This window comes from Janthinobacterium sp. SUN120, from assembly GCF_030397735.1.
Taxonomy (GTDB): Bacteria; Pseudomonadota; Gammaproteobacteria; order Burkholderiales; family Burkholderiaceae_D; genus Janthinobacterium; species Janthinobacterium kumbetense.
In genome coordinates, this window is the sequence record NZ_JAPUBW010000002.1 from 57,672 (window position 1) to 114,762 (window position 57,091).

At 62.5% G+C, this 57,091-nt stretch carries 55 protein-coding genes, 7 tRNA genes and 1 pseudogene (2 of these 63 only partly in view); 21 read left to right on the plus strand and 42 right to left on the minus strand.

Annotated features, from left to right (window positions below; all coding sequences use genetic code 11):
• A protein-coding gene (locus O0879_RS09870) for an alginate export family protein (protein WP_289916240.1) crosses the window boundary here: on the minus strand, positions 1-47 show its beginning. Its footprint begins 1,450 nt before the window's first position; the window shows 47 of its 1,497 coding nt (coding positions 1-47); it begins with the start codon at positions 45-47; the stop codon falls past the left edge of the window.
• Positions 48-257: 210 nt separating this feature from the next.
• Between O0879_RS09870 and O0879_RS09875 the strand changes: the two genes are divergently transcribed.
• Together O0879_RS09875 and O0879_RS09880 are read left to right on the plus strand one after the other, a co-directional pair.
• Positions 258-1,394, plus strand: a complete 1,137-nt coding sequence (locus O0879_RS09875; RefSeq protein WP_289916241.1) for a helix-turn-helix domain-containing protein — start codon at positions 258-260, stop codon at positions 1,392-1,394.
• Between the two features lie 142 nt (positions 1,395-1,536).
• Positions 1,537-3,345, plus strand: a complete 1,809-nt coding sequence (locus O0879_RS09880) for an NAD(P)/FAD-dependent oxidoreductase (protein WP_289916245.1) — start codon at positions 1,537-1,539, stop codon at positions 3,343-3,345.
• A 73-nt stretch (positions 3,346-3,418) separates the two neighbouring features.
• On the opposite strand, the gene O0879_RS09885 is transcribed toward O0879_RS09880, so the two are convergent.
• A complete protein-coding gene (locus O0879_RS09885) occupies positions 3,419-3,985 on the minus strand; it encodes a YceI family protein (protein WP_099667289.1) in 567 nt (188 codons plus the stop codon).
• 26 nt (positions 3,986-4,011) lie between these two features.
• Here O0879_RS09885 and O0879_RS09890 point away from each other — a divergent pair, with 26 nt between their 5' ends.
• The 10 genes and pseudogenes from O0879_RS09890 (at position 4,012) to O0879_RS09935 (ending at position 13,179) form a co-directional block, all read left to right on the plus strand.
• Entirely contained in the window at positions 4,012-4,248 is a 237-nt protein-coding gene (locus O0879_RS09890) for a hypothetical protein (protein ID WP_289904381.1), read from the plus strand.
• Between the two features lie 71 nt (positions 4,249-4,319).
• Positions 4,320-4,835 (plus strand): sigma-70 family RNA polymerase sigma factor, encoded by a 516-nt coding sequence (locus tag O0879_RS09895; protein WP_289916246.1) that lies wholly within the window; start codon positions 4,320-4,322, stop codon positions 4,833-4,835.
• 8 nt (positions 4,836-4,843) lie between these two features.
• Entirely contained in the window at positions 4,844-5,839 is a 996-nt protein-coding gene (locus tag O0879_RS09900) for a FecR domain-containing protein (RefSeq protein WP_289916247.1), read from the plus strand.
• A 101-nt stretch (positions 5,840-5,940) separates the two neighbouring features.
• Positions 5,941-8,862 (plus strand): TonB-dependent receptor, encoded by a 2,922-nt coding sequence (locus tag O0879_RS09905; protein ID WP_289916250.1) that lies wholly within the window; start codon positions 5,941-5,943, stop codon positions 8,860-8,862.
• Between the two features lie 35 nt (positions 8,863-8,897).
• The gene (locus tag O0879_RS09910; RefSeq protein WP_289916252.1) at positions 8,898-9,518 is read left to right on the plus strand and encodes a biliverdin-producing heme oxygenase; all 621 of its coding nucleotides are present in this window, start codon (positions 8,898-8,900) and stop codon (positions 9,516-9,518) included.
• Positions 9,518-9,949 (plus strand): annotated as a pseudogene (locus tag O0879_RS09915) (YbaN family protein); the annotation flags it as partial. The gene O0879_RS09910 and the pseudogene O0879_RS09915, both read left to right, overlap by 1 nt.
• Positions 9,950-10,231: 282 nt before the next feature.
• Positions 10,232-10,657: an energy transducer TonB gene (locus O0879_RS09920; RefSeq protein ID WP_257219080.1), complete on the plus strand. Its 426-nt coding sequence runs from the start codon at positions 10,232-10,234 to the stop codon at positions 10,655-10,657.
• Between the two features lie 185 nt (positions 10,658-10,842).
• The gene (locus O0879_RS09925; RefSeq protein ID WP_099667285.1) at positions 10,843-11,652 is read left to right on the plus strand and encodes a methionine ABC transporter ATP-binding protein; all 810 of its coding nucleotides are present in this window, start codon (positions 10,843-10,845) and stop codon (positions 11,650-11,652) included.
• The gene (locus tag O0879_RS09930; RefSeq protein WP_151096430.1) at positions 11,645-12,319 is read left to right on the plus strand and encodes a methionine ABC transporter permease; all 675 of its coding nucleotides are present in this window, start codon (positions 11,645-11,647) and stop codon (positions 12,317-12,319) included. The genes O0879_RS09925 and O0879_RS09930 overlap by 8 nt, the downstream gene beginning before the upstream one ends.
• A gap of 32 nt (positions 12,320-12,351) precedes the next feature.
• Positions 12,352-13,179, plus strand: a complete 828-nt coding sequence (locus O0879_RS09935; RefSeq protein WP_099667284.1) for a MetQ/NlpA family ABC transporter substrate-binding protein — start codon at positions 12,352-12,354, stop codon at positions 13,177-13,179.
• A gap of 92 nt (positions 13,180-13,271) precedes the next feature.
• Here O0879_RS09935 and O0879_RS09940 read toward each other — a convergent pair whose 3' ends face one another.
• Both O0879_RS09940 and O0879_RS09945 read right to left on the minus strand, forming a co-directional pair.
• Positions 13,272-13,886 (minus strand): OmpW family outer membrane protein, encoded by a 615-nt coding sequence (locus O0879_RS09940; RefSeq protein WP_289916259.1) that lies wholly within the window; start codon positions 13,884-13,886, stop codon positions 13,272-13,274.
• A 146-nt stretch (positions 13,887-14,032) separates the two neighbouring features.
• Positions 14,033-14,929: a LysR family transcriptional regulator gene (locus O0879_RS09945; protein ID WP_289916260.1), complete on the minus strand. Its 897-nt coding sequence runs from the start codon at positions 14,927-14,929 to the stop codon at positions 14,033-14,035.
• Between the two features lie 240 nt (positions 14,930-15,169).
• Here O0879_RS09945 and fur point away from each other — a divergent pair, with 240 nt between their 5' ends.
• The 7 genes from fur (at position 15,170) to O0879_RS09980 (ending at position 19,869) form a co-directional block, all read left to right on the plus strand.
• Positions 15,170-15,607 carry a ferric iron uptake transcriptional regulator gene (gene fur, locus O0879_RS09950; RefSeq protein WP_099667281.1) on the plus strand — a complete coding sequence of 146 codons (438 nt, stop codon included), beginning with the start codon at positions 15,170-15,172 and terminating at the stop codon, positions 15,605-15,607.
• A gap of 69 nt (positions 15,608-15,676) precedes the next feature.
• Positions 15,677-16,042: a MerR family transcriptional regulator gene (locus O0879_RS09955; RefSeq protein ID WP_099667280.1), complete on the plus strand. Its 366-nt coding sequence runs from the start codon at positions 15,677-15,679 to the stop codon at positions 16,040-16,042.
• A gap of 59 nt (positions 16,043-16,101) precedes the next feature.
• A complete protein-coding gene (locus tag O0879_RS09960) occupies positions 16,102-16,692 on the plus strand; it encodes an NAD(P)H-dependent oxidoreductase (protein ID WP_289916262.1) in 591 nt (196 codons plus the stop codon).
• A gap of 172 nt (positions 16,693-16,864) precedes the next feature.
• Positions 16,865-18,082: a SpoIIE family protein phosphatase gene (locus tag O0879_RS09965; RefSeq protein WP_289916264.1), complete on the plus strand. Its 1,218-nt coding sequence runs from the start codon at positions 16,865-16,867 to the stop codon at positions 18,080-18,082.
• Positions 18,083-18,146: 64 nt separating this feature from the next.
• Positions 18,147-18,704 (plus strand): SiaB family protein kinase, encoded by a 558-nt coding sequence (locus O0879_RS09970; protein WP_071076508.1) that lies wholly within the window; start codon positions 18,147-18,149, stop codon positions 18,702-18,704.
• Positions 18,705-18,726: 22 nt separating this feature from the next.
• Positions 18,727-19,125, plus strand: a complete 399-nt coding sequence (locus O0879_RS09975; protein ID WP_099667278.1) for a DUF1987 domain-containing protein — start codon at positions 18,727-18,729, stop codon at positions 19,123-19,125.
• A 3-nt stretch (positions 19,126-19,128) separates the two neighbouring features.
• Entirely contained in the window at positions 19,129-19,869 is a 741-nt protein-coding gene (locus O0879_RS09980) for a GGDEF domain-containing protein (protein WP_251348081.1), read from the plus strand.
• Positions 19,870-19,877: 8 nt separating this feature from the next.
• Here the strand turns inward: O0879_RS09980 and O0879_RS09985 are convergent, their stop codons facing one another.
• The 9 genes from O0879_RS09985 to O0879_RS10025 form a co-directional block, all read right to left on the minus strand.
• Entirely contained in the window at positions 19,878-20,591 is a 714-nt protein-coding gene (locus O0879_RS09985) for a transporter substrate-binding domain-containing protein (protein WP_253192659.1), read from the minus strand.
• A 153-nt stretch (positions 20,592-20,744) separates the two neighbouring features.
• Positions 20,745-20,840 (minus strand) — tRNA-Sec (locus O0879_RS09990).
• A 19-nt stretch (positions 20,841-20,859) separates the two neighbouring features.
• Positions 20,860-22,815 (minus strand): selenocysteine-specific translation elongation factor, encoded by a 1,956-nt coding sequence (selB, locus tag O0879_RS09995; RefSeq protein WP_289916267.1) that lies wholly within the window; start codon positions 22,813-22,815, stop codon positions 20,860-20,862.
• Positions 22,812-24,221 (minus strand): L-seryl-tRNA(Sec) selenium transferase, encoded by a 1,410-nt coding sequence (gene selA / locus O0879_RS10000; RefSeq protein WP_289916268.1) that lies wholly within the window; start codon positions 24,219-24,221, stop codon positions 22,812-22,814. The genes selB and selA overlap by 4 nt, the downstream gene beginning before the upstream one ends.
• On the minus strand, positions 24,218-25,273 hold the full coding sequence (gene fdhE, locus O0879_RS10005) for a formate dehydrogenase accessory protein FdhE (RefSeq protein ID WP_289916271.1): 1,056 nt from the start codon (positions 25,271-25,273) through the stop codon (positions 24,218-24,220). The genes selA and fdhE overlap by 4 nt, the downstream gene beginning before the upstream one ends.
• A gap of 150 nt (positions 25,274-25,423) precedes the next feature.
• On the minus strand, positions 25,424-26,095 hold the full coding sequence (locus O0879_RS10010; protein WP_289904359.1) for a formate dehydrogenase subunit gamma: 672 nt from the start codon (positions 26,093-26,095) through the stop codon (positions 25,424-25,426).
• A complete protein-coding gene (fdxH, locus tag O0879_RS10015; RefSeq protein WP_289916274.1) occupies positions 26,082-27,005 on the minus strand; it encodes a formate dehydrogenase subunit beta in 924 nt (307 codons plus the stop codon). The genes O0879_RS10010 and fdxH overlap by 14 nt, the downstream gene beginning before the upstream one ends.
• A gap of 13 nt (positions 27,006-27,018) precedes the next feature.
• Positions 27,019-30,090 (minus strand): formate dehydrogenase-N subunit alpha, encoded by a 3,072-nt coding sequence (gene fdnG / locus O0879_RS10020; protein WP_251348076.1) that lies wholly within the window; start codon positions 30,088-30,090, stop codon positions 27,019-27,021.
• 295 nt (positions 30,091-30,385) lie between these two features.
• Entirely contained in the window at positions 30,386-32,545 is a 2,160-nt protein-coding gene (locus tag O0879_RS10025; protein WP_289916276.1) for a TonB-dependent siderophore receptor, read from the minus strand.
• Positions 32,546-32,927: 382 nt separating this feature from the next.
• On the opposite strand from O0879_RS10025, the gene O0879_RS10030 reads away from it, so the two are divergent.
• Complete coding sequence (locus O0879_RS10030; protein ID WP_289916279.1) at positions 32,928-34,637, plus strand: methyl-accepting chemotaxis protein; 1,710 nt, start codon at positions 32,928-32,930, stop codon at positions 34,635-34,637.
• Positions 34,638-34,707: 70 nt separating this feature from the next.
• Here the strand turns inward: O0879_RS10030 and O0879_RS10035 are convergent, their stop codons facing one another.
• Genes O0879_RS10035 through O0879_RS10045 form a run of 3 tightly spaced genes read right to left on the minus strand, consistent with a single transcriptional unit; the run spans position 34,708 to position 37,001 of the window.
• The gene (locus tag O0879_RS10035) at positions 34,708-35,007 is read right to left on the minus strand and encodes a hypothetical protein (RefSeq protein ID WP_289916281.1); all 300 of its coding nucleotides are present in this window, start codon (positions 35,005-35,007) and stop codon (positions 34,708-34,710) included.
• A 20-nt stretch (positions 35,008-35,027) separates the two neighbouring features.
• Complete coding sequence (locus O0879_RS10040) at positions 35,028-35,480, minus strand: hypothetical protein (protein ID WP_289916282.1); 453 nt, start codon at positions 35,478-35,480, stop codon at positions 35,028-35,030.
• A gap of 33 nt (positions 35,481-35,513) precedes the next feature.
• A complete protein-coding gene (locus O0879_RS10045; RefSeq protein ID WP_289916284.1) occupies positions 35,514-37,001 on the minus strand; it encodes a SulP family inorganic anion transporter in 1,488 nt (495 codons plus the stop codon).
• On the opposite strand from O0879_RS10045, the gene O0879_RS10050 reads away from it, so the two are divergent.
• On the plus strand, positions 36,931-37,350 hold the full coding sequence (locus tag O0879_RS10050) for a hypothetical protein (protein ID WP_289917907.1): 420 nt from the start codon (positions 36,931-36,933) through the stop codon (positions 37,348-37,350). The genes O0879_RS10045 and O0879_RS10050 overlap by 71 nt on opposite strands.
• Positions 37,351-37,375: 25 nt before the next feature.
• On the opposite strand, the gene O0879_RS10055 is transcribed toward O0879_RS10050, so the two are convergent.
• The 26 genes from O0879_RS10055 to fabF all read right to left on the minus strand — a co-directional run.
• Positions 37,376-38,020 (minus strand): OmpA family protein, encoded by a 645-nt coding sequence (locus O0879_RS10055; RefSeq protein WP_289916286.1) that lies wholly within the window; start codon positions 38,018-38,020, stop codon positions 37,376-37,378.
• Between the two features lie 9 nt (positions 38,021-38,029).
• The gene (locus O0879_RS10060) at positions 38,030-39,829 is read right to left on the minus strand and encodes a hypothetical protein (protein ID WP_289916288.1); all 1,800 of its coding nucleotides are present in this window, start codon (positions 39,827-39,829) and stop codon (positions 38,030-38,032) included.
• Positions 39,822-41,060, minus strand: a complete 1,239-nt coding sequence (locus O0879_RS10065) for a hypothetical protein (RefSeq protein WP_289916290.1) — start codon at positions 41,058-41,060, stop codon at positions 39,822-39,824. Before O0879_RS10065 ends, O0879_RS10060 begins: the two co-directional genes overlap by 8 nt.
• A 12-nt stretch (positions 41,061-41,072) precedes the next feature.
• Positions 41,073-41,954, minus strand: coding sequence for an ATP-binding protein (locus O0879_RS10070; RefSeq protein ID WP_289916292.1), 882 nt, complete (start codon positions 41,952-41,954; stop codon positions 41,073-41,075).
• Between the two features lie 128 nt (positions 41,955-42,082).
• Complete coding sequence (locus tag O0879_RS10075; protein ID WP_289916294.1) at positions 42,083-42,361, minus strand: hypothetical protein; 279 nt, start codon at positions 42,359-42,361, stop codon at positions 42,083-42,085.
• Position 42,362: 1 nt separating this feature from the next.
• Positions 42,363-42,436 (minus strand) — tRNA-Cys (locus O0879_RS10080).
• Positions 42,437-42,478: 42 nt separating this feature from the next.
• Positions 42,479-42,554 (minus strand) — tRNA-Gly (locus tag O0879_RS10085).
• Positions 42,555-42,637: 83 nt separating this feature from the next.
• Positions 42,638-42,713: transfer RNA gene (locus O0879_RS10090), tRNA-Gly, on the minus strand.
• 56 nt (positions 42,714-42,769) lie between these two features.
• Positions 42,770-42,845, minus strand: a tRNA-Gly gene (locus O0879_RS10095).
• Positions 42,846-42,916: 71 nt separating this feature from the next.
• A tRNA-Gly gene (locus O0879_RS10100) sits at positions 42,917-42,992 on the minus strand.
• 92 nt (positions 42,993-43,084) lie between these two features.
• Positions 43,085-43,160 (minus strand) — tRNA-Gly (locus O0879_RS10105).
• Between the two features lie 105 nt (positions 43,161-43,265).
• A complete protein-coding gene (gene pgsA, locus O0879_RS10110; RefSeq protein ID WP_034749601.1) occupies positions 43,266-43,850 on the minus strand; it encodes a CDP-diacylglycerol--glycerol-3-phosphate 3-phosphatidyltransferase in 585 nt (194 codons plus the stop codon).
• 264 nt (positions 43,851-44,114) lie between these two features.
• Positions 44,115-45,995: an excinuclease ABC subunit UvrC gene (uvrC, locus tag O0879_RS10115; RefSeq protein ID WP_289916296.1), complete on the minus strand. Its 1,881-nt coding sequence runs from the start codon at positions 45,993-45,995 to the stop codon at positions 44,115-44,117.
• Positions 45,996-46,030: 35 nt separating this feature from the next.
• The gene (gene acpS / locus O0879_RS10120) at positions 46,031-46,426 is read right to left on the minus strand and encodes a holo-ACP synthase (protein ID WP_289916298.1); all 396 of its coding nucleotides are present in this window, start codon (positions 46,424-46,426) and stop codon (positions 46,031-46,033) included.
• Positions 46,427-46,446: 20 nt separating this feature from the next.
• A complete protein-coding gene (gene pdxJ / locus O0879_RS10125) occupies positions 46,447-47,208 on the minus strand; it encodes a pyridoxine 5'-phosphate synthase (protein ID WP_289916300.1) in 762 nt (253 codons plus the stop codon).
• Between the two features lie 42 nt (positions 47,209-47,250).
• Complete coding sequence (recO, locus tag O0879_RS10130; RefSeq protein WP_289916302.1) at positions 47,251-48,108, minus strand: DNA repair protein RecO; 858 nt, start codon at positions 48,106-48,108, stop codon at positions 47,251-47,253.
• Between the two features lie 28 nt (positions 48,109-48,136).
• Entirely contained in the window at positions 48,137-49,039 is a 903-nt protein-coding gene (gene era, locus O0879_RS10135) for a GTPase Era (protein WP_099667265.1), read from the minus strand.
• A gap of 1 nt (position 49,040) precedes the next feature.
• Positions 49,041-49,856 (minus strand): ribonuclease III, encoded by an 816-nt coding sequence (gene rnc, locus O0879_RS10140; RefSeq protein ID WP_077406693.1) that lies wholly within the window; start codon positions 49,854-49,856, stop codon positions 49,041-49,043.
• Between the two features lie 74 nt (positions 49,857-49,930).
• Entirely contained in the window at positions 49,931-50,848 is a 918-nt protein-coding gene (lepB, locus tag O0879_RS10145; protein WP_099667264.1) for a signal peptidase I, read from the minus strand.
• A 3-nt stretch (positions 50,849-50,851) separates the two neighbouring features.
• Positions 50,852-52,642 (minus strand): translation elongation factor 4, encoded by a 1,791-nt coding sequence (gene lepA / locus O0879_RS10150; RefSeq protein WP_034749621.1) that lies wholly within the window; start codon positions 52,640-52,642, stop codon positions 50,852-50,854.
• A gap of 317 nt (positions 52,643-52,959) precedes the next feature.
• The gene (locus O0879_RS10155) at positions 52,960-53,205 is read right to left on the minus strand and encodes a glutaredoxin family protein (protein WP_289916304.1); all 246 of its coding nucleotides are present in this window, start codon (positions 53,203-53,205) and stop codon (positions 52,960-52,962) included.
• Positions 53,206-53,260: 55 nt separating this feature from the next.
• Positions 53,261-54,763, minus strand: coding sequence for a DegQ family serine endoprotease (locus O0879_RS10160; protein WP_289916306.1), 1,503 nt, complete (start codon positions 54,761-54,763; stop codon positions 53,261-53,263).
• A 243-nt stretch (positions 54,764-55,006) separates the two neighbouring features.
• Complete coding sequence (locus O0879_RS10165; RefSeq protein WP_289916309.1) at positions 55,007-55,348, minus strand: sigma-E factor negative regulatory protein; 342 nt, start codon at positions 55,346-55,348, stop codon at positions 55,007-55,009.
• 72 nt (positions 55,349-55,420) lie between these two features.
• Positions 55,421-56,044, minus strand: coding sequence for an RNA polymerase sigma factor RpoE (gene rpoE / locus O0879_RS10170; protein ID WP_171985072.1), 624 nt, complete (start codon positions 56,042-56,044; stop codon positions 55,421-55,423).
• 66 nt (positions 56,045-56,110) lie between these two features.
• Complete coding sequence (locus tag O0879_RS10175) at positions 56,111-56,641, minus strand: hypothetical protein (RefSeq protein ID WP_289916312.1); 531 nt, start codon at positions 56,639-56,641, stop codon at positions 56,111-56,113.
• Between the two features lie 121 nt (positions 56,642-56,762).
• A protein-coding gene (gene fabF, locus O0879_RS10180; RefSeq protein WP_099667260.1) for a beta-ketoacyl-ACP synthase II crosses the window boundary here: on the minus strand, positions 56,763-57,091 show its final stretch. 922 nt of this gene lie beyond the right edge of the window; only the last 329 of its 1,251 coding nucleotides appear in the window; its start codon lies beyond the right edge, outside the window; it ends in the stop codon at positions 56,763-56,765.

The following is a 57,091-nucleotide window of genomic DNA, read 5'->3' on the forward strand; positions in this document are numbered from 1 at the left end:
GCCAGCACCATCGTTCTGCGTGCCAGGAACATCGTTTGCATTGCCATAGATATCCCTTGCGCTGGCTGACTGTCAATTTGAGCGAATGTTATCAGAGATGCTCTTTTTTATTGTTGTAAAGCATCCTATTGTGCGGCGCGGCTGTGGTGAGACGAACGTCTCACGGCAGTCCCATGCTGCAATGCGGCATGCATATGCCGGCGCTTCGTGCTAAAAACGGGCATACCATAAAAAATACCGAGACACCGGAGAGCGCCATGCCCTACGTCCGCCAGACCAGCCATATCGACCGCGTGCGCGACCTGATCGCCGGCCGCATCGTCAATCCAGGGGCCGATACGGCCAGGCTGGCGTCATCGTACCGGCGCTCACTGGACGACTACCGGCTCGACCCCGCCTCCACCACGGGGCCACGCATCCTGACGGGCGCCGAACTGCGCGCCATCCAGCAATCCGAGGAAAATTTTCTACGCTCCACGGGCCAGTGCCTGCCGCGCCTGCACGCCATGGTGCGCGAAGCGGGCTACTGCATCATCCTCGCCAATGCGCGCGGCGTGACCATCGACTACGTGGTCGACACGGACCAGCGCAAGGATTTCAAGAAGGCGGGCCTGTATCCCGGCTCGTGCTGGTCGGAAGAGGAGGAAGGCACGTGCGGCATCGCCTCCGTGCTGCTCGACCAGGAAGCCATCACCGTGCACAAGACCGACCATTTTCGCGCCGCGTTCACGGGCCTGACCTGCAGCGCCGCGCCGATCTTTTCGCCGCACGGCGACTTGATCGGCGTGCTCGATGCCTCGGCGCTGACCTCCCCCGATGCGCGCGACAGCCAGCGCCTGGTCAGACAACTGGTGCGGCAAGGCGCGACCCTGATCGAAGACGGCTTTTTCCTGAAGTCCTACGGCCATTGCTGCATCCTGCTGGCGCACCGCAACCGCCACTTCGTGGAAGTGCAGCCGGAGATGCTGCTCGCCATCGACGAGCATGGCGACATCGTCGCCGCCAACCGCTGCGCGCGCGACGTCATCGGGGGCCTGGACACCCTGCCGCGTCCCGTCGGCGACGTGCTGGAAGTGCGCGCCGAGCGGCTGTTCGATGCGCGCGCGGGACACAATCTGCTGTCCTTGCGCCTGACCGGCGGCAGCACCTGGCTGCACGCCCGCGTGCGCACACCGCTGCGCCAGGCCAGCGTGCGCGCCACGCGCGAGGCGCCTGTCGCGCCGGACGCGCTGGCATACACCGCGCCGGAACAGGCCGAACGCACGCGTATCGTCCACGCCATGAACGCCGCCAAATGGCGCCCGCTGCAAGCGGCGGCCATGCTGGGCATCTCGCGCGCCACCCTGTACCGGCGCCTCAAGCAGTTGCACATCGTGCCGCCGCACCGCCAGTAGCCATCCGAAAAGCTGAGATTTCCGTCTCAAAATCAGCCATGCTGCGCTGCGCAATGCAGCGCCGGAACGCCGGTGTTACAACATCGTCAGCGGCAACACAGCCGCATCCCATCATAAAGTCAGCAGACTTGGAGGAGACACGATGCAAACCGATAGCAACCCGCACGACCTGGCCGTGGCCGGCATCCTGGAGCAGCTCGAAGGCGCGCTGCGCGCCAGCGACAGCACGGGCGCCGCGCAATTGTTCGAACAGGACGGCTACTGGCGCGACCTGGTGCTGTTTACCTGGAATTTGAAAACCCTGGAAGGCCGCGAGCAGATCGCCGCCATGCTGGCCGCCCAGCTGGGCGCCGTGCAGCCGCTCTCCATCCGCATCGCCGACGGCGAACATGCCAGCGAGGCCGGCGGCGTGCTGCAAAGCTGGATCACGGTGGAAACGAAGGCGGCGCGCGGCGTGGGCTTCATCCGCATCCGCGACGGCAAGATCTGGACCCTGCTCACCACCATGAGCGAATTGAAGGGTTTTGAGGAAGCCAAGGGCGGCCGGCGGCCCATGGGCGCGGAACACGGCGCGCGCACCAACCGCAGCAGCTGGCTGGAGCACCGCGAGCAGGAAGCCAGGGAACTGGGCTACGCGCGCCAGCCCTACTGCGTCATCATCGGCGGCGGCCAGGGCGGCATCGCGCTCGGCGCGCGGCTGCGCCAGTTAAACGTCCCCACCATCATCATCGAGAAAAACGCGCGCCCGGGCGACAGCTGGCGCAAGCGCTACAAGTCCTTGTGCCTGCACGACCCCGTCTGGTACGACCACATGCCGTACATCCCCTTCCCCGACAACTGGCCCGTCTTCACGCCCAAGGACAAGGTGGGCGACTGGCTGGAAATGTACACCAAGGTGATGGAACTGAACTACTGGGGCTCGACTTCCTGCGAATCGGCCAGCTTCGACGAAGCGTCCGGCGAGTGGACGGTGCAAGTGCTGCGCGACGGCCAGCCCGTCACCCTGAAACCGAAGCAGCTGGTGCTGGCCACGGGCATGTCGGGCAAGGCGAACATGCCGAAGTTCAAGGGCATGGACGTGTTCCAGGGCGAGCAGCAGCACTCGTCGCAGCATCCGGGGCCGGACGCGTATGTCGGCAAGAAGGTGGTCGTCATCGGCGCGAACAATTCCGCGCACGATATCTGCGCCGCCCTGTGGGAAGCGGGCGTGGACGTGACCATGGTGCAGCGCTCGTCGACGCACATCGTCAAGTCCGATTCCTTGATGGACCTGGCCCTGGGCGACCTGTACTCGGAACGGGCGCTGGCCGCCGGCATGACGACGGCCAAGGCCGACCTCACGTTCGCCTCGCTTCCCTATAAAATCCTGGCCGACTTCCAGAAGCCCGTCTTCAAGGCCATCCGCGAGCGCGACGCGGACTTTTATGCGCGCCTGGAAGAACGGGGCTTCATGCTCGATTTCGGCGACGACGATTCGGGCCTGTTCATGAAGTACCTGCGCCGCGGCTCCGGCTACTACATCGACGTGGGCGCCTCCGAACTGGTCGCCGAGGGCAAGATCAAGCTGAAAAGCGGCGTCGGCGTGCAGGAATTGACAGCCCATTCCATCGTGCTGTCCGACGGCACGGAATTGCCGGCCGACCTGGTGGTGTACGCCACCGGCTACGGCTCCATGAATGGCTGGGCAGCCGACCTGATCTCGCCCGAGGTGGCCAACAAGGTGGGCAAGGTGTGGGGACTCGGGTCAAACACGACGAAAGACCCGGGCCCGTGGGAGGGCGAGCAGCGCAATATGTGGAAACCCACGCAGCAGCAGGCGCTGTGGTTCCACGGCGGCAACCTGCACCAGTCGCGCCACTACTCGCAATACCTGTCGCTGCAACTGAAGGCGCGCATGGAAGGCTTGACCACCCCCGTGTATGGGCAACAGGAAGTGCATCACCTGGCGTGATGGCAGGGGCAAGCAGATAAAAAAATGGCGGCGGACCGAAGTCCGCCGCCATTTTGCATCATGCAGCCAACAATTACTGCTTGATGGCTTCGATGGCAAACGTCAGCGTGACGTCATCGCTGACGGCTGGCGCATATTTGCCTGCGTTGAATTCCGAGCGCTTGATCTTGGCCGTGGCGTTGGCGCCGCAAGCGTCTTTTTTCAGCATCGGGTGCGGTGCGCAGGTGAACGAGGTGACGGTCAGGGTGACTGGCTTGGTCACGCCTTTCAGGGTCAGGTTGCCGTCGACGGAAGCGAGCTTGTCGCCGTCAAAATTGAACTTGGTCGATTTGTAGGTGGCGACCGGGAACTTGGCCGTGTCGAGGAAATCTTCGCCCTGGATGTGCGAGTTGAACAGGGTCGAACCCGTGTCGACGGATTTGGTGTCGATCAGCACTTCGACGGCGCCCGTCTTGGCGGCGCGGTCCAGGGTGACCTTGCCAGTGGTGTTATTGAAACGGCTTTGCTGCGTCGAGAAGCCCATGTGGGTGTACTCGAAGCGGGGGAAAGTGTGGCTGCCATCGATGACATAGACTTCAGGAGCGGCAACGGCGGACAGCGAGAAGCCGGCGGCGGCGATAAAAGCGAGCAGTTTTTTCATTGTAGGTTCCTAACAGAAAGTGGAGGATGTCAAAACCGCAACCGGCTGCAGGCGACTGGCGCATGCGACTGATTGTCTGGCTTCAGTTGCAACAGATTATGCATGGCATGAAGATCGATGTAAAACGGAAAATATACCTAGTTAGCATCGATAAAATCGATAATACATGGCGATATTCTCTGCGACAGCGCCTTCTGCTGCCGATTATTGTCTGCATTGCCAAAAATATCCAGCGTTATCCGGCACCTCAGATTACACCATAGATGAGAATGATTCTTGTTATTATTTGATGGGCTTGCTATCATGGCGCGCTTTGATCACGGGGACATGCGCGGTGCTTGAACGCTATTACCAGGAATTGCTGCGCCTGATTTCGCGCTCCACGGGATGCCGCGACAAGGCACAGGACGTGGTGCAGGAAGCCTACGCCCGCCTCCTGGCGCGCCAGCCGCTAGGCGGCGCCCGCGCCTTGCATGGCGATACGCCACCCGACAGCGGCCAGCGCGCCCTGCTGTACGTCACGGCGAAAAACATCGCCATCGACGAACAGCGCTTGCACCAGAGGCGGCCCCATGACGCGCTCGACGAGCCGCACATGCAGCTGCGCGCGCCGCGCGCCGATGAACCCGAGCAACGGCTGCACGACCGGCAAACCATGGAACGCCTGCTGCTCATCATCGAGGGCTTGCCGCCGCGCTGCCGCCAGGCTTTCGCACTGTACAAGTTCGATGGCCTGAGCCAGATCGAGATCGCCGCGCAGATGGGTATCTCCGTCAACATGGTGGAAAAACACATCATCAACGGCATGCTCGCCTGTAAAAAAGGCTTGCCCGAGCGGGATACGCTATGAAACAGCACATGACATCACAAGACACGACAGCCGACGACATCGACTTCCTGGCGGCGCAATGGCTGCTGCGCCGCGACGCGGGCCTGGCCGCGCACGACCTGGCGGCATTAAAGCAATGGCTGGAAGCGGACCCGCGCCACCAGCAGGCCTGGCAGGCGCTGGCCCGCACCGATGCGCTGCTGGCCAGCCTGCCCGCGCAGCGCGTGGCGGCCTTCAGCCAGCCCGTCGCGGCGGCGGGCGCGCCGTCATCGCTGCTGCGGCGGCTGCGCCAGGCGGCCTCTTTCCCGCCGCGCGGCGCGCTGGCCGGCGGCTGCCTGCTGCTGTGCGGCCTGCTGGCCTGGCCGCTGGCCGGCCATCTGCAGCGCCCCGGCTTCCAGCACGATTACAGCACGGCGCGCGGCCAGTTCGCCACGCAAGTCCTGCCCGACGGCAGCCGCATCGAACTCGATAGCGGCAGCGCCGTCGACGTGGCCCTGTACCGCGACCGGCGCAGCGTGCATCTGCTGCGCGGCCAGGCCATGTTCCATGTGCAGGCCGACCCTGCGCGTCCGTTCCAGGTCATCGCGGGAGCGGCGACGGCGACGGTACTGGGCACGCATTTTTCAGTGCGCCACGTGGGCGCCACGACCCAGGTGAGCGTGGCGCAAGGCACAGTGCGGGTGGAGAGCGAAGCCGGCGCGCATGCCGAAGTGCTGCGGGCGGGCGACACGGTCACCGTCACGCCGCAGGGCGTGCAAGCGCTGGCCAGGGTCAGCGCGCAAGCGGTGGGCAACTGGCGTGCCGGGCGCCTCGATTTCGAGGACGCCACCCTGGCCGAGGCGCTGGCCGAATTCGAGCGCTATGGCGATTCGGGCCTCGTGCTTGACGACCCGGCCCTGGCCGGCCTGCGCCTGAACGGCAGCTTCGACGCGAAGCTGCCGGCGCAGTTTGCCGCCGCCCTGCCCTTGGCCTTGCCCGTGCGCCTGCAGCGCCAGGACGGCAAGCTGCACATTCTCGCCCGCTGATGTATTCCACATGCAGCGAAATAAAATGCATCCGCACGTCAGGGTAAATGAGACTCATTCGTTTTAACTATGAAGGATCACCACATCACCATAGGAAAAACATGCATATGACTCCACCGCGCCATCCCTTGCACGCCCGCCTGTCTCCCCTCTTCCTGGCCATCGGCCTGGCCTTCGCCACGCCCGCCGTGCATGCCGCCGCCGCGCCGGTGGCGCAGGTCGAATGGCACATCCCCGCGCAGCCCTTGAACCGCGCGCTGAACGAACTGGCGCGCCAGGCCGGCATGGTGCTGCTGGCCGACGCGCGCCTGACGCAGGGACGGCAAAGCGCACCGCTGCAAGGCCGCCATTCGCTGCCCGAGGCGCTGCGCCAGCTGCTGGCTGGCAGCGGCCTGCAGGCGCAGCTGCAAGGCGGCACGACCATCATCATCAGCGCGCCCGCCCCCGTCACCGCAGGCGCCGTGCAGATCGGCACCCTGCGCGTGAATGGCCAGGGCGGCAGCGGCACGTTCGAGACGGACGACACGGACCCGGCCGACCTGCCCTACGTCACGTCCGCCTCCTCCGCCTACATCGGGCGCGAACAGATCGAACGCTTCCGCGGCACCTCGCCGGCCGACATCTTCAAGGGCGTAGCCGGCGTGCAGGTGGGAGACAGCCGCAACAGCGGCGCCGTCGACGTCAACGTGCGCGGCATGCAGGGCCAGGGCCGCGTGCCCGTGCTGATCGACGGCAGCCTGCAATCGTCCACCGTCTACCGCGGTTACGCGGGCATCGCCGACCGCAGCTACATCGACCCTGACCTGATCAGCGCCATCCGCATCGACAAGGGGCCGAACCTGTCGGCGCAAGGCGCGGGCGCCATCGGCGGCATGGTCAGCATGCAGACTTTGCGCCCGGAAGACATCCTGCTACCGGGCCAGCGCACGGGCGTGCGCCTGCGCGGCGGCATCCAGGACAACAGCGTCTCGGCGCCGGACGATTTCGGCAGCGCGCCGCGCACGCACCGCAACAAGCTGGACAACCCGCGCAGCGGTTTTGGCAGCATCGCCGTGGCCACGCGCCAGGACGACTACGACCTGGTGGCCGCCATCAGCCAGCGCAGCATCGGCAATTATTTTTCCGGCACGCGCGGTTTCGAACGCTATCAGCTGCCCAATGCATGGGGTGGCGACGATGGCGTGACGCAGTTCTTCAAGAAAGGCGATGAAGTGCTGAACACGGCCAACCGCACCACCTCGGCCCTGCTGAAGGCCAACCTGCGCCTGCCGCACGAACAGAAGCTGGAGCTGGGCTACCGCTATTTCGACAGCAGCTACGGCGAAATCATGCCCTCGCAAATCTACCGCAACAGCACCGGCAGCATCCCGCAATGGGACCCCAGCCAGGTGCGCACCAACGCGCTGACGGCGCGCTACGAATGGAAGCCGGAAGGCCAGAACCTGATCGACCTGAAGGCCAACCTGTGGCTGACGGACATGCAGAGCAAGTCGCGCAACGGCGATATCTTCAGCAATCCGCTGGAAGGCAAGACCAATCCGGGCGACCACGAATGCAAGGAATGCGTGGAAGTGCTGTACCTGGCAAAGAACCAGGCGCGCCGCGTCGGCGCGGACCTGACGAATACCTCGCGCTTCGCCACCGGCATGGGCGCGCTCAAGCTCGATTACGGCCTGTCCTTGCAAAATGAAGATATCGGCCCGGCCGACAGCGTGCGCATCCTCGATGAAGACTTGAACGCCAATCACACGCTGCGCAACGGCAAGCGCCACGAGCAAAGCGCCTTCGCCTCGCTGCAGTGGCAGGCGCGCGACTGGCTGAGTGTCGAGGCGGGCGGACGCTTCCAGCGCTTCGATACGCGCGACCGCAACCGCCGCGCCGAGCAGCAATACCATCCGCAAGGCTGGCAATGGGTCACCATGTGGGACAAGGAGGGCGATCAGATCGGCGCGGCGAAGTGGTACCAGGATGCGCAGGGCCGGTTCACGCCCGCCACCAATCCCGCGCTGGTGGGCGGCATGGTGGAAAACTACGGCACCGAGCCGGCGCCACTGGACGTCTCGCAGGTGGATCAGTGGAGCGGCAATGGCTATGTCTACCGAGACGCCATTCCCGGCCTGTTCAAGTACAGCACGCCGATCCGCCGCAAGGACCACGGTTTTGCGCCCACGTTTGCGCTGACGGCGCGCCTGTCCGACAGCGTCAGCGTGTTCCTGCGCGATGCGCGCGGCTTGCGCATGCCCAGCCTGTACGAATCGACGATGGGCTTCTCGGCCACGTATTCATCGCCCTTGAACGCCGAGCGCAGCCACAACCGCGAAGTGGGCGTGAGCGTGGTCAAGGATGGCGTATGGAGCGCAGCCGACAAGCTGCGCCTGCGCGTGGCGTATTTCGACAACGTCACGCACGGCTACATCACGCGCCGCCCGATTCCCGACTTGCCGGCCTACGCACAGAATTTCTCGATGGCGAACACGGACAAGTACAGCGTCTCGGGCATCGAACTGCAGTCGTCATATGACCGGGGTAGCGTATTCGCCGACTTTTCCGGCACCTGGAACCGCAAGACCCTGATCTGCGACGTGGCCACGGCGGCCTATTTGCGCAAGGCCAGCAAGTGGGAATCGGATATCTGGAACACGCCCGACTGCTCGCCCATCGGCTTTTCCAGTTCCTACGTGAGCAACCATATCCAGCCCAAGCTGAGCGCCAACCTGACCCTGGGCACGCGCTGGCTGCAGGAAAAACTCACCGTCGGCACGCGCCTGACGCACGTCGGCCATCCGCTGGCGCGCCAGGACGACAAGGCCGTGTGGCAGTCGTGGACGGGCACCTCGCCGCAGGTGCTGACGCAGGCCTACACCCTGGCCGACCTGTTCGCCAGCTACAAGATCACGCCCAACGCCACCGTCGACGTGGCGGTGGACAACCTGACGGACCGTTACTACCTCGATCCGCTGACCCTGAGCCTGATGCCGGGGCCGGGCCGCACGGCGCGCGTCACGCTTGGCGTTCGTTTCTGATTTGATTCATCCTTATAATAGAGAGCAGATACTCCATGCATGCAGCAAGCGACACCAGCAGCACCTTGAACACCGTTCCGATTAACGCGGCCCCTAGCCGCAGCCAGCGCCTGAAAGCCGACACCATGGCCACCCACGACTTGCTGGACCAGCGCATCATGGCCAGCGCGCCGTTTTCCAGCCGCGACAATTACGCGCGCTTCCTGCAGGCGCAGTACGCGTTCCTGCGCGATGTCGACGCGCTGTACGACAACGCGCAGCTGGCCGCCCTGCTGCCGGACCTGGAACAGCGCCGCCGCTACGCCAGCATCGCGGCCGACCTGCGCGACCTGGGCACCGTCCTGCCGGCCGATGCGGCTACGCCGCCGTTCGACGCGCAACTGGACCTGGCCACGGCGCTGGGCTGGCTGTACGTGAGCGAAGGCTCGAAGCTGGGCGCGGCCATCCTGTATAAACTGGCCGGCAAGATCGGCCTGGACGAGCATCACGGCGCGCGCCACCTGGCCGGCCATCCGGACGGGCGCGCGCGCCACTGGCGCGATTTCACTGCCGTGCTCGATACGGCCGTCCTCGACGAGGCAGGCGAAGCGCGCGTGATCGACGGCGCGCGCGCCGCCTTCCTGCGCATGCATGGCCACGTGGAGGCCTGCGCCTGATGGAAGAGCCAGTCATCCAGGCGGGCGCGGAAGCGCACACGGCACGGCTGCGCCGCTGGGCGTGGACGGCCGCCGGCATGCTGATGGTGGCGCTGGGCGTGATCGGCGCCCTGCTGCCCGTCATGCCGACGACGATCTTCCTGATCCTGGCGCTGGCCTGCTTCAGCCGCGCCTCGCCACGCCTGGAACACTGGCTGCTGCACCACCCGCGCTTCGGCGCGCCGCTGCGCCAGTGGCGCGAACACCGCGCCGTGTCGCGGCGCGGCAAGGTGCTCGCTTGCCTGGGCATGGCCATCGGCTTTGTCGCCATGTGCCTCGGCCATCCGCCCTGGTGGGTCATCGTCCTCGTGGCAACGATGGAAATCGCCGTCATCATCTATCTGCTGCGCCGCCCGGAAGGGCCGGCGCCGGAAAAGACGCCGCCGGCGGACTGGCACAAGCCGCTGACCATCGCCACGGTCTTCGCCATGCACGGCGCCCTGCTGGGATGGGCCGTGTACCACCGCGCGCCGGCAGCGCCCGTGCTGGCCATCGCGCCCGACTCCGCGCAGCCGGCCATGCTGCTGTTCCTGCCGGCCGCCGCCCCGCCCCGCCCACTGGAGCAGAATCTTGCTGAGCAGGCCAGCACCGCGGCCGCGCCGTCGCGCGCCCTTGCCAAAAAAGCAGCGCCAGCCCTGCCGCAATTCGTGCCGCCGCAGCCGGATGCCGCGCCCATGCCGCCTCAAGCCGAGGCCGTCGCGGCCGTCGCCGAGGTGCGCCCTGCCCCCGTTACGCCGGCACCGGTGGCCACGGCGTCTGTCGCGGCGGCGCCTCCCTCGCCCGCCCTGCCGCCCGCGCCACAGGAGCTGCGCAGCGGCGTATCGAGCTGGGAAGGCAAGGTTTTGGCGCGCATGGAGCGCTTCCGCCGCTATCCGACGGCGTCGCGCGCGAAGCAGGAACAGGGCGTGGTATACCTGCGCTGCCGCATCGACCGCGACGGGCAGGTGCTGGCGGCCGCCATCGAGCGCAGTTCCGGTTCCGCTGCGCTGGATCAGGCCGCGCTCGACACTTTGCAACGGGCAGCGCCACTGCCGCGCATTCCAAAGGAACGGCCGGAGCCGCTGGAATTATCGATTCCCGTCGAATTTTCCATCGGCTGATCGCGTAAAAACCGCTTTTACTCTCGCCAAACACCCATATAGACATTATTTGCATATTCAAAGCAAGATTCTGTCGTAGGAGTAATAACACGATCGGAGGTATACTACGCAACCGACGTAACAGGCTGGGCGATTTGGCCCCTGCAAGCGCGCCTGTCACGGTCCAATAAAAAAGGAAACACTGCATGACCACACCACACCGTACGCCGGTGATTCGCATCGATGGCGCAAACAAGACCTTCGCGCTGCCCAAGGGCGAACAATTCCACGCGGTCAAATCGGTCACGCTGGAAGTCTATCCCGGTGATATTTTCGGCCTGATCGGCAAGAGCGGCGCCGGCAAATCGACCTTGCTGCGCCTGATTAACCTGCTCGAGCGTCCCGACAGCGGCAGCATCACGGTCGCCGGGCGCGAATTGACCAGCTTGAGCAAGGGCGAACTGCGCGACGCGCGCCAGAATATCGGCATGATTTTCCAGCAATTCAATCTGCTGCAAAACGCCAGCGTGTTCGACAACGTCGCCTTCCCCCTGAAAATCCATGGCACCACCAAGGGCGAGCACATCGCCGCCCGCGTCGAGGAATGCCTGGCGCTGGTGGGCCTGTCTGACAAGCTGCACAGCTATCCGGCGCAATTGTCGGGCGGGCAGAAACAGCGCGTGGCGATTGCCCGCGCCCTGGCCAGCCACCCCGACGTGCTGCTGTGCGACGAGCCGACGTCCGCGCTGGACGCGGAAACGACGCGCGCCTTGCTCGATACCTTGCGCGACATCAATGCGCGCCTGGGCGTGACCATCGTCATCGTCAGCCATGAGCTGTCGGTGCTGGGCGCCATCTGCAACCGGGTCGCCGTCGTGGAAAGCGGCGCCATCGCCGAACAATTCGACCTGAGCGACACGGCCACCCCGCGCAAGACGGCGCTGGGACGCGAGCTGGCTTATTACGGCACCGAGGCGTTTGAAGCCACCGCATGGAAGGATGCAACACATGTTTGAAGAATCGATCAATAACGTCATCAACCTGCTGCCGGAAATCTGGGTGGCGCTGGGCCAGACCATGACCATGCTGGGCATCGGCCTGACGGCCGCCATCCTGATCGGCGGCCCGCTGGGCATCTTGCTGTTCCTCGTCTCGGAAGGCCAGTCGCTGGAAAACCGTCCGCTGTCGACGATCCTCGGCTGGCTGGTCAATACCGTGCGCAGCTTCCCCTTCATCATCCTGCTGGTCGCCCTGACGCCGTTTACGCGCGTCATCGCGGGCACTTCGATCGGCCCGCTGGCGGCCAGCGTGCCCCTGTCGTTCGCCGCCATTCCCTACCTGGCGCGCCTGGTGGAACAGAACCTGCGCGAAGTGCCGCGCGGCGTGATCGAGGCGGCGCACGCCATGGGCGCGTCGGAAATGCAGATCATCTTCCGCGTGCTGCTGGTGGAAGCGCGCTCCGGCCTGGTGCTGGCCCTGACCGTGCTGTCGATCAGCTTCCTGTCGTATTCGGCCGTGGCCGGCGTGGTGGGCGGCGGCGGCATCGGCGACCTGGCCATCCGCTACGGCTACTACCGCTTCGAGACGGACATCATGGTCGCCACCGTGGCCATCCTGATCGTGCTGGTGCAAACCATCCAGTTCGCCGGCACGCGCATCGCCAAGCGCCTCGACAAACGTTAATTCATATTCAGTATTTCAGTACAAGGAAAAGCATGAACCACATTCGCCGCAACCTGCTCCTGGCCGCTGCCAGCCTGGCCTTCGCCACCGCCGCCCACGCCAAGGACCCGAAAGAACTCGTCATCGGCACCAGCTCCGGCCCGTATTCGGACCAGCTGAAGCTGGGCATCAAGCCTATCCTGGAAAAACAGGGCTACAAGGTCAAGATCGTGGAATTCAACGACTACGTGCAGCCGAACTACGCGCTGGCCGAAGGCTCGCTGGACGCCAACGTGTTCCAGCACATCGTCTACCTGACCAAGTTCGCCACCGATAACAAGCTGCCACTGAGCTCATTGATCACCGTGCCGACCATGCCGATCGGCCTGTACGGCGGCAAGCAGAAAACGCTGGCGGAAGTCAAGAACGGCGCCACCATCACCATGCCGAACGACCCGACCAACCAGGCGCGCGCGCTGGTGATGCTGGCCAAGATGGGCTGGATCAAGCTGAAACCGAACGTCGACCCGCTGCGCGCGTCCGAGCGCGACGTGCTGGAAAACCCGAAGAAGCTGAAACTGGTGCCCCTGGAAGCGGCACAGCTGCCACGTTCGCTGGCCGACGCCGACTACGCTTTCGTCAACGGTAACTTCGCCCTGGCCGCCGGTATGAAGCTGACCTCTGCCCTGAGCGTGGAAAAGATTTCGGACAGCTACATCAACCTGGTCGCCATCCGCACGGCCGACAAGGCCAAGCCATGGGTCAAGGACCTGGAAGCGGCCTACCGCTCGCGCGCCTTCCTCGACGCGACGAACAAGTATTTGGCCGGCTACGAAAAGACGGATTACCAGCTGGCGCTGGAAAAGACGCTGAAAAAATAAGGTGAAAGCAAGGCGCTGCACACAAAAAGACGGCCAGGTTCACACCTGGCCGTCTTTTTTTATTCTACGCGCCACCCGGGCGCCATCACTGCTTAGAAGCGGTAACCGACGCCTACGCCGATCAGGATAGGATCAATCTTGACTTCGCTGACCTTGCCGCCAGCAGCGGTCAGTACGTCGCTGCGGATCTGCACTTTCTTGATGTCGAAGTTCAAGGACCAGTTCTTGTCCAGTTTGTAGTCGACACCGGCTTGCAGCGCGAAGCCCCAGCTGTCGTGTTCCAGGCGCAGGCCGGGCAGTTTGACACCCGAGATATTCGTGTAGTTCACGCCGGCACCCACGTAAGGGCTGAACTGTTTTTCAGGCATGAAGTGGTATTGCAGCGACAGGGTCGGCGGCAGGTGCTTGAAGGTGCCGACTTGGCCGCCATCGAGCTTGACGTCATGCTTTTGCGGGTAGGTCAGGATCAGCTCGGCAGCGATATTCGGGGTGAAAAAATACGAAATATCGATTTCAGGAATCGTCTTGCTGCTGACCGTCAAGCGGTCCGATGCGCCGAAGCCACCAACAGGAGTAGATTTATCGGCCGGATCGATATGCACGGCGCGCGCACGGACCAGCCATGGGCTTTCCTGTGCCATGGCGTTGCCGGCGAATGCGCCGATGGCGGCCAGGACGATTGCTGCTGCAGTTGCGGACGTTTTCATTATGTTTTCCTCTGTCGTTAAGTAACGCTGCGAAGTCTAAGAGTGCAGTGCAACAAAAACTTTGATCCACATCAAATAGTGCTATATGGCATCACCAGAGGGATTTTTTCCTTTGCCCAAGTCAAAAATTGCCGTATTGCAGCGCATCAATGCACGTCGGCAAACAGGCTGGCGACCCAGTCGGCAAAGACGCGCACGCGCGGCGACAATTGCCGGTGGTGGGGATACAGCACGGACACGGGCAGCGGATCGGGCCGCCAGTCCCGCAGCACTTCCACCAGTTCGCCAGCCGCCAGCGCCCGCTCCAGGTGATAGCGGGGCGCCTGGATCAAGCCCATGCCCGCGCGGCAGCAGGCGTGATATGCGTCCGCATTGTTGACGGACACGGTGCCCGGCAAGGCCACGCTGCGGCGCTGGCCTTCCACCTTGAAATCGAAGGGCCAGACCTTGCCCGTCTGGGCGGAAAAGAAATTGACGGCGCGGTGGCCATCCAACTGCGCCAGATGCTCCGGCGTGCCATGCACGGCCAGATAGGCGGGGCTGGCGCACGTCACCTGTTCCAGCAGCGCCACGCGGCGCGCCACCATCGACGAGTCGCCCAGTTCGCCCACGCGCAGCACGCAATCGACGCCTTCGCGCACCAGGTCGACGAGGCGGTCGCCCATGCCGATTTCCAGTTCGATCAGCGGATAGCGGGCGCAGAACCGGTCCAGCACGGGCATGACGAAGTGCATGGCCAGGGTCGCGTGCAAGTCGATGCGCAGCTTGCCGGCCGGTTGCTGCACCGCCGAACTGAACACGGCTTCCGTTTCTTCCAGGTCCGCCAGCAGGCGCACGCAACGCTGGTAATACGCGTCGCCATCGGGCGTGGGCATCACTTGCCGCGTGGTCCGCTGCAGCAGGCGCACGCGCAGCCGCGCTTCCAGTTGCTTGATCGCATGCGTGACGGTGGCCTTCGGATAGTCGAGGTCATGCGCCGCCTGCGTAAAACTGCGCAGTTCGACGATGCGCGTAAAGATGCGCATCGCATCAAATCGGTCCATGCTCCCTCCATTGTTATTCCTTGCTGCACAGTATAGCGATTCGACCGCCACTTTTTATCAGCAACCAATACTGCTGGCATCAGTTGCCCGCCACGCAAGCGCCACTTGCGCCGATGTCACTGGATTGCCGCCCGCCCGCGCGGCATACTATTTACAGCACACACATGAGAATAGTAATGATTATCATTTGCGATATAATGCAATACCTCGCTCGGGCGACTACAAAAAGGAATGGGAGACATGGATATATTGAGGGAACTGCGTGAATCGGGCTTGAAAGTGACCATCCCCCGCTTGCGGATTCTGCAGCTGTTTCAAGAAGGCACGATCAAGCACCTGAGTGCGGACGATGTCTACAAACTCTTGCTGGCTGAAAAGATCGACGTGGGCCTGGCCACCATCTACCGCGTGCTGATGCAGTTTGCCGAAGCGGGCATTTTGTTTCGCCGGCATTTCGAGTCGGGCCACGCCGTCTTCGAACTGAACGAAGGGCAGCACCACGACCACCTGGTCTGCACGGGTTGCGGCAAGGTCGATGAATTCGTCGACGAAGGCATCGAACTGCGCCAGAACGAGATCGCCGCCGAGCGGGGCTTCGTGCTGCACGAGCACGCGCTGTCGCTGTACGGCACCTGCGCCGAGTGCACGGCGAAGAAAGTGCCGCCGCGCCGGGCCTGAGGATGCCTGGGCCGTTTGGGTGCCGCTGCCTTGCGGTAAGATTCGCTCAAGCTTGAGAAAGGATCACCCATGTACATCGGAGAAATCGCCCGCCTGGCGGGTACCTCGCCCAAGGCCTTGCGCCACTATGAAGCGCTGGGCTTGCTGGGCGACGTGCGCCGCGCCGGCGCCTACCGCGTCTACACGCAGCAAGACCTGGCGCAAGTCAAACTCATACGCCAGGCGCAGGCGCTGGGCTTCCGCCTGGCCGAACTGCTGCCCATCCTGGCCGGCGACGATACGGACTGGGCCGCCCTGTCGCAGCACATCGCCGCCAAGCGCACGCAGATACAGCAGGATATCGCCCGCCTGCGCCAGCTCGACGCACAACTGGCCGACATCGACACGGAAATCCACGACTGCCTGGCGCACCAATACCTTCAAGCGGCCGCTTGACTCTGCCCCCAGGGGCAGGCTTTAGCATGCAAGCTCTTCTTTAACGGACAGCCTGCACCATGACCAAGACGACACCCAAGCGCATTTTGATACTCCTCGGCCACCCGTCGGGCGACAGCTTTTGCGCCGCCCTGGCCGAGGCCTATGCCGCCACGGCCCGCAGCGCGGGCCACACCGTGCGCGAGCTGCGCCTGGGCCAGCTCGACTTCGATCCCATCCTGCACGAAGGCTACCGCCAGGTGCAGCCGCTGGAAGCGGACTTGCTGGCCGCGCAGGAAGCCATCAGCTGGGCCGAACACCTGGTGTTCGCCTACCCGATCTGGTGGGGCGGCGCGCCAGCCCTGCTGAAAGGCTTCATCGACCGCGTCTTCCTGCCCGGCTACGCTTTCAAGTACCGTCCAGGCAAGGCCTTCCCGGCGCAATTGCTGAAGGGCCGCACGGCCCAGCTGCTGGTAACGATGGACACGCCGCCCTGGTATTTCCGCTGGGTCTACCGCATGCCCGGCATCCACCAGCTGCGCAAGACGACGCTGGAATTTTGCGGCATCAAGCCCGTCAGGGTAGCCAGCTTCGGCCCCATCCTCGATTCCACCGAGCAACAGCGCGCGCGCTGGCTGGCGCAGGCACAGGCGCTGGCCCGGCGCCTGTAAGTTGCTTGCCATGCAGCCATCTTGCATACGGTTTTGACAAGCTGGTAATCAAGCCGTCATATTCCAAGGCTACCATGATGATATTGCCTGTTTGTCAGTCGCCTTGCCGTCGCGACAACAAGGGTCCGATCGTCATGTAAAGGTAGCCGCTGTGGAGTTCAACGCTTCTCGATTGCATCTTCCCCGTTATCGCACGTCCGTGGCGTTTGATCTGTGCATTCCCACAGAATCCGTGCAGGCCGACGCCAGCAACTTCGCCGTGCTGGAACTGTTCACGGAACGGCGCGACATGATGAGCCTGCCCGTCACGGAGCAGCAGAAGCCCATCGGTTTGATCAGCCGCAACATCTTCATGTCGCAGATGTCCAAGCCCTTTTATCACGAGGTGTACGGCAAGAAGAGCTGCATCGCCTTCATGGACAAGGAGCCGCTGATCGTCGACGGCGCCATGAGCATCGAAGACCTCACCTTCCGCGCCGTGGAAGCGGGCGAGAAGGCGCTGGCCGACGGCTTCATCATCACCGAGGATGGCGCGCTGGCCGGCGTGGGCTTCGGCTTGCAGCTGATGAACGTGGTCGCCACCATGCAGGCGGAAAAGAACCGGCAAATCATGCACAGCATCGATTACGCCAGCGTGATCCAGCGCGCCCTGCTGCGCACCTCCGATGCGGAATTGCGCGCCACCCTGCCCGACGCGCACCTGGAATGGCAGCCGCGCGACGTGGTCGGCGGCGATTTTTACTTCTTCGAGCGCCACGCGGGCGGCTGGTTTGCCGCCATCGCCGACTGCACCGGGCACGGCGTGCCGGGCGCCTTCATGACCCTGATCGCCTCGTCGGCCCTGAGCCAGGCCTTGCGCGAGCTGGGGCCGCACGATCCGGCCGCCCTGATCGGCGCCGTCAGCCGCGCCATCAAGACCCTGCTGGGCCAGGACGGCGCCAGCAGCGGCGAAGCCACCGGCCACGCCGGCTCGAACGACGGCATGGATTGCGCCTTCCTGTGCTACGACACGGCCAGCGCCAGCCTGCGTTTCGCGGGGGCGAAACTGGCGCTGCACGTGGTCGCGCCGGGCGAAGAGGCCGTGCGCGCCATCGATGGCGCGCGCATGGGCGTGGGCTATGTCGACACGCCGGCCGGCTACTGCTGGCACAACGAGACGCTGGACATTCCCGCCGGCAGCCTGCTGTTCCTCACCACCGACGGCCTGCTCGACCAGATCGGCGGCGCGCGCGACATCGCCTACGGCAAGCGGCGCATGCGCGAACAGCTGCTGGCGCAGCGCGACGCGCCCGCCGGCGACGTGGCGGCGGCGCTGCTGCAGGACAGCGCGGCATGGCAAGGCAAGCAGCCGCGCCGCGACGACCTGACCTTTTTCTGTTTTCGCCTGTAGTCGGGCGCCATCGAGCCACCTTATCAACAAGAAACCGGGTCACCGGCTAGCCAGGAGCACGGACGTGCTGTACGAAGAATTCAACGAGTTTTGGGATGTGGCGCGCAAGCGCAACATCATCTTTTTTTACGTGGGCTATTTCTCGCAGCACGTGGTCAGCGCCATTTCCGAAACCATCAAGGCGCGCCTGGACACGGCCGGCGCGGCCGGGCCCACGCGGCGGCGCATCTTTTCCTCGTTCATCGAGATGTCGCAAAACATCATGCACTATTCCGCCGACAGCCTGACGCCCGATGCGCAGCTGGATCAGCAGATGCGGCGCGGCTCCTTCTGCATCGGCACGCGCGGCGACAGCTTTTTCCTCCTGTGCGCCAACCCCGTCTCAACGGACAACGTGGCGCAGATCCGCGCCCGGCTGGAACCGCTGCACACCATGACGATGGAAGAAATCCGCCTGGCCTACAAGAAGGCCCTGCGCGAGGAAGCGCCGGCCGACAGCAAGGGCGCGGGCCTGGGTTTTCTGACCATGGCGCGCGACGCCAGCGAGCCGCTGGAATTCGAATTCGTCCAGGATCCCCAGGAGCCGGGCCACACCATCTTCTGCATCAAAGCCATCATTTGAAAGAGCCGACTCAGGAAAGCATATGCAATTACCGTCACCACTGTTCATCGCCGCGACCCCGAGTTCGCCCGAAATCGACTTCCGTTTCGAGCAGCACACCCTGTCGATCAAGGGCGAGTCGTATCCGGAAAACGCAGCCGCCTTCTATGGCCCGCTGATCGCCGCCGTGCGCGCCTACCTGGAAGGCTGCCGCGAAAGCGCCATCACCGTCAACGTCTCGCTGGCCTACTTCAACAGCTCCAGCACGAAGATGCTGTTTACCCTGTTCGACACCCTGAACCAGGCGGCCGTCGATGGCAACCAGGTGCGCCTGAACTGGTATCACGACGAGGACGACGACACCATCCTGGAATTCGGCCAGGAGCTGCAGCAGGACTTCATGGCGCTGGACTTCCACGACCATCCCGTGCAGGGCAGCTAGGGCATGCGCGCCGCCATCTCCGAGTCCGACCTGGAGCCCGACCTGTTCACCGTGGAAGCGGCGGCGCTGGCTGCCGCGCGCCGCATGCACGCCGATACTCACGCCAGCGGCGAGGCGCAGCGGCGCGTGCTCGGTGAACTGATCAATCACTACGAACGGCTGATGCGCGAGACGCGGCGCCTGATCGGCCGCAGCGACCGCGCAGAGCGCGACATGCATCTGCTGAACCGCCAATTGCAAACCCTGGCCGGCCAGCTCGAATACCGCGCCACGCACGACCCGCTGACGGGCGCCCTGAACCGCGGCGCCGTGATCGACCACGCCTCGCGCTGCCTGGCGCAGGGCGACATGGCGCTGATCGTGCTCGACATCGACTTGTTCAAGCAGGTCAACGACGACTTCGGCCACCCGGCCGGCGATGGCGTGATCCAGGCCGTGGTGGACTGCCTGAAGGCACTGCTGGGACAGGAAACGGCCATCGGCCGGGTCGGCGGCGAAGAGTTTTCCGTGGTCTGGCCCACTTCCTCGCGCGACGACGCGGCGCAGGTGGCGCAGCGCATCTGCGAGAGCGTCGGCCGCCAGCGCCATGCGGCGCCCATCACGCGCGCCATCACCGTCAGCGTGGGCCTGAGCTGGAACCGCGCCGGCACGGCCTTCGAGACGGCCTACAGCCACGCGGACCAGGCCCTGTACCAGGCCAAGCGCGAGGGGCGCAACTGCGTGCGCCAGTGGCTGGAAAGCTGAAGCGGACCTTAGCGGATATGTTCGCGCGCCATGCTGCCGTCGCGGCGCATGGCCGCCGCCGCCCGCTGCATGGCCAAGGCTTGCGCCTCGGGCAACTGCCTGTTGCAGGCGAGGTAAGTCTGCACGCGGTTGAAGGTCAGCAGCGGCACCACCTTGCCCTCCCACTCCTTGCCGGCAAACGGCTTGCTGCCCACCGCCATGCCGACGGCCCACAGGTCGATGCGTCCAAGCAGCAGCTTTTGCGGATTGAGCCACTCCTGCGTCACGGGCGCCACGTTCAGGCCGCGCTGGCGCAGGTAATCGTCGCGCGCGTCGCCCAGCACCGTGCCGATCACCAGGCCGCGCGCATCATCGAGCGTGCGCAGCGCCAAATGCCGTTCGGCCAGGCCGTAGAGTATCCATTCCGCTTCATTCAAGGGTCCGATCCAGCGAAATTGCGCTTCGCGCTCCTGCGTGCGGCTGGTGGAAAAGATGCAGGTGTCGGCTTCGCGCAGCGCCTGCGCGTACGCGCGCTTCCACGGCAACAGCTCGATGCTGTAGGAAAGACCGGCGCGCGCCATGATGTCGCGCACCTTGAGCGTTTCACGTCCGACGACGACATTACCTTCCATCATGCTCGACGGCGGCAAATGCTCGCCGACGATGCGCACGTCCACCGCCGCGGCCAGCGCCGGCATCAGCAGCGCCACTGCCAGCAGCCACGCCATGCTTGCTTGTTTCATGCTTGCTTTCATCTGCCACAGGGAATACAAGCCGATGTTACCATCGGCTCACCCTGGCATCGTTGCATATTGTCAATAACACCATTTATTTACCGCAACGTGACAACAGGCCAACGCCGGGACGATCACCGTGCAGGGGGAAGGAAGAATAACTGGCGGAAAACAGTAGGAGTCGAACCTACGGGAGAACGTCTGACGCCCTCCACCGGGTTTGAAGCCCGGCCACATCACCGGATGAGTGTGCTTTCCGCGGTGCCTGAGCTAGTACTTAGCTGTTGGGCAAGGCCGCAGTGTAGGACCACAGCGCTTGCGGGCGCAATAGATGCCCATTGCCAACACGGCGAGTATAACCGACGCGGTCAAAGAATTCCAAGACCTGGATCGCCCGCTTGCGGCCCAGGCCGCTGGCGTCGCGGAACGTGGCCGCGCCCACGGCGCCATTGCCCGCTGGCAAGCCTGCATCCTCTTCCGCCTTGTGCGCCAGTTGCCGCACCAGTTGCGCCAGTTCGGCCAGCGCCGCCTGGTGATAAAACAGGTCGTGCACGACCTGGCTGATCTGCCCGGCCTTGGCCAGTTTGCGCAACAGCCGGCGCGTCTCGTCCTCGGCGAGGCCGAAGCCGCGCGCCAGGTCGCGCGTCCACGGCGGATCGGCACGCCCCTGCTCCAGGGCGGCCAGCAAGGGTTCGGCCATGGCCTGCTCCTGCGGCGTCAGTTCCACGCTGTGCGTCGGCAAGTGCAGGCTGGCGCCGCGCGCCAGGATCTCGCCGCGCGCCAGCAAGCCTTCGACCAGGTGGCTCCACAAGGCGTCTTCCATCTCGGCGTCGACGATGCGTTTCAGGCGCCACAGTTCCGGTCCTGCCTCGTCGGGCGCGCGCGCGTGGAAGACGTCCAGGGCTGCCAGCACGCGCGCTTCCAGCGCCAGCAACGCCGGCGGCGCCAGCAGCAGGGCGTCGCCGGCGCGCAGGGCGATGCGCCGCGTGTCGGGCGGCAGCGCGAGGGCTCCCGCAGGCAGCAGGGACAGGCGCACCAGCAGCGATACACGCAGCCCCAGTGGACTTTGCGCCAGCAGGGCCGCATAGTCGCCGTGCGCGACGAACGCGGCCAGCGCATCGAGCCAGGCCAGCCGGGCCGGGCTGCGCCGCTTGCGCGCGGGGCCGAACGGATCGAGCACCATGCCGCCGCCCACCGTCTGCGTCGCTTGCGCATTGCGCACGACGAAGCGGTCGCCCGGCACGCCGTGCATGGGCGCATCGAACACCAGCTGTACTCTGCCCGTCTGCCCCGGCGACAGGGTCTCGCCATCGAGCATGACGGCGCGCGCCAGCTGGTGCGCCGCGCCCAGATGCACGTGCAACGGCGACCAGGCTTTCAGTTGCACGCCCGCGTCGGGCAGCAGGGTCAGTTCCACGTCGAGGCGTTCGGAACACTGCGCCAGCTCGGGCGCGACGATCCAATTGCCCCGCTCGATGCGCTCGCGGTCGATGCCGGCCAGGTTCAGCGCCAGGCGCTGGCCCGCCATGCCCGTCTCGGCGGCGCGGTTCTGCGCATGGATGCTGCGCACCCGCGCTGGCGCGCCACCGGGCGCCAGCTGCAGCATGTCGCCCACCCGCGCGCATCCCGCCAGCGCCGTGCCGGTGACGATGGTGCCCTGCCCCGACAAGGTGAACACGCGGTCCACGCCGAGGCGGAACAAGCGCCGCTCGTCGCGTTGCGGCAAGCTGCGCGCCACCTGCGTCAGGTGCGCCAGCAGGGCGGCCACGCCGGCATCGCCGTCGCGATTGGCGGCGGTGGGAAAAATCGGGCTGCCCGCCAGCGGCGTGCCGGCCAGCAGCGCCTCGATGTCCGCTTCCACCTGCGCCACGCGGGCGCTGTCGGCGCGGTCGACCTTCGTCAGCGCCACGGCGCCGCGCGTCACGCCCAGCAGCTGCAAGATGGCCAGGTGTTCGTGCGTCTGCGGCATGACGCCATCGTCGGCGGCCACCACGAGCAGGGCGAAATCGATGCCCGTCACGCCGGAAGCCATGGTGCGGATGAATTTTTCGTGGCCGGGCACGTCGATCACGCCCAGCACCGTGCCATCGGCCAGCGGCAGATAGGCGTAGCCGAGTTCGATGGAGATGCCGCGCGCCTGCTCTTCCTTCAGGCGGTCCGTGTGCACGCCCGTCAGCGCGCGCGTGAGCGTCGTCTTGCCATGGTCGATATGGCCTGCGGTGCCGACGATCATGCGGACAACTCGTCGAGCTGCGCGACGAAGGCCGTCTCGTGCGCCGCTTCCAGGCAGCGCAAATCGAGCCACAGGGTGTCTTGCCCGATGCGCCCGATCACGGGGCACGGCAAGGCGCGCAGCCGCTGTTCCAGCGCTCCCAAGGGGTTGCTCAGGCGCGAGCCTGGCGCGCTGCGGATGGCCAGGCCAAAGCTGGGCAGCTGGTCGACGGGCAAGGCGCCGCTGCCGATCTGGCTGGTCATTGCTTCGGCCGTGACTGCGTACGCGGCGCCCAGCGCCCCTTGCAGCAGCGGCAGCAGGATATCCGCCTGCGCGCGCATGGCGCCGGCGGGACGCGTCAGCAAGCGCAAAGTGGTCAGCCGTTCGGCCAGCAAGTCCGGCGCGCGGTACAGCCGCAGCACGGGTTCCAGGGCGGCCAGGGTCAGCTTGCCGACCCGCAGCGCGCGTTTCAGGGGGTTGCGCTTGATCTTCGCGATCAGGTCGGCGCGCCCGACAATGACGCCGCATTGCGGCCCGCCCAGCAGTTTGTCGCCGCTGAAGGTGACCAGGTCGGCGCCCGCCTCGATGGTTTCGCGCACCGTCGTTTCATGCGGCAAACCATATTGCGCCAGGTCAACCAGGGTGCCGCTGCCCAGGTCCACGGCCGTCGGCACGCCGTGTTGTGCCGCCAGCGGCACGAGTTCGTCGAGCTCCACGCTTTTCGTGAAGCCGGTAATGGCGTAATTGCTGCAATGGACCTTCATCAAGAGGGCCGTATCTGCATTCACGCCGTTCGCGTAATCGGCCAGGTGGGTGCGGTTGGTGCTGCCCACTTCGCGCAGCACGGCGCCCGCGCGCGTCATGACGTCGGGGATGCGGAAGGCGCCGCCGATTTCCACCAGCTCGCCGCGCGACACCACCACCTCCTTGCCCTGCGCCAGGGTGTTCAACATCAGCAGCACGGCGGCCGCATTGTTGTTGACGATGGTGGCCGCTTCGGCCCCCGTCAATTCGCGCAGCAATTCCTCGACCAGGTCGTCGCGGTCGCCCCGCTTGCCCGTCTCCAGGTCGAATTCCAGGTTCATCGGCCACTGCAACGCTTCCACCACGGCTTGCAAGGCGGCGTCGGGCAGCAGCGCGCGGCCCAGGTTCGTGTGCAGCACGGTGCCCGTCAGGTTGAAGACGGCGCGCAGCCGCGAGCGCGATTGCGCCTGCAGCCGTTCGGCCATCTGCGCGGCGATGGCGGCGATCGATGCGCCCTCTTCGCAGACTGCCCCCGCCAGCATGGCCGTGCGCAGTTCGGCCAGCACGGCGCGCGCGCAGGCCAGGGTTTGCGCGCGGCCATAGTGTGCAATCAGGGCCAGGCAAGCCGCGTCGCCCAGGATACGGTCTACCGATGGCAGGCGCACGGTTTGCCCCGTCGTCATGCTGGCTGGCCCTCGCTGCCGTCGCCCTTCCCCAGCCACAGCAGCGGATTGCCGCTGGCGCGCTGGTAGCCCGCTTCGCCCACCAGCAGGTCGAGCATCAGGCTGGCCAGGTCGTCGGCCAGGGGCTCGACGTTGTAATCGTGTTCCTGGTTGAAGACCTTGCGGTAGGTATGGCAATCGTCGCAGGTTTCCGCGCGCGCCACCTTCTTCGGATCATTCGCCTTGTTCGGCAATTTGTCGTCCTTTGCCGTCACGGGGTCGAACGGCGCCGCATCGGCAGCGTCCAGGCCCTGGTAAGCGATCTTGCCATTCTGTTCGCAGGTCGAACACTTCACGCGCACCATATGCCATTCGCTTTCGCAAATGCCGCAGTGCAGATAGCGGTAGCCCTGCGACCCGCCGCCGATGCGGATCACGCTGGCGACGGGGTGCGAACCGCAGACGGGGCACAGGGTGCCCGTTTCCAGGTCCGGCACGCGCGCGGCGCGCAGTTCGCTGGCTGACACCGACCACAAGATTTGCAGGGCGGCCGCGACGAACGGCGCATGCATGGGGTTCAGGTTATCGCCATTTTCATCGAGCACGGCATCGGCGCAGGCGTCCAGCGCCGGCGCGTCGAGCGCGCGCAGCTGGGCCAGCACCTGCGTCAGGCCGCCGGACAGGGCCGGCTGGCTTGCCGCCGTGGCGGCCAGTTCATCGAGCAGGCTGGCGAATATGTCGCGCCAGACGGGCGGGCGGGCGCCGTTGACGGGCAGCACCGGCATGCGGTGCTGCATCGCGCGGCGCAGCGCGTCCGGGTCGGCGGCGGGCACGGCGCCGGGCGCCAGTTTTCCCACCACGGCGGCTTGCGCGTCGGCCAGCGCGGCCATCAGCACCAGATAACCCTGCATGCCCGCGTCGACGGGGATGCCCTTGATGTTTCCCTGCGCCAATTCGCGCAGGCGCGAGGCACGCGCCTTGAACAGGCTGTCAGGCTGCGGCAGCAGCAGGCGCGGAATCGCGTTGTGGTCCAGGCCTTCGATTTCGCCTGGCTGAAGAATGCGTTGTACCAATGGAGTTTTCCCATCAAAAAAGGCCGAGCGTAGCTGGCCAGCCCATCCGGCGGATGCGGCTGTGTTTCGAAAGTATTTTAATCGATAAAAAGAAAGGGGTCAGTCCTGGGACTGACCCCGGGTAATGCCGCTGGCATCAATCGCAAGAACTTAGTCTTTTGTACTGCGCATCACCGCCTCGAACCACTTCGGATGGTGCTTGCGCGCCCAGCCGTAGGTGACGGTGCCGCGCACCATGGCGCCGATCGAGCCCTTGACCCACAGGGCCGCATAGATGTGCACGATGATGGCGCAGATGATGCCAAATGCGCACACGGCGTGCAGCAAGGCGGCCGCGCGGATGACGGGGATCGGGAAGTAGAACGCGAAATACGCGCGCCAGATCACGATGCCCGACAGCAACAATCCCGCCATGCAGGCCAGCAGCACGAAGAACAGGATCTTCTGGCCGGCATTGTATTTGCCGATCTTCGGAAGCTTTTCTTCGCGGTTGTTGAGCACGTCGTCCATCTGTTTCAGCCACTGCTTGTCGCCGTCCTCGAACTTGTTATGGTGCCAGAAGCGCACCACCAGGATCGCGAACGAGACGAACATCACCAGGCCGGCAAACGGATGCAGGATGCGCGTCCATTGCCCGCCGCCGAACAGGTTGGCCAGCCACGCCATCGAGGGATGGAACATGGCCAGGCCGGACAGGGCCAGCATGACGAAGGTGATGGCGGTCACCCAGTGATTCGTGCGCTCGTTCGGGTCGTAGCGCTGGATCAGCGGGTTGCCATCCTTGTCACGCAGCTTTCCATCATGCAGATCACTGTGGCTCATGGTCTTCCTCCCGGATGCGTTTGGCCTCTTCCCGCGCCTCGTGCTCTTCGTCCTTGCTCACTTCGTTCGGACCGACACGCGTGTAATGGAAGAAGCCTGCCAGCGCCGTGGCGGCCATGCCGGCCACCGCGAGCGGCTTGGACCAGCCCTTCCAGAAGCCCACCATCGGGCTGATGCGCGGGCGTTCCGGCAAGTTCGAATACAGCTTCGGCTTATCGGCATGGTGCAGCACGTACATCACGTGCGTGCCGCCCACGCCCAGCGGGTCGTACAGGCCCGCATTCTCGAAACCGCGCGACTTCAGGTCGACGATGCGCTCTTCCGCATGCACCTTCATGTCTTCCTTGGTGCCGAAGACGATGGCGCCCGTCGGGCACGTTTTCACGCAGGCCGGTTCCTGGCCCACGGCGACGCGGTCCGAGCAGAGCGTGCACTTGTAGGCGCGGTCGTCCTTTTTCGAAATGCGGGGCACGTCGAAAGGACAGCCGGCCACGCAATAGCCGCAGCCGATGCAGTTTTCCTGATGGAAATCCACGATGCCGTTCGTGTATTGCACGATGGCGCCCGGCGCCGGACAGGCTTTCAAACAGCCCGGATCCTCGCAGTGCATGCAGCCATCCTTGCGGATCAGCCACTCGAGGTTGCCGTCGTTGTTTTCGTGTTCGGCAAAACGCATCACCGTCCACGATTGCGGCGTCAGGTCCGTCGGATTGTCATAGGTGCCATGGTTTTCGCCGACTTCATCGCGCAAGTCGTTCCATTCCATGCACGCCGTCTGGCAAGCCTTGCAGCCGATGCATTTCGACACATCGATCAGCTTGGCCACGGTGCCCGTCACCGGGCTGCGCGCTTGCGGTGGCGTTACCGTGGTAGCCGACAGGCGCCGGATATCTAAGGATTGCAGTGCCATTATTGAGCTCCCATCATGCTTTTTCCACCTTCACGAGGAAGGACTTGAATTCCGGCGTTTGCGAATTCGCATCCCCCACGCCCGGCGTCAGGGTATTGATCAGATACCCCGGCTTGGCCACGCCCGTAAAGCCCCAGTGCAGCGGCAGGCCCACGGTATGCACCGGCTTGCCCTCGATCATCAAAGCCTTGATGCGCTTGGTGACGACGGCCTTGGCGATGATGTGACCGCGCTTGGAACTGACGCGCACTTCCCCACCGGCAACGACGCCGATGCTCTTGGCCAGTTCTTCGCCGATTTCGACGAATTGCTGCGGCTGGATGATGGCATTCAGGCGCGCATGCTTGGTCCAGTAATGGAAATGCTCGGTCAGACGGTAGCTGGTGGCCACATGCGGGTATTCCTCATGCGTGCCGAACATCTTCCGGTCATCGGCGAACACGCGCGCGGCCGGATTGCTGGTCGCTTGCGGGTTTTTCGGATGCATGGGGTTGTAGCCCAGCGGATTTTCGAACGGCTCGTAATGCTCGGGGAACGGCCCTTCGGCCATGGCGCCGCGCGCAAAGAAGCGCGCCACGCCCTCGCCCAGCATGATGAACGGACCCATGCCGTTTTCCGGCGGTTCGTCGACCTTGAAGTCGGGAATATCGGCCCCGCTCCAGTTCGTGCCATTCCACTCGATCAACTTGCGCGTCGGGTCGAAAGCCTTGCCCTTCAAGTCGCACGAGGCACGGTTGTACAGCACGCGGCGGTTCGCCGGCCACGCCCAGGCCCAGCCCAGGGTCTGGCCGATGCCGGTCGGGTCGCTATTGTCGCGCCGTCCCATCTGGTTGCCCGCCTGCGTCCAGCTGCCGGCGAAGATCCAGCAACCGCTGGTGGTCGTGCCGTCGTCGCGCAATTGCGCGAACGAGGCCAGCTGTTCGCCCTTCTTCACCAGCAGCTTGGTCGGATCTTTCGGATCGTACAAGTCGGCCAGCGCCTTGCCGTTGAATTCGCGGGCGATTTCTTCCGGCTGCGGGTTATGCGGCTGCGCATAATTCCACGTCAGGTTGACGATAGGATCGGGGAACTTGCCGCCCTCTTTCTTGTACATGTTGCGCATGCGCAAGAACAGGCCCGACATGATCTCCAGGTCGCTGCGCGCCTGGCCCGGCGGTTCGGCCGCCTGCCAGTGCCACTGCAGCACGCGCGAGGAGCTCACCAGCGAACCGCGCTCTTCGGCGAAGCAACTGGTCGGCAAGCGGAACACTTCCGTCATGATCTTGGTGGGATCGACTTCGTGGTATTGCCCGTGCGCCTTCCAGAATTCGCCCGTTTCCACGGCCAGCGGGTCCATGATGACGAGGAACTTCAGCTTCGACAGCGCTTCCGTGACCTTCTGCTTGTTCGGCGCGGACGCCAGCACATTGAAGCCCTGGCAGATATAGCCCGTCATCTTGCCTTGGTGCATGTTCTCGATGGCTTGCATCAAGTCATACGGCTTGTCGAGTTTCGGCAGGTAGTCGAAGGCGTAGTTATTTTCCGCCGTGGCAAAATCGCCCCACCACGTCTTCATGAAGCTGACGTGGAATTTGCGGTAATTGCTCCAGTAGCTGAGCTGGTTCGGCCGCAGCGGCTTGGTGGCGCGCGCGGCGATATAGCCGTCGAAATCCTGCTCGGACTCGTTCGGCAAGGTCATGTAGCCTGGCAACAGATTCGACATCAGGCCCAGATCGGTCAGACCCTGGATGTTCGAGTGGCCGCGCAAGGCGTTCATGCCGCCGCCCGCGATGCCCATATTGCCCAGCAGCAACTGCACCATGGCGCCCGTGCGGATGGTTTGCGCGCCCGTCGAGTGGTGCGTCCAGCCCAGCGCGTACAGGATGGTACCTGCGCGTCCCGGCACGGCGGTCGAAGCCAGGGCTTCCGCCACCTTGTGGAACTTGTCGGCCGACACGCCGCACGTGCGCTCGACCATCTCGGTCGTGTAGCGCGCGTAGTGCTTCTTCATCATCTGGTAGACGCAGCGCGGGTGTTCCAGGGTCGGGTCGACCTTGGCATAGCCATCGTCGCCGATCTCGTAATCCCAGGTGGCCTTGTTGGTGTACTTGCCTTTTTCTTTGTCGAAACCCGAGAACAGGCCGTCCTCGAACGCATAGTCTTCGCGTACGATGAAGGGCATGTCCGTGTAGTTGCGCACGTACTCATGCTGGATCTTGTCGTTCGTCAGCAGATAATTGATGATCGCGCCGAGGAAGACGATGTCCGTGCCGGTACGCGTGGCGCAGTAGTAATCTGCCACGGATGCGGTACGGGTAAAACGCGGATCGACAACGATCAGCTTGGCCTTGTTATGCGCCTTCGCTTCCGTTACCCATTTGAATCCGCAAGGATGTGCTTCTGCTGCATTGCCGCCCATGACCAGGATCACATCGGCATTCTTGATATCGACCCAATGATTCGTCATCGCGCCACGGCCAAACGTCGGGGCAAGACCTGCCACCGTCGGTCCGTGTCATACACGCGCCTGATTATCAAAGGTCAGCATCCCCATGCTGCGCACTGTCTTGTGGGTCAGATACCCGACCTCGTTGCTGCCGGCGGACGCGGCAAGCATGCCGGTGGAGAGCCAGCGGTTGACGGTCTTGCCGTCGGCATTCTTTTCGATCAGGTTGGCGTCGCGGTCATCCTTCATCAGGCGCGCGATCTTGTCGAGCGCCACATCCCAGGAGATCGGTTGCCATTCCGTGCCACCCGGTGCGCGGTACTCGGGCACTTTCAGGCGGTTCGGGCTGTGGATGAAGTCGACCAGGCTGGCGCCTTTCGGGCACAAGGTGCCGCGGTTCACCGGGTGATCGGCATCGCCTTCCACGTGGATGATGCTGGAGACGGCGTTTTTCGCGCCGTCGCCCAGTCCATACAGCAGGACGCCACATCCTACCGAACAGTAGGGACAGGTATTGCGTGTCTCGGTGGTGCGAGACAGCTTGTATTGCCGCACTTCCGCCATCGCCTGGCCCGGTGCGAAACCGAGCAGGGCGAGGCTGGAACCAGCAATGGTCGCGCCAGTTACCCGAAGGAACTGGCGCCTGGACATCTGAACCATATTCAGGCCTCTATGATGTGAGTAAATAAAAAGTCATACGGCGTCGTGGTAGTGTCATATCACTAAGATATAAGCACCATGCCTGTGCCGTATGACAGTATTTTACCCCTCAAACTCCGACAAGGCTTAGTCCGCTGGAAAAAATTGCCTTTAGTCAATATTAATTTGACGATACCGAACGTTCCCTCTAAACAATGCCAGCCTGCCCGGCACGCTTGCACATCGCTACCCACCCACGAAAAAAAACCCGCTCACGAGCGGGTTTTTGGGGATGCGGCCGAACTGGCCGGCCAAATTACAGGCTGTAGCGCAAGGTCAGCGCCACATTGCGCGGCGCGCCCGGCAAGCTCAGGTTCGGGCTGGAACCGTGGCCCGACACGATGTAACGCGTGTCGCCGATATTGTTGACGTTCAGCTGCACTTCATAGCGGCCCGTGCGGTACGCGGCCATGGCGTCGGCCGTCACGTAGCCTGGCAAGACCACCGTGTTGCCCGGATTGGCGAAACGGCTGCCGACGGCGTTCGCGCCGCCGCCCACCGTGAAGCCGTGGCCCAGGTCTTTCGTCAGCCACAGGTTGGCCGTATTGCGCGATGTCAAGGTCGCGCGCTTGCCCTTGACCGGAACCTCTCTGGCGACGGTACCGCCCGGCACATTGACGCTCTTATCCTTGGCGATGGAATCGGTGATGGTGGCGTCCAGGTAAGCGTAGCCGGCCATCATTTTCCAGCCATCGTGCAAGTCCGCGTTGAAGGTCAGTTCCAGGCCATCCGTGCGCTGCGTGCCGACGGGCACGATGCGGTTCGTGATCGGGTCGCTGGTCTTGATATTGTCGCGCTCCAGGCGGAACAGCGACACGGTGGCATTGGCGCGGCCGCCCCACAGGTCATACTTGGCGCCCACTTCCGTGTTGCGCGTGGTTTCCGGCGCCAGGTCGGCATTGTTGGCGGCCAGGGCGAAGTTCTCGCCACTCGGCTGGAACGAGCGGCTCCACGACGCGTAGTACGATTGCGTCGCACCCGGCTGCCAGACGAGGCCGGCGCGAGGGCTGTAGGCCGAATCCGTGCGCGACAAATCCGCCGTCGTCACGCCAAGCGCATTGGCCAGGCGCGACTGCTGCTTGTAACGGTCGTAGCGCAAGCCGGCCAGCGCCTTCCACTCGTCGCTGAAGCTGATGGCGTCCTGCACGTAAGCGGCGGCCGTGTCGTAGGTACCGAAGGTATCACTACGCGCGCCCAGCTTGCTGCGATCGACGACGGGCAGAACAGGATTGAAGATCGACACGGGCTTCGCAGATGTCGTTACAGCGATGGCGGCCCAACTGTTGGCATCCTTGTTTTGCTTGCCGAATTCGGCGCCGTACAGCACTTCGTGGCGCATGGTGCCCGTGACCAGCTTTTGCGTCAGTTCCGTCTGGTTGAACCAGCCGCTCTCGTCGCGGTTGAGCTTGGCGTGGCCCAGGCTCATCGTGCCCTTGACTTCGTTGACGTTGCCGGAAATATTCGTGTTGTTGCGGTCCAGGTGATAGTCGTAGTAGCGGAAGGCATTGCGCAGCGACAGCGTATCGCTGAACTTGTGCGTCAGTGTCGCGGCCGTGGAGACCACGCGCGACTGGCTGAAGTCCGCATCGCGGGCGTTGGCGGCACCGTAATACGTGCCCGCATCGACGGCCACGGGACGGCCCTGGTAGGACGGGATGCCGAAGTCCGTCAGGCGGCGGTCTTCCAGGTAATCGCCCTGCAGCAGCAATTTGGTGGCGCTGGAGAGGCGGATGGCCACCGACGGCGCCAGCGCCGTGCGGTTGATGAATTGCTGGTCGCGGTAGCTGTCCGACAATTCGCGCGCGCCCGTGACACGCCAGTCCACCGTCTCGCCGACACGGCCCACGTCGACTTCGCCGCGGCGCCCTGCTGTGTTCGTCAAGCTCAGGGCCACATCCGCGATATCCACGCCCGGCTTCTTCGTGATGCGGTTCACCAGGCCGCCCGAGGAACCGCGGCCATACAGTACGGCGGCCGGTCCCTTGATTACTTCCAGGCGCTCCACGTTCGACAGGTCGCGGAAATACAGCGCATCATCGCGGAAACCGTCGACGAACTGGTCGCCGATGGCCGTGAAGCCGCGGATGAACACCTGGTCGCGCTGGCCGTCGCCCGTCGACAAGCCCACGCCGGGGATGTTCTTCATGATGTCCTGGATCGACATGGCGTTCTGGTCGCGGATGACGGCGGCCGGCACCACGTTGATCGTTTGCGGCACGTCGCGCAAGGCCATTTCCGTCTTGGTGCCGCTGGCGGAGGTGGCGGCCACGTAGCCATCCTTGTCCTTCGACGCCGTCACGGTGACGGCGGGCAAGCTTTCCTGTGCCCACGCCGCCAGTGGCGTGGCGCCCAAGGTCAAGGCGCCCAGTACGGCGATGGTGATCGGTTTACATCCTGGCTTGCGCTGTTGCTGCATACAATTCCCTGGTCGAAGTTTTAATGCGAATGATTATCATTAGTATTTTATCAGCCGGCGATGGGAAAAGTAAGGATGAATGTAAGTGATAGTACTTATTAACTAGGTACTTGACGTAAAAAAGCAACAGGAAATCAATATCAAAAAATAATTAAAATTGCCGCCAGAAACTATTTCCCTGCGTCAATGCTATACTTGCGGCTTGCTGGGCAGCGGTCAGCCTGACCGATATGCCCCTTGCTTTACCTCCATCGCCACGCTCAGCGTGGCGCGCCGCACAGCCATCACGCGGCACCCGAAGACCCCGATCCCCTGCGCCTTGCGGCGCCTGTCCGCCCCTGCTGGCGGCGGCGATCATGACTATTAAACTGTTAGGAATTACATGAAAAACCTGAACATCGGCAGCCGCCTTGGCGTCGGCTTTGCTGTCGTATTGCTGTTGCTTGCCGCCTTGACCATCACCGCCCTCGTGCGCATGCAGACGGCCAGCGACCTGACTTACCGCCTCATCAATACCAGCATCAAGAACCAGCGCATGGTGGCCGAATGGTCGAAGATCATTGAACTGAACAGCGTGCGCGGCGTCGCCTCGTTCGAGATCACCGATCCGGTCGTGCGCGCCAAGATCGAGGAAGACTTGAAAGTCGATGCGGAGCGTTCCAGCAAGCTGCAGGACGACATCATCGCATCCTTGCTCAACCCGGCCGTGATCGAGCAGTTCAAGGTCGTGCGCAAGGTGCGCACCGACTACGTGACGACGCGCGCACGCGCCTTCAAGATGAAGGCCGACGGCGACGTGGCGGGCGCCAAGATCGTGTTCGACAAGGAAGTCGCGCCCATCACCGTGGCTTACCTGGCCGAAGTGAAGCGCTTTGCCGGCATGCAGATCAAGGCGGCCGACGGCGTCGGCGCCAGCATCATCGAAGCTTACAGCGGCACCCGCATCTTCCTGATCACCATGGGCGTGCTGGCCGTGCTGATGGGCATCGGCTTTGCCTGGTGGATCACGCGTTCGATCACCGGCCCCATCCGCGCCGCCGTGAAAGTGGCGGAAACCGTGGCAGCGGGCGACTTGAGCAGCGTCATCACGGCCCAGGGCCGCGATGAAACGGGCCAGCTGATGCATGCCCTGAAAACCATGAACGATAGCCTCGTCGGCATCGTCGGCCAGGTGCGCAGCGGCACCGACACCATCGCCACGGCCTCCGCGGAAATCGCCGCCGGCAACCAGGACCTGTCGTCGCGCACAGAACAGCAAGCCAGTTCGCTGGAAGAAACGGCCTCGTCGATGGAAGAACTGACTTCGACCGTCAAGCAAAACGCGGACAATGCGCGCCAGGCGAATAAACTGGCTGGCGACGCGGCCGGCATCGCCAGCCGCGGCGGCGCCGTGGTGGCCGAAGTAGTAGCTACCATGAGCGAGATCAATACCTCGTCGAAGAAAATCGTCGATATTATCTCGGTCATCGATGGCATCGCCTTCCAGACCAACATCCTGGCCTTGAACGCGGCCGTGGAAGCGGCGCGCGCCGGCGAACAGGGTCGCGGCTTTGCCGTGGTCGCCACGGAAGTGCGCAACCTGGCGCAGCGCTCGGCAGCGGCGGCAAAGGAAATCAAGGGCTTGATCGACGACTCCGTGCAAAAAGTCGACGTGGGCACGGACCTGGTCGACAAGGCCGGCAAGACGATGGAAGAAATCGTGCAAAGCATCGGCTTCGTCACGTCCATCATGAGCGAGATCAGCAACGCCAGCGAAGAACAGAGCGCGGGCATCGAGCAAGTCAACCAGGCCATCTCCGAAATGGACCAGGTAACGCAGCAGAATGCAGCCCTGGTGGAAGAAGCCTCGGCAGCGGCCGAAGCGATGCAGGAACAGGCGAGCGAACTGGCGCAGGTGGTCAGCGTCTTCCGCCTGGACGCCAATGCGGCGGCCACCGACCGTTTCAGCGTGAAAACCGCGCAGCGCAGCACCCCGGCAGCACCAGCAGCCGCGCCGGCCCGCAAGGCTACGGCCCCTGCCCTGCGCCTGCCCGTGACGCGCGCCAGCAGCAAGGCCGCGGCGCCGGCCGAAGGCGAGTGGGAAGAGTTTTAAAGCGTGACGGTCAGGCATGGCAGTGGCTGCCACGCCTGACCGGATGAGCGGCAATCAGCGCAAGCGCCGCTCAGGCGCGCGCCACCTGCTTGCCCGCAGCATCCCAATAGCGCCAGTCGTCCGTTTCGACGCCATCGCGATAGTGCCCTTCGGCGGCTGGCGCGCCCGTTTCATAGAAGTCGCGCCACAAGCCGTTCTCGCGGCCATGCTCGTAATGTCCCTCTGAAATGACCGTACCGTTGCGATGGTATTCGCAGAACAGGCCATGGCGTATCCAGCGCGTGCCGTCATCCGACAGCATGCGCGTGTAACGGAAACGCCATTCGCCCGTGTCGTACAGGATTTCCGCCAGGTGCAGCTCCGCTTCCATTTTCCATCCTTGTGCTTGCATCAAGCCAGCGCGGCTTGTGCATCGCCAATTAATTTAGCCAGCTCGCGCGGCACGGATTGCCCCAGAAATTCCAGCGCCAGCGCATCCGGATCGATGGCGGCATCCGCCGGCAAACCATGCTCGAAGCCGCCCACCATAATGCGGCAAAAATGCGGCGACTCCGCCCGCGTTTCCACATACCAGCAACCCGCATGGCCTTGCACGAAATATTCGCCGATGAAGTAGCCGAGCATGGTTTTCACCCACTGCCAGCTCTCGTCGCGAATGACGATGGTGCGCATGGCCGCATCGATGTACGGCAGGTATTCGGCCGCGTTCGTCAACACTTCGTGCGCCGGCTGGATGCCCAGGCGCTCGACAAAATTCACCAGCGAAGCGCCCAGCGCGTCATAGTAGGCATCAAAAGCCGTTTGGCTTTGTTGCAATAATTGTTCTTGTTCGTTCGACAGCATTCACACTCCACAGACATTCAGCAATCCAATATTTTACGCCACGCCCACATCCACCCCGGCCCGCTGCAGCAAGGCCTCGTTGCGGGCGGACAGATGCGTCACCTGCAGATGCTTGCCGGCCCTGTCATAGCGCTCATACAGCGATTCGATGGCGGCGATGGCCGAGTGGTCGGCCATGTGCAGGTGCCGGCAGTCGAGGATGACGCGGGCCGGGTCCGACGCTGCCTGGAACAGTTCCTGGAAATGCGTGGTGGAAGCAAAAAACAGGGTGCCATGCGGCAGGTAGACGCGCATGCCTTGCGTGCTGTCATCGATGTCGGCACGCATGTCGCGCGCATGTTGCCAGGCAAAATTCAAGGCGGCGATGACGATGCCGCACAGCACGGCCATCGCCAGGTCCGTGAATACCGTGATCACCGTCACGGCGACGATCACCAGCGCATCCTGCAACGGCACCTTGCCCAGCACGCGCAAGGAGCCCCAGGCAAACGTCTGCTGCGCCACGACGAACATCACGCCCACGAGGGCCGCCAGCGGGATGCGCTCGATCAGCGGCGACAGGAACAGGATGAACAGTAAAATCATCACGCCGGCCGTCACGCCCGACAGGCGCGAGCGGCCGCCGGAACTCAGGTTGATCATCGTCTGCCCGATCATGGCGCAGCCGCCCATGCCGCCAAACAGGCCCGAGACGACGTTCGACGCGCCGAGGGCGATGCATTCGCGGTTCGGCTGCCCCCGCGTTTCCGTTATCTCATCTGTCAGATTAAAAGTGAGCAAGGTTTCCAGCAAGCCCACCATGGCCATCAGCGCCGCATACGGGAAAATGATGTGCAAGGTGCTCATATCCAGCGGCACGGCAGGCCAATGCAGGGCCGGCAAGCCGCCGGCGATATGCGCGAGGTCGCCCAAGGTGCGCGTAGGCAAGCTCAAAACATGGCTGAGTACGCCCACGCCCAGGATAGCTACCAGCGCCGGCGGCACGGCTTTTGTCAGGCGCGGCAGCACGTAGACGATGGCCATGGTGAGCAGCACCAGGCCACCCATCACGAGCAAGGGCGTGCCTTGCAGCCAGGCTTCGCCCTGCGGCGTGGCCTGGCGGAAGTGTTCCAGCTGGGACATGGCGATGACGATGGCCAGGCCATTCACAAAACCCAGCATCACGGGATGGGGCACCATGCGAATCAGCTTGCCCAGGCGCAAGATGCCGAATAGCGCCATCAATACCCCGCCGAGCACCACGGTGGCCAGCAGGTACTGCACGCCGTGTTGCGCCACCAGCGCCACGATGACGACGGCCATGGAACCGGCGGCGCCCGAAATCATGCCTGGACGTCCGCCAAAGATGGCCGTCATGGCACAGATGATGAAGGCGCCATACAGGCCCATCAGGGGATTGAGCTGCGCCACCAGGGCAAAGGCGATGCATTCTGGCACCAGGGCAAATGACGTGGTCAAGCCCGCCAAGACGTTTTTTTGCAGGTTCGAGTACCACTCATCCCGAAAAGTTGTGTTGATCATTGATGCGTATCCAAAGTCGGAACAGGAAAATGCCGGCCGGATGGAGAATAATCAGGCGCAGCCATGCCAGCGGGCGTCACAGAAACGCGGCGCCGAGGTCGAACGGAACAGGAAAGTCGTCAGTGACTACATCGGTATGGCGGAAAGGGGGAGATTCATCAAGGCGCCAGGCGGCGCGGCTGAGCTTGCCGGCATTATACAAGAACGTCCAATAGCGGCGCAGCCAGGCATGGCCAGCATTTTCTGCCGGTTATCTGCTGTTTTTGTACGGCAGCCGGTGCCACGCAATTCAGCGCGTAATGATGTAATGATCGGCTACCCGTCAAGGCGCAGCAAGCGTGCGTCTTGACGGAAGCCTTGTCTTCACGACATGCTTAGTGGGCAGGTTCGCTTCCAAACCGCAGCTCCACGCGGCGATTGCGCTGATCACTCGGTGCCAGTCCTGGCAGTGGATGCGAATCGCCAAAACCGGCGACGACCACGCGCCTTGCCGCATCAACGCCACTTTGCCCAATGATCAGGCGGCGTGCCTCCCTGGCGCGTGCAGCCGACAAGGTAAAATTGTCGTCGTACACCGTGCAAAACTCACGAATATCGGTCACAGGCGCCTTGACCGGTTTGTTATCCGTATGCCCCTCGACATAAATCTGTCCGCCCTCCACTCGCATCAGATAGGCCGCAATACTGTCTTCGACCTGGGCGAAGACCGCACGGGCTTTGGGCTCGATACAGGCGCTACCACTCTTGAATACGCTCTCGCTTAGCGTCACTTTGCCGGCCGCCGCATCGATGGCAACAAAATTGGCAGCGCCCTCGCGCGCAAAAGCAATTTTCATCTGTTCGAGCACGACTGCCACCTGGCGTCGCTTTGCCTCGCTGCCCTCGTTCATCTCAGCATGATGACGTTGCTCTGCGGCTTGCTTCTGCACCACAGATACCACCAGCATCAGCATGACGACGGCAACCACGCCCGACATCAGATCGGCGATCACGATCCACTCACTCGCTTTATCCTTCATGACGCATCCTTATGCCGCTTTCGTTGCGGAATGGGAGGTGCCGTGCTCCAGTGGCGGCATCATGGCCACCAAATCCATTTCCGCATTGGGGAGGTGGAAGGTCGTGCTACCCAGTGCATCCGCCGCAGGCGATGCGACAAGCAGCTTGGCTACGGCATCGGCAACAGCATGAAACTCGACGCACATTTGTTCCATTGCCTGCGCTTGCTGCTGCTGGGAGGCAGCGGCGGTATCCTGAACCTTCACTTGTCGCTCAACAAGTGCCAGCAACTGGCGCAGTTCGTCACCAAGTGTTGCGTTCCGGTCCAAGCTGGCACTACTATCTGTCACTGCGACAACAAGTTCACCGACCTTGTCCACCAGATTTGCCGCCCGTTCATCACTGGCTTCAAAACGCTTGGCATATTGCATCATGCGGGTATTCGAGGTCGATATCGCATTCAAGCCCTTCTCAATGCTTTCTTGCATTGCAGAAACGAATTCAGTCATGGCATGGACTTTCCCGTTCAAGGCATCGCCCGATGCGGCAAATGTGGCCTGCGCCGACTCCTGACGTTTGCGCGTGTCCTCGCCCATGGTGTGCAAGGTATTGAGAGTCGTCGTCACGCCATTCGACAATTCGCCGATGACCCGTTCAATCTGCGTGGTAGCCGTTGACAGGTCCGCAGCCATTGTTGTCATATTCGTGGTAAAGGTTGCCCCCATGTCATCGATCGTTGCCTTCAACTCGGTTCTCAGGCTGGCCAGCACTGACGACATGGTATTGCGGAACTCTTCAATTACGCTGCCCAATTCGGTGCTGGCGTTGCCAGCCAATTGGGCGGCCACGGACATGCTCTTGGCGGCCACTGCCATTTCACTGATATTCTCAGAGACACTGCGCACGAAACCTTCCATGGCGGCGCGGCTTGCCTGCGTGTGCTCCGCCAGTTCACCGAGCCGCGCACTTTGCAGCAGCGCCTGTTCGCTCTGCACCTTGGCATGGCCTGCGATGACCTCGATAGGGCTCAGCAATGCCTGCTGGCCCTGCTGTGACGCATCGAGCCTTTCGACGATCCGTTCCAGCGTTTGCAGTTGCAGCGCACTGCCTGCCTGCGCAGCCTGCAGTCCGCGCTCATTACTGAGAAGCAACTCTTGCAGCACAGCCAATGACTGCGCGTGCTGCTGTTCCGCCCTCTGCGCCGCAGTGCGCTGCTCGGCGGCCACGGTGCTGCCGGACTGGGCGATAGCGTCAATCATCTGCGTACGCTCTTTGTCGCGTTCCAGGCGCTGCAGTTCGGCGAGACGGCCGGTAATTTGCTTCAGTTCGCTTGCTGCCCAGGCGTGACGCACCTCTTCGTATGGCTTCAGCATGAACCATACTTTCAGGACGAGAAAAGCAAGAATGCCCCAGGTCGACGTTTTAAACTTGGATCCCAGAGAATTCATGATCGGAGTCAAGCTATTGAGTGCATCCTGGCCTGGCGCCAGCGCACCTGCAGCCTCTACCAAAGCGAGGCCAAGGCCGATGAATGTGCCCAACAAACCAAATACCAGCAGCAAGCCCGGCAACATATCCGCCCAGCGTTCCGCCGGCGTGGCAACTGCGGTGCTCAGCTCGTCGGCCGAGCCATAGACAAGCGGCGCGCCATCCTCGGCATCGAGCCGCGTCAGGTTGCGCTGCCAGCGCCCCGCACGCGCACTGCGCGCCACGGCCATCGGCACGCACACCACCGCCAGCATGAAGACGGTCGCGAAAATGAGTTGTAATCCCGAATGGATCGTGTAATCCAGCGTCGGCAGGAGAAAGGTCAGCAATTGATTATCCATTGCATTCGACTTCCAGCTCTTCGCCACGCTTGATACTATCGGCGCGGAACACATTGGCAAAATCGGCAATCAGCGCCTGCTGCTCGGCGGACATGTCGGCCCAGCGCAAATCGCGATGCGCGCAATCGGTCAGCAGCAAGCCCACTTCTTCGCCCAGATCCAACAGGAAATCCTGATCATCGGCCTGTATTTGCTCCGGTGTTTTTTCAAGCAGCTGCAAGAAACCTTCTGTCGCATAGACATAATATTCCCGTTCCACATTGCGTTTCATCAATGCCTTGTTCGCTGCAAGCTCCACCGGCAACACCGCTTCCAGGCTTTCAAGCTCGCCCTGGTCTTGCGCCGACAGCGGCGACAGCAGCGCTTCCAGCTTCAAGCGACTCAACTTGGCTTGGGCAACCGCCAACGTTTCCGCCGTGCGCTTCCACAGACGCTTGTCATCCGTCAACGCCAGTTGCCACATCTTGCTCATCTCTTCGAACACAAACGGCGTGAGCTTCTTTCCATAGCGGGAAAACACGATGGCATCAAGACGCGCGGCCTCGGCATCGCTCATTTCAGGCGCATCGGACAACAACATTGCGCCGATCTGCACAAGGAAAATGTCGTCGACTGAAATCTCCTCCATCGTCGTGGCACGGGCCAGCACCTCTTCCACTGTGCGGATCAGCTTTTGTGTCGCACGCAAACGCAGATAATGTTCAAAACCAATGAAATCACCGTCATCGATCAGGTTGGCGATGCCCGTTTTCACCAGCGCCAGTTCATTGATCATGGCGGCAAGATCGAAGGCCTTGACATGCTCGGCGGAATATTCGTGCGCCTTGGCGGCACGGAATACGGCCTCATGCTCGCGCGCCAGCGCTTCGTCCATCGCCGAAAGCCGTTCATCGAGGCGCTTCGCGAGTTCGACCACCCAGCGCATCGCCTTTTCCAGCTGATGCAGGATGGGACTATTTTCCAGGGCCAACAAGGCGCTGATCGCCTTATCGATCGCCAGGATCGCCTTGCCAAGCCAGGGATGTATTGCTTCCGCAGCTGCCGCAATGGATTTCAGGTAAGGACTCAGCTTCTGCAGATACGGCTTAACCTTTGCATATGTCTCTTTTACCGCCCCGATGAATGCCTCCCCCTTTTCCGCGATCACCCTGATAGCATCGCGCACCACCTTGACCACCTTGGTGGCAACATTACGAACAGTCGAAACAACATCATCGAACCACCCCATCATTCACTCCCTTTTTTAATTCACGCCCAACAGGCGGCGTGCTGTCATCGTATCGTTATGCGTTTTACTGTTGCCTGGCGCCACAGCAACTTCGTTGATTGCCCGAGTCAACTCGGCAATCGCTTCATCCAGATGGACACGCTGTAGCGCAGGTGCCTCATCCGCCGCTTCCGCCGCCAGCAGCGCCTTCGGCAATGCCAGGCGCATGCAGGTACGAATATCGCGGCCGGAAAAACCTTCGCTCAGTTCGGCGCAATGCGTCAGCAATTGCGCGCGATCGGCGCCAAGCGGAATGCCATCGACCATCAAACGATCCCACAAGCGGCGGCGTGCCGCAAAATCGGGATTATCAAAACGAATGTGATAGCCAATCCGGCTGCGGAAAGCCGTGTCGTAGTTGCGCTCGAAATTGCTGGCAAAAATGACGATGCCATCGAAGCGCTCCAGCTCGATCAGCAAGGTGGAACGCATGGCATTAACTTCGTTATCCACGCCCTGGGTGACAGAGGACAGCCGCTTTCCCAGCAACGTATCGGCTTCGTCGAAAAACAGGACTGCCGGGTCTTCGCGCGCGCTTTCAAAGGCCTTCTGGATATTTTTGGCCGTGTCGCCCAGGAACTTGCTCTCCAGTTCCGCGATACCGAGAGGCAAAAAACGCAGACCCAGCTCTCCGGCCACCGCTTCGGCCGAGAGCGTTTTACCAGTGCCAGGAGGACCGTAAAAATTAATTACCGTACACAAGCCCATCGGGTCGACGGACGCAAAATTCCAGTCGACATAGATCGTCCGGCGAAAACGCAATTTCGCCAGACACTCTTTTAACTGCAATGCGGTAGCCTCAGACAAGATCACGTCGTTACCAAGCTTGTAACGCGGACTATAAGTTGGGAATGACAAAGTTTTTCCTTAAGTTGTGATTCACCGCATGATCCACTGCATTGCGACAAATCACGTCGTTTGCCCGGCGAAATTACAATAAATATTTATTAACTATTATATCAATAAGATTTTCATTATGGAAATATTTATTGCATAACACCATGAAAATCAAACTGGACTAGCGCTGAAAATGACCACGGCGCAAACAGGCGGGCGAAGCAGTGAGAATCCCGGGCAAGGATGCGCGGCAGAAAATGCGCAGCAGAGTAATGCGAAACGGTGGCGGCATCAGGAAATGCCGATCGAGAGAAATCAGAGAAGCCGAAGTGTGGGAAGCGGAAGCGGACTAGTGCAACGCCCGCAGTGCACAGAAATACCGTGCAGACAAAAAAATAGCCCACTCGAAGGTGGGCTATTTTTTTCATCTGGAGGCGAGGACGGGAATCGAACCCGTCTAAACGGCTTTGCAGGCCGCTGCATAACCTCTTTGCTACCTCGCCAGAGGAACTGCTTGGATGCGCCTTGCGGCCCACCTTGAAAACTGGAGCGGGAGAAGAGTCTCGAACTCTCGACCTCAACCTTGGCAAGGTTGCGCTCTACCAACTGAGCTACTCCCGCATTGGAGCTTGGTTACCGCATAATCGCGCCGCGCATGGCGGCGGATAAAAAAAGGAAGCCAGCTTAGCTTCCCTTTAGAATTCTGGAGCGGGAGAAGAGTCTCGAACTCTCGACCTCAACCTTGGCAAGGTTGCGCTCTACCAACTGAGCTACTCCCGCATTGGAGCTTCTATTTTCTGCTACTGCCATTCTTGCTGTACTGCTTCAGCTTTCGCTGGAGCGGGAGAAGAGTCTCGAACTCTCGACCTCAACCTTGGCAAGGTTGCGCTCTACCAACTGAGCTACTCCCGCATACGAACCGCTATTTTACTGCCTTTTGCTACCGTTTACCAGTGCTGCTTTACTGCTGATCCAGCATTCACTGGAGCGGGAGAAGAGTCTCGAACTCTCGACCTCAACCTTGGCAAGGTTGCGCTCTACCAACTGAGCTACTCCCGCAGTGGACAACATTGTATCAGAAGCTCTACTACATCGCCAGTACTACTTTTTACTGCATTCGCTGTTTTTACCTATGACACGATCCAGAAAACTGGAGCGGGAGAAGAGTCTCGAACTCTCGACCTCAACCTTGGCAAGGTTGCGCTCTACCAACTGAGCTACTCCCGCGTCATCAACAACAGGCCAGCATTATAGAGGGATTACAGGGGCTGTCAACGGGCAATATCTGGTCTTTTGCAAAATATTCCGCACAAAGCAGCCGCCTGCCTGTTCTTAGTGCAGATTTCCAGCCTTTTCCTTGATGAGAGGCCACGCCAGGCGCAAATAGTAAAACATCGACCACACCGTCAGCACGCAGGCGATCCACAGCAGCTTCTCACCCCATACATGGGTATCGATCGCGCCAAAGATCACTTCGTGGTACAGCAGCAAGGGAATGGCCGTCATTTGCGCGGCCGTCTTGATCTTGCCGATCGAGCTGACGGCCACCGACTTCGAGGCGCCGATCTGCGCCATCCATTCGCGCAGCGCAGAAATGGTGATTTCGCGGCCGATGATGATGAAGGCCAGCACGGCATTGACCCGGTCCAGCTGCACCAGCACCAACAAGGCCCCCGCCACCATCAGCTTGTCGGCCACCGGATCGAGGAAGGCGCCGAAGGCCGACGTCTGGTTCCAGCGTCGCGCGAGGAAGCCGTCGAACCAGTCGGTGACGGCGGCAACAATGAAGACCAGGGTGGCAACCAGGTTCTGATCGCCATGCAGCAGCATCGACGGCGGCAAATAAAACACGCCGACGACGAGCGGTATCAGGGCCACGCGCAGCCAGGTCAAAAGGATGGGAATATTAAAAGGCATAAGAGAGCAATCGGCCGACGGGTAAATTGAACATGAGGAAAGCGTGAAGAAAGCGCCACTAGTCTACATGGCCACAGGGTATTAGCCTAGTCCGGTTGCCGCGGCACCGGATCAGGCCGTCATAGAACCCTCACAAAACCGTAGCGAGCGGCAGCGAATTGCGACCGAGAAGCGCAACTGTGCTTGACACGGGGGCGCCGAGCCAGTGAGCATCGCAGGCCGCAGGCCGCAAGTCGCGACGCGCAGTAGGTTTGGTGGGGCGTTCTAATGCAGCTGCTTGTAGATTTCTTCTGCCAGCTGCGTGGAAATCCCCTCCACCGACATCAGGTCCTCGACGCTGGCGTCGACCACGCCGCGCAAGCCGCCAAAGCGCGACAGCAGCTTCTGGCGGCGCTTGGCGCCGATGCCTTCGATCTCTTCCAGGCGCGAGGTCTGGCGCGTCTTGGCCCGCTTGGCGCGCATGCCCGTGATGGCGAAGCGGTGCGCCTCGTCGCGGATTTGCGCGATCAGCATCAGGGCCGCCGATTCCTTGCCCAGCTCCTGCGCCGCGCGGCCATCGACGAACAGCAGGGTTTCCAGGCCCACCTTGCGCCCCTCCCCCTTGGCCACGCCGACAATCAAGCTGATATCGAGTCCCAGCTCGGCAAACACCTGGCGCGCCATTTCGATCTGTCCCTTGCCGCCGTCGATCAGCACCACGTCGGGCATCACGCCGTCGCCATTCGCCACCTTTTCATAGCGGCGCATCAGGACCTGGCGCATGGCCGCGTAATCGTCGCCGGGCGTGATGTCGTTGATGTTGTAGCGCCGGTATTCGCCGTTCTGCATGGCGTGATGGTGGAATACCACGGACGACGCCTGCGTCGCCTCGCCCTGCGTGTGGCTGATGTCGAAACACTCCACGCGCAAGCTGTCGAGGTCTTCCGTTTCCAGGCGCAGCGCCTCGGCCAGCGCGCGCGTGCGCGATTGCTGCGAGCCCTGCTCCGACAACAATCGGGCCAGCGAAATCTCGGCGCCCTTTTGCGCCATCTCCAGCCATTGGCGGCGTTGACCCTGCGGCTGGAAGATCAGGTTGATACGGTGGCCGCACTGCTCCATCAGCGCCACCATCAGGGCTGGTTGGTCGAATTCGATATTCAGGATCAGGGTGCCGGGAATGAATTTTTCCGTGTAGTGCTGGGCCAGGAAGGCGGCCAGCACTTCCACCTCGATCGGTTCCTCGGCAATGGCCGCCGCATCGCTAAGCTGGCTGGGGAAGTAGGCGCGGTCGCCCAGGTGGCGCCCGCCGCGCACCATGGCCAGGTTGACGCAGGCGCGCCCGCCCTGCACCAGCACGGCGAGGATGTCGACATCGGCGTCGCCCGTCGTTTCCATGCTTTGCTGGTGCAGCACGCGCGACAGCGAGGCGATCTGGTTGCGCACCACCACGGCTTGCTCGAACTTCAGCTCGGCGGCAAAGGCGTGCATCTTCTTTTCCAGGTCGGCCATCACCTCGCTCTGGCGCCCGCGCAGGAAGCGCGCCGCATTTTCCACGTCGTTCTTATAGTCTTCCTTGCTGATCAGGTCCACGCACGGCGCACTGCAGCGGCCGATCTGGTGCAGCAAACAGGGCCGCGTGCGGTTGGCGTACACGCTGTCCTCGCAGGTACGGATCAAAAACACCTTTTGCAGGATCTGCATCGATTCCTTGACGGCCCAGGAACTGGGGAACGGCCCGAAATACTGGTTTTTCTTGTCCACCGCGCCCCGGTAATACACCATGCGCGGCGCATCGCCATTGGTGATTTTCAGGTACGGATACGACTTGTCGTCGCGGAACAGGATGTTGTAGCGCGGTTGCAGCGCCTTGATCAGGTTATTTTCCAGGATCAAGGCTTCCGCTTCGCTGTGCGTGACGGTCGTTTCCAGGCGCGCGATGCGCTCGACCATCATGGCGATGCGGGGACTGGCCAGGTTCTTCTGGAAATAGCTGGACACGCGCTTTTTCAGGTCGCGCGCCTTGCCGACGTACAGCACCTTGTCGGCGGCATCGAAATAGCGGTACACGCCGGGCAAGTTCGGCAGCTTGGCGACGGTGGCCAGCACCTGCGCGCGCGGGTCGGGCGGCGTTTCCGCCAAGGAAGATTCTGGGCTTGCTTCGGTCATTGCTGGCTCATTGCGCACTTATGGCGCACTTATAGTTACCCTGCTTGTTCCACGATCACGAACGCGACCGCATATTCTTCTTCATCGCTGATGGTCACTTGCGCGCTCAGGCGGTGCTTTTCCATGAACTCGGCCAGCACGCCGCTGCAGACGATCATCGGCTTGCCGCTGGGATGGTTCAGCATCTGCGCGGCGGGCCAGGTCATCGGCATGCGCAAGCCCAGGCCGATGGCCTTGGAAAACGCCTCTTTCGCCGCGAAGCGCGTGGCGAGGAAACGCACGCCACGCACGGCATTCTTGGCGCTGCGGGCACGGAACTTTTCCAGCTCCTGCGGTCCCAGTATCTTTTTCGCGAAACGCTCGCCGTGGCGCGCCAGAGCCGCCTCGATGCGGGGAATCTTGCAGATATCGGTACCGATGCCGTAGATCATGCTGCCTCCTTTGAGCGCCCTTATGCCTTGCCGGTGATGCGCGTGGCCACCATGATAGCCTTCATTTCGCGTACGGCATTTTCCCAGCCGACAAACACGGCGTGCGCGACGATGGCGTGGCCGATGTTCAGCTCGGCAATATCGGGAATGGCGGCAATCGCTTGCACATTGGTGTAATGCAAGCCGTGGCCCGCGTTGACCTTCAAGCCGCGGCCCACGCCGAACAGCACGCCCGCCTTGATGCGTTCCAGTTCAGCCAGCTGCTCGACGCCTTCGCTATCCGCGTAGCGGCCCGTGTGCAGCTCGATCACGGGTGCACCCAGCTCGGCGGCGGCGGCGATCTGTTGCTCATCGGCATCGATGAACAGGCTTACGCGGATGCCCTCGCCTTGCAGCTGCTGCACGGCCGCCTGCACTTCCCTGAAGTAGCGCACCACGTCCAGGCCACCCTCAGTCGTCACTTCCGTGCGCTTTTCCGGCACCAGGCACACGTCCGCCGGCTTGATGCGGCAAGCGAAGTCGATCATCTCGGCCGTGACGGCCGCTTCCAGGTTCATGCGGGTGAGCAATTGCGGGGCGATGGCGATCACGTCCGCATCCTTGATGTGACGGCGGTCTTCGCGCAGATGCAGGGTGATGGCGTCGGCGCCCGCCTGTTCGGCCAGCAGGGCCGCGCGGATCGGGTCAGGATAGGCGGTGCCGCGCGCATTGCGCAAGGTGGCCACGTGGTCGATATTGACGCCCAGGTCGATGACGGGGCCGGAAGGCTGCAAAAAGCTCATAGTGATGGTATCCGTAAAGTGCTGTCGTGCTGCAAACCGCAGCTACAGCTGCATTAAATCGATCAGTATCTGGCGCGTATTCAAGGTGGCGCCGCCCAGTTGATGGGCCAGCAGAAAGCGCATCAGCAGCTTGCTTTGCGCCTGCGTGGCCGCGTCTAGATAATCTTCGCGCTCCATGTCGAGCAGGGCCTTGCCCGTGATCCTGGGCCAGGCATCACTGGCGCGCGCCGGGCGCGGCCCCCGTTCCGGGTCGACCACGTACACCTGCCCCGCATCGACGGCCTGGCGCGTGCCGGTGCAGCGCGTCAGGTCGGCCGCCACGCCCGTTTCCTTGAGCAGGGCGCGCTCGAACTTGCGCAGCACGATGGGCGGCGGCTCATTGTGCGCCAGTTGATTCAGGGTGGCAACGTAGTGGTCGAACAGGACTGGATGCGGATCGTCGCGCGCGAGCAATTTGACCAGCAATTCGTTCAAATAGAAGCCGCACAGCAAGGCGGTCTTTTCCAGCGGCAACATACCGCCCACCCATTCGGCGCCCGTCAAGATGCGCAGCTCGGACTTGCCCGTCCAGCCCGCCTGTAGGGGCTGGAAGGTTTGCAGCACGCCGCGCAACTGCGAATGGGGCCGCTTGGCGCCCTTGGCGACGAGCGCGATGCGGCCGTATTCGCGTGTAAACACGTCGACGATGAGGCTGGTTTCTTTATGCGGATAGCTGTGCAGCACGAAGGCTGGCTGGCCCGTGATGCGTCCGTCGCGCGCGGGCGGACGGCTGCGCCGCGGCGCGGCAGGAGTGACAGGAGCTGCGGCCGGCGGCGCGATGGCCGCCGGCGCGGGGACAGGTGCGGATGCAGCAGATGAAGCTGGCGCAAGATCGTGCAGCGCTGGCGTGGTGGTGCTCATGCGTGTGGCGTCGCCCCCGGGTTGCGGATTACTCGTAGCCGTAGGCGCGCAAGCCCGCCTCGTTGTCGGCCCAGCCCGATTTGACCTTGACCCAGATTTCCAGGTACACAGGGCCGCCGAACAGCTTTTCCATGTCCAGGCGGGCCTGGGTGGAGACTTCCTTCAGGCGCGCGCCCTTGTTGCCGATGATCATGGACTTGTGCGTATCGCGCTCGACCAGGATGGCGGCAAACACGCGGCGCAGATCGCCTTCCTGCTCGAATTTCTCGATCAGCACGGTGCTCGTGTACGGCAGTTCGTCGCCGACGAAGCGGAACAGTTTTTCGCGCACGATTTCCGAGGCGAGGAATTTCTCGCTGCGGTCCGTGATGTCGTCCGGTCCAAAGATCGGCTGGTTTTCCGGCAGGAAACGCTTGATCTCGTCCTGCAAGCCTTCCAGCTGGAAGTGCAGCTTGGCAGAGACGGGCACGATGGCGGCGAAGTCGCGCATGGCGGCGATCTTTTGCGCGAACGGCAGCAGCACGGCCTTGTCCTTCACGCGGTCCGATTTATTGATGACGAGGATGCACGGCACTTCCTTCGGCAGCAGGTCCATCACTTGCTGGTCGGCCGGGCCGAAGGTGCCCGCCTCGATCACGTACAAGATCACGTCCGAGGAAATCAGGGTGTTGGTGACGGTCTTGTTGAGCGTCTTGTTCAGCGCGTTCGAATGGCGCGTCTGGAAGCCCGGCGTGTCGACGTAGATGAATTGCGCGTCCGGCACCGTCTGGATGCCCGTGATGCGGTGGCGCGTCGTTTGCGCCTTGCGCGAAGTAATGCTGACCTTCGCGCCGATCAGCACGTTCATCAGGGTCGATTTGCCCACGTTCGGGCGGCCCACGATGGCGATATAGCCACAGCGGAAGTTGTCAGGCATTTTGGTGGCTGTCATGCTAGTGTCGATTCTGTTTAGTGTGAGCGGCGATCGCCGGGGCAGCAGGGGCTGCCGCGTCGTCGCTCTGGATGGTGGCAATGCCGGCCAGCTTGAGCTGGGCGGCGCGCGGTTTCGGCTTGCGGCTGGCGGCTGGCGACTTCAACAGCGCCTGCTCGGCCACGTCGAGCGCCAGTTTGGCGGCGGCTTGCTCACCGGCGCGGCGGCTTCCGCCACGGCCGTAGACCTGGATGTTCAATTTCGGCACCAGGCATTCGATCTCGAATTCCTGGCTGTGGGCGGCGCCGTGGGTAGCCACCACGTTGTATTGTGGCAGCGAAATTTTCTTGCTTTGCAAAAACTCCTGCAGCAGGGTCTTGGCATCCTTGCCCAGGGTTTGCGGATCGACCGAGTCGAGGATGGGGATGTAGAACGCGCGGATCACCGTGCTGGCGGCGTCGAAGCCCGTGTCGAGGAAAATCGCGCCCAGCAAGGCTTCCAGGGTATCGGCGAGGATGGACGGACGGCGGAAACCGCCCGATTTCAGCTCGCCTTCGCCCAGGCGCAGGAATTGCGACAGTTCCAGCTTTTGCGCGATTTCATACAGCGACTGCTGCTTCACCAGATTCGCGCGCAGGCGCGACAGGTCGCCCTCGTCGATGGACTTGAAGCGCTCGTACAGGATGGAAGCGACCACGCAGTTGAGGATGGAGTCGCCGAGGAATTCCAGCCGCTCGTTATGCAAACTGCTGTGGCTACGATGCGTCAAGGCTTGCTGCAACAGGCCAGCATCCTGGAACGTATAGCCTAAACGGGTTTGCAATAACTGAAGATTCATTGTTGTTTCTGTGTCATCTGAGTAATTCGGCTGGCCGCCGCGCGGGGAATCGGCGCGGCAGCCATAGGGACGGCTTAGTGTATGCCGCCCACGCGTTTCGGATTGCTGAAGTTCATCCACACCAGGAAAGCCTTGCCGACGATGTTCTCGTTCGGCACGAAGCCCCAGTAGCGGCTGTCCGCGCTATTGTCGCGGTTATCGCCCATCATGAAGTAGTTGCCTGCTGGTACCACACAAGTGAAACCGTCTTCGTTGTAGTCGCACGACTCCTTGTGCGGGAAATCCTTCACTTCGCGCAAGTTCAACGTAGGAGCGGGCTCGTCGTTGAGGATGCGGTGGCTCACGCCCGTCAGGTTTTCTTCCAGCTGCTTGTGGTACACGGTGCTTTCATCGTCCAGGTAGTCGTCCAGCGGCGTGTATTGCACTTCCTTGCCGTTGACCGTCAAGCGCTTGTTTTCATAGGTGATTTTATCACCGGGCACACCGATCACGCGCTTGATATAGTCTTGCGACATATCTTTCGGGTACTTGAACACCATGACGTCGCCGCGCTGCGGATCGTTGACTTCAATGATGCGCTTGTTGACGATCGGCAAACGAATGCCATAAGTAAACTTGTTGACCAGGATCAAATCGCCTACCAGCAAGGTCGGCACCATCGAGCTCGACGGGATCTTGAATGGCTCGTACAGGAACGAGCGCAGGCAGAACACGAGGGCGATGACGGGGAAGAAGCTGCCCGAATACTCGACCCAGGTCGGCTGGCGCAACAGGGCCGCCTCGATGGTGGCGCGGCTGCCGCCCGCATCGGACTTGATGCCCTCGGCGGCCAGCTTGGACTGGCGCGCATCGAACTCGGCCAGGGCAAGGTCGGCCGCCTTGCGGCGCTGCTTGGACAGATAAAACACATCCAGGCACCAGACCAGGCCCGTCAACACCATCAGCACGAACAGGATTAAAGCGAAATTTCCTAAAATCACTTGAAGGTTCATGTATTAACCATCCACTTGTAAAATTGCCAGGAATGCTTCTTGCGGGATCTCCACGGAGCCCACTTGCTTCATGCGTTTCTTACCCGCTTTTTGTTTTTCCAGCAATTTTTTCTTGCGGCTGATGTCGCCGCCATAGCACTTGGCCAGCACGTTCTTGCGCAAGGCTTTCACGTTCTCGCGCGAAATGATGTTGGCGCCGATGGTGGCCTGGATGGCCACGTCGAACATCTGGCGCGGGATCAGTTCACGCATCTTGGCAGCCACCTGGCGGCCGCGGTACTGGCTGTTCGAACGGTGGACGATGATGGCCAGCGCATCGACTTTTTCGCTGTTGATCAGCATGTCGACCTTGACCACGTCGGCCGCGCGGTATTCCTTGAACTCGTAATCCATCGAGGCATAGCCGCGCGACGTCGATTTGAGGCGGTCGAAGAAGTCCAGCACGATCTCGGCCATCGGCATTTCATACACGAGCTTGACCTGGCGGCCGTGGTAGCTCATGTCCATCTGGATGCCGCGCTTGCCGATACACAGGGTGATCACGGAGCCCACGTATTCCTGCGGCATGTACAGATTGACCGTGACGATAGGCTCGCGCACTTCCTCGATGCGCGACGGATCGGGCATCTTCGACGGATTGTCGACGTTGATCATGGTGCCGTCGCGCTGGATCACTTCGTACACCACGGTAGGTGCCGTGGTGATCAGGTCCATGTCGAATTCGCGTTCGAGGCGTTCCTGCACGATTTCCATGTGCAGCAAGCCCAGGAAGCCGCAGCGGAAGCCGAAGCCCAGCGCCTGCGACACTTCCGGCTCGTACATCAGGGCCGCGTCGTTCAATTTCAGTTTTTCCAGCGAGTCGCGCAGCGCGTCGTACTGGTTCGCTTCCACGGGGAACAGGCCGGCGAACACTTGCGGCTGCACTTCCTTGAAGCCAGGCAACGGCGCGGCGGCAGGACGGTTGGCCAGGGTGACGGTGTCGCCCACTTTCGCCGCTTTCAATTCCTTGATGCCGGCGATGATGAAGCCCACCTGGCCTGCCGACAGTTGCGGCAAGGATTGCGAACGGGGCGAAAACACGCCGATGTCTTCCACCAGCTGCACCGAATCGGTGGCCATCAGGCGGATCTTGTCTTTTGGTTTCAGGGTACCGTTGATGACGCGTACCAGCATGACCACGCCCACATAGGCGTCATACCAGGAGTCGACGATCAGCGCCTGCAGCGGCGCATCGGGGTCGCCCTTCGGTGGCGGCACCTTGACGATCAACTGCTCGAGCACGTCCAGCACGCCGAAGCCCGTCTTGGCCGAGCAATGCACGGCGTCGCCTGCGTCGATGCCGATCACGTCTTCGATCTCGGCAATGGCGCTCGGAGGATCCGCGTTCGGCAAGTCGATCTTGTTCAGCACGGGCACCACTTCCACGCCCAGGTCCAGCGCCGTGTAGCAGTTGGCCACGGTTTGCGCTTCCACGCCTTGCGACGCGTCAACAACCAGCAGCGCGCCTTCGCACGCCGACAGCGAGCGCGACACTTCATAGCTGAAGTCGACGTGGCCTGGCGTATCGATCAGGTTCAGATTGTAGATCTGGCCATCGCGCGCCTTGTAGTGCAGGGCCGCCGTTTGCGCCTTGATGGTAATGCCGCGCTCGCGCTCCAGATCCATCGAATCGAGCACCTGCGCCTCCATCTCGCGGTCGGACAAGCCGCCGCACAATTGAATGATGCGGTCAGCCAGGGTCGATTTACCGTGGTCAATATGGGCGATGATGGAGAAATTGCGTATGTTGTTCATTAACTAATATAAGTGCGAAGTTGACGACACTGCTTTAACAGGAATCAGGGGAATCATGTCCGGGCCAAACAGGGCCAGAACCAGGCGCCCCACTCATGATGAAAAAAGCGCTCCGAGCAGGACATCTGCATGCCCAGGCGAGCGCTTTTGAAGCGACAGAAGCTGCTGCCTCGGACAGTAGCTTTTTCGACCTCCCCATTTTACCGGATTTCAGAGTAGAAAGCCCGTCTTATGAGGCCGGCACCGGGCCAAGCCGACATTTTCGGCTGTTTTCAGCACCAGAATGGTGCAATGCAGTGTCAATATTGGTATTTAAGCTACGTCAGGCAGCGCCGTACCGCTGCCTCATCGAGGAAATAATGGCATAGCTCGGGCTGCGCCAGGTCACCGAACAGCACCGGCACCAGCTCGTCGAAACGGGCCAGCAGCGAGGCGTCGGGCGACGCATCGATATCGATCACGTCCACGGTGAACAGTTTTCCTGGCGCTTGCAGCAGGAGCAAGGCGTCCAGCATGTCCTGGCATAAATGGCAATAACTGCGGGAATAGAGGGTGAAATGCATGAAGAAAAGGGAAAGGCATCCCGGCCGGGGCCGGGATGCGGATGGAATCAGAAACTTACCTGGCAGACGGACGCAGCGAAACGAATTGCGCCACGTCGCCGCGGCGCACCAGCACGGCCGACGACTTTTTCGGATCGAGCTTGGCCACCAGGGCATTGAACTGCTTGGCGTCTTTCACGGCAACGTTGTTCAATTGCAAGATCACGTCGCCAGGCTGCAAGCCGGCCAGGGCCGCCACGCCGTCGGCATCGTCGACCAGCACGCCCGCCTCGATCTTCAGCTCCTGCTTCTTCGCGGCCGGCACGTCGCTGACTTTCAATCCCAGCGCATTGACGGCTTGCGCTTCCGGCTCCTTGGCGCCCTTCTTCGCCGTTTTCTCGCTTTCCAGCTCGACGACGGTGACGGGAATATCCTGCTGCGCGCCCTTGCGCCAGACGGTGACCGTGGATTTGCCGTTGACGGCGGCGCCGCCTACCAGGCGCGGCAGGTCAGATGAACGCTCGATCTGCGCGCCGTTGAATTTCAGGATGATGTCGCCCGGCTTGATGCCCGCCTTGTCGGCCGGACCGCCCGGCTCCACCATCGACACTTGCGCACCCTTGGCGTTCGGCAAACCCAGCGATTCCGCCACGTCCTTGCTCACTTCGCCGATCTGCACGCCGATGCGTCCGCGCACGACTTTCCCCGTTTTTTTCAGCTGCTCGCCCACGCGCATGGCTTCATCGATGGGCACGGCAAACGAAATACCATTGTAGGCGCCGGACAAGGTGGCAATCTGCGAATTGATGCCGATCACCTCGCCGCGCATATTGATCAGCGGACCACCGGAGTTGCCGGGGTTGACGGCCACGTCACTCTGGATCAGGGGCAGGTAATCGCCCGTATCGCGTGACTTGGCGGAAATAATGCCGGCCGTCACCGTGTTTTCCAGGTTGAATGGCGAGCCGATGGCGATCACCCACTCGCCCACGCGGATCTTGTTCGAGTCGCCGATGGTCAGGCGCGGCAAGTTGGCGCCCTCGATTTTCAGCAGGGCCACGTCGGTGCGCGCATCGGCACCGATCACCTTGGCCTTGAATTCGCGCTTGTCCGTCAGGGTCACATACACTTCGTCGGCGCCGTCGACCACGTGGGCGTTGCTCAGCACGTAGCCATCGGCAGAGATGATGAAGCCGGAACCGACGCCGCGCTGGACTTCCTGCTCCTGCGGCACGGCGCGGCGGCCGCCACGGGGCGCCTGCTGGCGCGGCGCGGGCATGGCGCCACCAAAGAAGCGGCGCAGGAATTCCTGCATTTCCTGCTCATCCTGACCGCCCGCGCCAGCCCCGGCGCCGCCCATTTTCAGGCGTTCGGTGGTACGAATATTCACCACGGCCGGGCCGACGGCGTCGACCAGGTCCGAGAAATCAGGCAGTTTCACGGCCGGCACGGCGGCCTGCGCCTGTGGCGCCAGGCCCAGCATGGTGGGAGCAAGGAAGACGCCAGCCGTACCGAACAATAAGGCGGAAAGCGTCTTCACTGAAAACGACTTGCTGGCGGCACACATGTTTTTTTTCATGGAAAGGATCTTTTCGAGTATATAAACGGTTCAAAACGCGGATCAGGCGATTGCCTGCGCGCATGATTGGCCGTCATGACGGAAATCCAGGGGCAAACCCACCTGACAGCGCGCATGGCAAGCAATGCAACAATATATCGCAAAAGCAAGATATTGCCTGCGCACAGTGTCAATCGTACGGAAGGCCAGTGTCAAGGGGGCGACGGGAAGGTTAAGCCAGGCATAAGATGGACGTGGGGCCCGCTAGCGCTGCGCCAGCGGCCCGGCCTCCAGCGGTTCGGCCACGCCAGGCGGCACGATGCCGGCGGCCAGCGGCGGCAGCGGCAGCGGCTCCGCCTGGGCAGCCGCCGCTTCGGGTGCTTCCTCCGCGGCCAGGCGGCTGGCCAGGCGCGCATCGAACTGGGCGCTCAGCGCATGGCCGTACTGCTCCGAGCGCAGCACCTCACCGATATGGCGATAGGCATCCCAGGCTTGCCGTCCCGATGGCGTATCGAGGGCGGCAAACGCCAGTTCGAGTTCGCTCGCCGCCAGCTCGCCATCGGCCAGCGCGGAAATAGTCTCGTGCAATCGTGTATGCGTATCCATGATGGGTCCTGCCATTTCAAGAGGATCGGTGCGGAAACCGGTCGCAGCCATGCCAACCTCATACTCTCCAGATTACCAGCGCTTGTCAATCGGCATGTCCAACAACGGCTTCAATTTCTCCGCAATCACTTCGCGCGCGCGAAAAATCCGGCTGCGCACGGTACCGATGGGGCACGCCATGATCTCCGATATTTCTTCATAGCTCAGGCCCTCGATCTCGCGCAGCACGATGGCCGTGCGCAATTCGATGGGCAGCACATCCATGGCCGCATTGACGGTGGCGGCAATCTGCTTGCTGGCCAGCACCGATTCGGGTGTATTGTTGTCGCGCAATTTATTGCCGTCATCGAAAGACTCCGCCTGCTCGGCGTCGGCGTCGCTGGATGTGGCGGCGCGCCGCCCCTGCGTGACGAGATAATTCTTGGCCGTGTTGATGCCGATGCGATACAACCAGGTATAAAAGGCGGCCTCGCCGCGAAAATGGCGCAGCGCCCGGTATGCCTTGATAAAGGTTTCCTGCACCACATCTTCGGCCTCCGCCGGGTCATGCACGAGGCGCGACACCAGGCGCATCAAGCGGCGCTGATATTTCGATACCAGCACATCGAATGCCCGTTTGTCGCCAGCCTGCACCCGCTCGACCAGTAACTGATCATACTCGCGCTCTGTCCTCACGCCCGATGTCCCTGTAGTCATGCAACGTGGGCGCCTGTATGGATATAGAGTTGGCCCGCTGCAAGAAGTTCAGTGTTCGTCCCACTTTTATTCTTCCCTGTTCCGCGCCGCGATCGCCCGGCAAGCCACGGCCAGCGGGCGGAAGGCGGTGCAACTGCCGCCGCGCTGCACCAGCACCGCCGTGCGCCGTCCGGCGGCATCCGCCAGGCACAGCACCAGCAGCGACGGCCACAGGGTCGAGCCCGGCAACAGGCGCAGCCCCGGCGCCGCCACAGGCCCCGGCCCGGCCGGCTGCGCCAGCCAGGCAGCACCGGCATCCGGCGCCGCGCCATGCTCCAGATATACCGCCAGCCGCAACTGCCCGACCGGCGAAATATCAAGCGCCAGCGGCTTTCTGCGCCGGCGCAGCAAAGCCAGCAAAAACACGCCGCCAGCCGCACTCAGCAAGGCACCGCTCCAGCCCAGCGCATAGCCGCCCACCAGCTGGCCGGACGCGGGCAGACTGCGCCAGAGACCGCTCAAGGGCCAGGCGGCTAGCAAGGCGCACAGTCCCAGCGCCGCTTGCAACAGGCGCAAACAGACAGGCGTGCGAATGACAGCCGCTACCGCGATCGACATAGTTCATGGGAGAAAAAAGGCGCGCCGGCACCATGCCGGGCAAATTCAGCCGCCAACGAACGTTGGCGGCGAATCAGCGCTCACTACGATTTGACCGTAGCGAGCGCTTGAAAGTTCCTGCTTATTTCGCTTTACCGAAAATCAGCGTGCCATTCGTGCCGCCGAAGCCGAACGAATTTTTCACTGCATAATCGATCTTCATATCACGCGCCGTGTTGGCACAGAAATCGAGATCGCACGCCGGATCCTGGTTGAAGATGTTGATGGTCGGAGGCGACACCTGATGGTGCAATGCCAGGACCGTAAACACCGCTTCCAGACCGCCCGCGCCGCCCAGCAAATGGCCCGTCATCGACTTGGTCGAGTTGACGACCAGTTTCTTGGCGTGATCACCGAAGGTGCGCTTGATGCCCATCACTTCCGCCACGTCGCCTTGCGGGGTCGACGTGC

Bases quoted from the DNA above. Each gene is read 5' to 3' on its own strand.
- O0879_RS09875 (WP_289916241.1), top strand. From the start codon at position 258: ATGCCCTACGTCCGCCAGACCAGCCATATCGACCGCGTGCGCGACCTG.
- O0879_RS09880 (WP_289916245.1), top strand. From the start codon at position 1,537: ATGCAAACCGATAGCAACCCGCACGACCTGGCCGTGGCCGGCATCCTG.
- O0879_RS09885 (WP_099667289.1), bottom strand. From the start codon at position 3,985: ATGAAAAAACTGCTCGCTTTTATCGCCGCCGCCGGCTTCTCGCTGTCC.
- O0879_RS09890 (WP_289904381.1), top strand. From the start codon at position 4,012: ATGTCAAAACCGCAACCGGCTGCAGGCGACTGGCGCATGCGACTGATT.
- O0879_RS09900 (WP_289916247.1), top strand. From the start codon at position 4,844: ATGACATCACAAGACACGACAGCCGACGACATCGACTTCCTGGCGGCG.
- O0879_RS09905 (WP_289916250.1), top strand. From the start codon at position 5,941: ATGCATATGACTCCACCGCGCCATCCCTTGCACGCCCGCCTGTCTCCC.
- O0879_RS09910 (WP_289916252.1), top strand. From the start codon at position 8,898: ATGCATGCAGCAAGCGACACCAGCAGCACCTTGAACACCGTTCCGATT.
- O0879_RS09920 (WP_257219080.1), top strand. From the start codon at position 10,232: ATGCCGCCTCAAGCCGAGGCCGTCGCGGCCGTCGCCGAGGTGCGCCCT.
- O0879_RS09925 (WP_099667285.1), top strand. From the start codon at position 10,843: ATGACCACACCACACCGTACGCCGGTGATTCGCATCGATGGCGCAAAC.
- O0879_RS09930 (WP_151096430.1), top strand. From the start codon at position 11,645: ATGTTTGAAGAATCGATCAATAACGTCATCAACCTGCTGCCGGAAATC.
- O0879_RS09935 (WP_099667284.1), top strand. From the start codon at position 12,352: ATGAACCACATTCGCCGCAACCTGCTCCTGGCCGCTGCCAGCCTGGCC.
- O0879_RS09940 (WP_289916259.1), bottom strand. From the start codon at position 13,886: ATGAAAACGTCCGCAACTGCAGCAGCAATCGTCCTGGCCGCCATCGGC.
- O0879_RS09945 (WP_289916260.1), bottom strand. From the start codon at position 14,929: ATGGACCGATTTGATGCGATGCGCATCTTTACGCGCATCGTCGAACTG.
- fur (WP_099667281.1), top strand. From the start codon at position 15,170: ATGGATATATTGAGGGAACTGCGTGAATCGGGCTTGAAAGTGACCATC.
- O0879_RS09955 (WP_099667280.1), top strand. From the start codon at position 15,677: ATGTACATCGGAGAAATCGCCCGCCTGGCGGGTACCTCGCCCAAGGCC.
- O0879_RS09960 (WP_289916262.1), top strand. From the start codon at position 16,102: ATGACCAAGACGACACCCAAGCGCATTTTGATACTCCTCGGCCACCCG.
- O0879_RS09975 (WP_099667278.1), top strand. From the start codon at position 18,727: ATGCAATTACCGTCACCACTGTTCATCGCCGCGACCCCGAGTTCGCCC.
- O0879_RS09980 (WP_251348081.1), top strand. From the start codon at position 19,129: ATGCGCGCCGCCATCTCCGAGTCCGACCTGGAGCCCGACCTGTTCACC.
- O0879_RS09985 (WP_253192659.1), bottom strand. From the start codon at position 20,591: ATGAAACAAGCAAGCATGGCGTGGCTGCTGGCAGTGGCGCTGCTGATG.
- selB (WP_289916267.1), bottom strand. From the start codon at position 22,815: ATGATCGTCGGCACCGCAGGCCATATCGACCATGGCAAGACGACGCTC.
- selA (WP_289916268.1), bottom strand. From the start codon at position 24,221: ATGACGACGGGGCAAACCGTGCGCCTGCCATCGGTAGACCGTATCCTG.
- O0879_RS10010 (WP_289904359.1), bottom strand. From the start codon at position 26,095: ATGAGCCACAGTGATCTGCATGATGGAAAGCTGCGTGACAAGGATGGC.
- fdxH (WP_289916274.1), bottom strand. From the start codon at position 27,005: ATGGCACTGCAATCCTTAGATATCCGGCGCCTGTCGGCTACCACGGTA.
- O0879_RS10025 (WP_289916276.1), bottom strand. From the start codon at position 32,545: ATGCAGCAACAGCGCAAGCCAGGATGTAAACCGATCACCATCGCCGTA.
- O0879_RS10030 (WP_289916279.1), top strand. From the start codon at position 32,928: ATGAAAAACCTGAACATCGGCAGCCGCCTTGGCGTCGGCTTTGCTGTC.
- O0879_RS10035 (WP_289916281.1), bottom strand. From the start codon at position 35,007: ATGGAAGCGGAGCTGCACCTGGCGGAAATCCTGTACGACACGGGCGAA.
- O0879_RS10040 (WP_289916282.1), bottom strand. From the start codon at position 35,480: ATGCTGTCGAACGAACAAGAACAATTATTGCAACAAAGCCAAACGGCT.
- O0879_RS10045 (WP_289916284.1), bottom strand. From the start codon at position 37,001: ATGATCAACACAACTTTTCGGGATGAGTGGTACTCGAACCTGCAAAAA.
- O0879_RS10055 (WP_289916286.1), bottom strand. From the start codon at position 38,020: ATGAAGGATAAAGCGAGTGAGTGGATCGTGATCGCCGATCTGATGTCG.
- O0879_RS10060 (WP_289916288.1), bottom strand. From the start codon at position 39,829: ATGGATAATCAATTGCTGACCTTTCTCCTGCCGACGCTGGATTACACG.
- O0879_RS10065 (WP_289916290.1), bottom strand. From the start codon at position 41,060: ATGATGGGGTGGTTCGATGATGTTGTTTCGACTGTTCGTAATGTTGCC.
- O0879_RS10075 (WP_289916294.1), bottom strand. From the start codon at position 42,361: ATGAAAAAAATAGCCCACCTTCGAGTGGGCTATTTTTTTGTCTGCACG.
- pgsA (WP_034749601.1), bottom strand. From the start codon at position 43,850: ATGCCTTTTAATATTCCCATCCTTTTGACCTGGCTGCGCGTGGCCCTG.
- uvrC (WP_289916296.1), bottom strand. From the start codon at position 45,995: ATGACCGAAGCAAGCCCAGAATCTTCCTTGGCGGAAACGCCGCCCGAC.
- acpS (WP_289916298.1), bottom strand. From the start codon at position 46,426: ATGATCTACGGCATCGGTACCGATATCTGCAAGATTCCCCGCATCGAG.
- pdxJ (WP_289916300.1), bottom strand. From the start codon at position 47,208: ATGAGCTTTTTGCAGCCTTCCGGCCCCGTCATCGACCTGGGCGTCAAT.
- recO (WP_289916302.1), bottom strand. From the start codon at position 48,108: ATGAGCACCACCACGCCAGCGCTGCACGATCTTGCGCCAGCTTCATCT.
- era (WP_099667265.1), bottom strand. From the start codon at position 49,039: ATGACAGCCACCAAAATGCCTGACAACTTCCGCTGTGGCTATATCGCC.
- rnc (WP_077406693.1), bottom strand. From the start codon at position 49,856: ATGAATCTTCAGTTATTGCAAACCCGTTTAGGCTATACGTTCCAGGAT.
- lepB (WP_099667264.1), bottom strand. From the start codon at position 50,848: ATGAACCTTCAAGTGATTTTAGGAAATTTCGCTTTAATCCTGTTCGTG.
- lepA (WP_034749621.1), bottom strand. From the start codon at position 52,642: ATGAACAACATACGCAATTTCTCCATCATCGCCCATATTGACCACGGT.
- O0879_RS10155 (WP_289916304.1), bottom strand. From the start codon at position 53,205: ATGCATTTCACCCTCTATTCCCGCAGTTATTGCCATTTATGCCAGGAC.
- O0879_RS10160 (WP_289916306.1), bottom strand. From the start codon at position 54,763: ATGAAAAAAAACATGTGTGCCGCCAGCAAGTCGTTTTCAGTGAAGACG.
- O0879_RS10165 (WP_289916309.1), bottom strand. From the start codon at position 55,348: ATGGATACGCATACACGATTGCACGAGACTATTTCCGCGCTGGCCGAT.
- rpoE (WP_171985072.1), bottom strand. From the start codon at position 56,044: ATGACTACAGGGACATCGGGCGTGAGGACAGAGCGCGAGTATGATCAG.
- O0879_RS10175 (WP_289916312.1), bottom strand. From the start codon at position 56,641: ATGTCGATCGCGGTAGCGGCTGTCATTCGCACGCCTGTCTGTTTGCGC.